Raw genomic sequence first — 55,164 nt, forward strand, 5'->3', positions numbered from 1 at the left:
GGTTCGCCTGGACCGGGCTGGCCGGCACCTCGTCCTTCGAGGGCTATTCAGGTCATCCGATCGCCGTCTGGATGCTGGTGGGCGCGCTGATCGGGTTGATTGTCGCGCCCGTGGTCCTGTTCCGGTGGATCAGGCGTCGCGACAGGCGGGGCGGGCCTTGACGGGTCCGGGCCGTCACCGCGTGCCATCGCGGTCGCGCCCGGGGGCTGCCCGCGGGACGCCACTCCGGGCGGGCAGGGGGCGCGTCCACGACGCGCGGCGGCTGGGGGGTGGTCCCCAGGTGGTCTGACGGCGCGCTGCGGCGCGCCCGGGTCCCGGCAAAGAGCGGCCACGGGCGTTCCTTCCGAGAGCGGGAGAGCAGTGTCCCGCAGGCGGCCCCGTGACGCGACCACTCTGCGCGGCAGAGGTTAACGGTTCCCTACAGCACCGAACGGTCCTCCCCCGGTCCGCGCAACACCTCCGGGGACCGGCGGGCATGGTGCGACTTGCGGGATGGGACCAGGGGCGGCACGGAGCCACCCCGGCCGATCGTCAGGCTTCGGCGAAGCTGCGGAGGCGGAGCGCCTGGTCCTTGTGGCGCACGACGTAGCCGGACTGGCGCGGCCAGGCGGCGTAGGCGTCGCCGGGCGCCTCCAGTTCGTGGCGGGCGTGCAGCGGCCAGTTGGGATCGTCGAGCGCCGTGCGGCCCAGCGCCACGAGGTCGGCGTCGCCGTCCTTGACGATCTCCTGCGCCTCGCGGGCACGGCTGATGAGGCCCACGGCGGAGGTCGGCACGTCGGCCTCGTGCTTGATCGCGCGCGACAGCGGCACCTGGTAGCCCGGCCCCACGGGGATGCGGCCCCCGGCGAAGCCTCCGGAGGAGACGTCGATCAGGTCGGCGCCGATCTCCTTGAGGGCCTTGGCGTAGGTCACGCTGTCCTCGACGGTCCAACCGCCCTCGATGCCGTCCTGGGCCGAGATGCGGACGAAGAGCGGCTTGTGGGCGGGCCAGACCTCGCGGACGGCGCGGGCGATCCAGAGGGGGAAGCGCATCCGGTTGGCGAGCGAGCCGCCGAACTCGTCGTCCCGCCGGTTGGCGACGGGGGACAGGAACTGGTGGAGGAGGTAGCCGTGGGCGGAATGCAGTTCGACGAAGTCGAAGCCCGCAGCCTCGGCCCGGCGCGCGGCGGCGACGAAGGCGCTGCGGACTGTGCTCATGCCCTGGGCGGTCAGGGCGGTGGGGACCTGGTATTCCGCCGAGTCGGGGACCTGAGGCAAGGCCGAGGGGGCGACGGGCGTCCAGGATTCGAAGCCGACCTGAGCCTTCTCCTCTTCGGTCTCGTCGAAGCGGCCGCGCCACCAGATGGGGGAGGAGGCCTTGCGCCCCGCATGCGCGAGCTGGATGCCGGCGGCGGTGCCCTGCGTGCGCAGGAAGGCCGCGATGCGGGCAAGGGGGGCCACGTGGTCGTCGCTCCAGAGTCCCAGGTCGCCGTAGGTGATGCGGCCCTCGGGGCTGACGGCGGTGGCCTCGACGATCACCGCGCCGAAGCCGCCCAGGGCGAAGCGGGCGTAATGGGCGAAATGGTAGTCCGAGGCGAGTCCGCCCTTGGCCGAATACTGGCACATGGGGGCCACGACGAGGCGGTTGCGGAGGGTGAGGCCGCGGAAGGCCGCGGGGGTGAAGAGCTGGCTCACGGATCGAATCCTTGGAGGCCCGCGCGAGGGGCGCGGGGCGGCGGGAGCGAGACCTATGCACAGGGCCGGGGAGGTCAAGCCGGGCGGCCATGCGCCCCCGTCAGGGCGGGCCTGCGCGCCTCAGTCGGCGCGCAGGGCGCGGGCGCAGGCGGCGGCCGAGGACCAGGCCCACTGGAAGTTGTAGCCGCCGAGCCACCCCGTCACGTCCACGCATTCCCCGATGAAATAAAGGCCGGGGACGGCCTTGGCCTCCATCGTGCGCGAGTCGAGGGCCTTGGTGTCCACGCCCCCGAGCGTCACCTCGGCGGTGCGGTAGCCTTCGGTCCCGGTGGGGCGGAGGCGCCAGTCGGAGAGGGCGCGGGACAGGGCGGTGATGCGCGCCTCGGAGAGGCCGGCGAGGTTGCCGTTCAGCTCCATCTCGGCGGCGAGGTAGTCGGCGAGGCGGGCGGGCAGGCGGCTCGCCAGGAAGGCCTTGAGCGACTGGCGCGGCGCGGCCTTGCGGCCTTCGCGCAGCGCCTCGGCCCAGTCGGTGTCGGGGGCGAGCGCCACGGCCAGCTCCTCGCCCTCGCGCCAGTAGGAGGAGGCCTGGAGCATCGCCGGGCCCGAGAGGCCGCGATGGGTGAAGAGCATGGCCTCGGCGAAGGCGGGGCCGCGCGCCTGGGCGGCCACGGGGACCGACAGGCCCGCGAGGTCGGCGAAGCGGTCGCCGAAGGTGAAGGGCACGAGCGCGGGGCGGGTGTCGGTCACGGGCAGGCCGAAGCGCTCCGCGATGCGGTAGGCGAGGCCGGTCGCGCCCATCCTGGGGATGGACTTGCCGCCGGTGGCGACCACGAGGCGGCGGGCGCGGAGCGTGCCGCGGTCGGTCTCGACCGTGAAGCGGGTGCCGTCGTGGCCGACCTCGCCGATGGTCGCGCGCAGGCGGACCTCGGCGCGGGCGCGCTCGGCCTCGGCAAGCAGGAGGGCCACGATGTCCTTGGAGGACCGGTCGCAGAAGAGCTGGCCCAGGGTCTTCTCGTGCCAGGGGACGCGGTGGGATTCGACCAGGGCGAGGAAGTCGCGTGCGGTGTAGGACGCCAGGGCGGACTTGGCGAAGTGGGGGTTGCGGGACAGGAAGGACTCGGGGCGGGTGCCGAGGTTGGTGAAGTTGCAGCGGCCGCCCCCCGAGATGCGGACCTTCTCGGCGGGCCGGGCCGCGTGGTCGAGCACGACCGTGCCCGGAGGGCCGAGGCCCGCGCAGAAGAGGCCGGCGGCACCGGCGCCGAGGATGAGGGTGGAGGTCTCCATGCGCCCCAGATGCGGATTCCGCGCGCGCGCCGCAAGCGGACGGGGCGTCGCAGCGGCGCGGGCCGTTTTCCGCCTAGCGACAGTGGCGCGATTGAGGTATCCTGACCCTCAGACCCGGGCGAACCGGGCCCTGGAATGAGGCAGAGGGCGGCTCTCCATGACAGACCTGGTCCATGGGCTGGCCCCGGCGCGGTCGGGCGATCCCGTCATTCCGCGCTGGTGGCGGACGATCGACAAGTGGACGATGTCCTGCATCCTCGCGCTGTTCGCGGTGGGGATGCTGCTGGGCTTCGCCGCCTCGCCGCCGCTCGCGGCGCGCAACGGGCTGCCGCACTTCCACTACGTGGAGCGGCAGGCGATGTTCGGGGCCGTGGCCATCGCGGCCATGCTGCTCGTGTCCATGCTGACGCCCCGGCAGGTGCGGCGGCTCGCGGTGATCGGCTTCGCGCTGAGCTTCGTGGCCTTGGCGGCGCTGCCCGTCCTGGGGACGGACTTCGGCAAGGGGGCGGTGCGCTGGTATTCGCTGGGCTTCGCGAGCTTCCAGCCGTCGGAGTTCCTCAAGCCGGGCTTCGTGGTGCTGGCCGCATGGCTCATGGCCGCGGCGCAGGAGCGTGACGGGCCCCCCGGCAAGCGGCTGTCCTTCGGACTCGCGGTGCTGATCGTGGGGATGCTGGCGTTCCAGCCGGACTTCGGTCAGGCGGCGCTGATCCTGTTCTCGTGGGCGGTCATGTATTTCGTGGCCGGGGCGCCGATGACGCTTCTGGCGGGGCTGGCGGGGCTCGTGGCCTTCGGGGGCACGGTCGCCTACGAGCAGTCCGAGCACTTCGCCCGCCGCATCAACGGCTTCCTGAGCCCCGACGTCGATCCGCGCACGCAGCTGGGCTATGCCACCAACGCCATCATGGAGGGCGGCTTCTTCGGCGTGGGGCTGGGCGAGGGCTCGGTCAAGAACTCGCTGCCCGACGCGCACACCGACTTCATCATCGCGGTCGCGGCCGAGGAGTACGGCTTCATCCTCGTGATGGGGATCATCACGCTCTACGCCTGCGTCGTCGTGCGCTCGCTGTGGAGGCTGACGCAGGAGCGGGACCTGTTCGTCCGCCTCGCGGGGACGGGGCTGGCCTGTTCCTTCGGGGTGCAGGCCATGATCAACATGGGGGTGGCGGTGCGGCTGCTGCCGGCCAAGGGGATGACGCTGCCCTTCGTGAGCTACGGCGGCTCGTCGCTGATCGCGGGGGGCATCGCGGTGGGGATGCTGCTGGCGCTGACGCGGACGCGGCCGCAGGGAGCCATGGGCGACATCCTGCGGCGGGGTCGCGAGTGAGCCGGCACCTCGTCATCGCGGCGGGCGGCACGGGCGGGCACATGTTCCCTGCGCAGGCCCTGGCCGAGACCATGCTCCATCGCGGCTGGCGCGTGACGCTGTCCACCGACGCGCGGGGCGCGCGCTATGCCGGGGGCTTTCCCGAGGCGGTCGCGCGCGAGGTCGTGTCCAGCGCCACCACGGCGCGGGGCGGGGCGGCGGCCAAGGCGCTCGTGCCCCTGCGGGTGGGCGGCGGGGTCGCGGCGGCGGTGGCGCGGATGGTGCGGGACCGGCCGGCGGCCGTGGTGGGCTTCGGGGGCTACCCGTCGATCCCGGCACTGGCGGCGGCGACGGCGCTGCGCATCCCGCGCATGATCCACGAGCAGAACGGCGTGCTGGGCCGGGTGAACCGTCTGTTCGCGCCGCGCGTCGATCTGGTGGCCTGCGGGACCTGGCCCACGGCGCTGCCCAAGGGCGTCGAGGGCGTCCAGGTGGGCAACCCCGTGCGCCGCGCCATAGGGGAGAAGGCAGGGGCGAGCTACATCCCGCCCGGCGACTACCCGATGGAGATTCTCGTGATCGGGGGGAGCCAGGGCGCGCGCATCCTGTCGGACGTGGTGCCTCCCGCCATCGCGGCGCTGCCCATGGACATGCGGGCCCGGCTGCGCGTCAGCCAGCAGGCGCGCGAGGAGGACGTGGAGCGGGTCGCCAAGTTCTACCGCGACGAGGCCATCGAGGCTGAGATCCGCCCCTTCTTCGACGACATCCCCCGGCGCATGACGCTGGCGCAGCTCGTGATCGCGCGGGCCGGGGCCTCGACGCTGGCCGACCTGACGGTGATCGGGCGTCCGGCGATCCTGATTCCCTACGCGGCGGCGACCGAGGATCACCAGACGGCCAACGCGCGGGGCCTGGAGGCCGCCGGCGCGGCCCTGGTGGTGCCCGAGGCGCGGCTGACGCCCGAGGGGCTGGCCGGACACATCCTGGGGGTGCTGACCGACGCCCCCCGCGCGCTGGCCATGTCGCGGGCGGCGCTGGGCCACGGGCGGCCCGACGCGGCCGAGCGGCTGGCGTCGATGGTCGAAGAGCTTGTCAGTGGCACCAAGGAGGGCCGAACATGATGGACGGAGGATTTCCCATGCCGCGGCCGACCAAGCTGCCCACTGACGTGGGGCCGATCCACTTCGTCGGCATCGGTGGGATCGGCATGTCGGGCATCGCCGAGGTGCTGCTGACCATGGGCTACACCGTCCAGGGGTCCGACTCGCGCGAGAGCGACATCACCAAGCGGCTGGCCCGGCTGGGGGCCGCCATCCAGATCGGCCAGCGGGCCGAGAACCTGGAAGGGGCCGAGGTCGTGGTGATCTCCTCGGCCATCAAGCCGGGCAACCCCGAGCTGGACGAGGCGCGGCGCAAGGGCCTGCCGGTCGTGCGGCGGGCCGAGATGCTGGCGGAGCTGATGCGGCTCAAGAGCAACGTCGCTATCGCGGGGACGCACGGCAAGACGACCACGACGACGATGGTGGCGACGCTGCTGGACGCCGGTGGCCTTGATCCGACGGTGGTGAACGGCGGGATCATCCATCGCTACGGCTCGAACGCCCGGATCGGGCAGGGCGAGTGGATGGTGGTGGAAGCCGACGAGTCGGACGGCACCTTCAACCGCCTGCCCGCGACCATCGCCATCGTGACGAACATCGACCCCGAGCACATGGAGCATTGGGGCACGATCGAGAACCTGCGGCGCGGCTTCTACGACTTCGTGTCGAACATCCCGTTCTACGGGCTCGCGGTCTGCTGCACGGATCACCCGGAGGTCCAGGCCCTGGTCGGGCGCGTGACCGACCGGCGGGTGCGGACCTTCGGCTTCAACGCGCAGGCCGACGTGCGGGCGACGCGGCCCGTCTACGAGGACGGCAAGGCGACCTTCGACGTGATCCTCCAGGCCGAGGACGACCGGATCGAGGGCATGACCCTGCCGATGCCGGGGGACCACAACGTGTCGAACGCGCTGGCGGCCATCGCGGTGGCGCGGCACCTCGGCATGTCCAAGGACGAGATCCGGGCGGCGCTGGCGGGCTTTGCCGGCGTGAACCGGCGCTTCACCAAGGTGGACGAGGTGGACGGCGTCACGATCATCGACGATTACGGCCACCACCCGGTCGAGATCGCGGCGGTGCTGAAGGCCGCGCGGCAGGCCAGCAAGGGCCGGGTGATCGCGGTGCATCAGCCGCACCGCTTCTCGCGGCTCCAGAGCCTGTTCGAGGAGTTCTGCTCCTGCTTCAACGAGGCCGACGTGGTGGGCATCGCCGAGGTCTACGCCGCCGGGGAGGCGCCCATCCCCGGGGTGTCGCGCGACGACCTCGTGTCGGGCCTGATCCGGCACGGGCACCGGCACGCCCGCGCCGTCCATGGCGAGGAGGACCTCGCGCGGCTGGTGAGGGAGCAGGCGCGGCCCGGCGACATCGTGGTCTGCCTGGGGGCGGGCAACATCAGCGCCTGGGCGCACGGGCTGCCCGCGCGCCTGCGCGGGGGCGCCTGACGCCGGAGGAGGGAGAGCCATGTCCGCATCGGTCCTTGCGAGTTGCCTCTGGGTCCTGGCCGCGACGGCAACCGCGATGCTGCCGATGCGGCATCAGATGGTGCCGGGGTTGGCGCTGCTGGTCTCGGCCCCGGTCCTGATGGTCTGGCTGGCGCTGTCGGTCGGCTGGTGGATGGGGGTCCTGGGCCTTCTCGCCTTTCTTTCGATGTTCCGGCGGCCCTTGGGGGCGCTGGTCGGCTGGCTTCTGCGGCGAGGGGGATGGGCATGAGCACCGCCTTCCTTCTTGCCTGCCTGTGGTTCGTGACGGCCAACATCGTCGCCATGCTGCCCACGAGCGACGGCCACTGGCGGGCGGCCGTCGTGCTGATCGTGACGGGGGTCCCGCTGCTGGGCTGGCTCACGGTCGAGCACGGGCCGGTGCTGGGGATGCTGGCGTTGGCCGGGGGAGCCTCGGTGCTGCGCTGGCCCCTGGTCTTCCTGTGGCGCTGGCTGCGCCGCGGCGGGCGGCCCCGGCGGCCGGACCCGGCGGAGTGACGGGCGACCGGTGATCGTCCTCGACGCGATCCTCGACCTCATGTCCGAAGGCCGGGCGGCGGCGATGCTGGTCGGCGGCGCGCTGGGCGGGCTGGGGCTTGGCTTCTGGCTGGGGCGGCGGGGCTGGGGCCTGGCCCTGGCCGGGCTCGCGATGATGCTGGCCCTGGCCGGGCTGTCGTTCTGGGCGGCGAGCCGGGGAAGCGGCGAGTGGGGGCGGCAGCTCGGCTTCGTCCTGCTGGCACTGCTGGGTCCCTTGCCCGCGCTCCTCGGCCTCGCTATCGGCGGGGCGGCGGGTGTGTGGCGACGGAGGCGGCATGACGGATGACATCGCGTGGCCGCCCCTGAGGGGCACGTTGACCGAGGACCGCCCGCTGGCGGACCTGACCTGGCTGCGGGTGGGAGGGGCGGCCGACGCCCTGGTGCAGCCGGCCGACGTGGCGGACCTGTCGGCCTTCCTGGCGGCGCTGCCTGCCGGGGTCCCGGTCTTTCCGATGGGGGTGGGCTCCAACCTGATCGTGCGGGACGGGGGCGTCCGGGGAGCGGTGATCCGGCTCGGGCGCGGCTTCAACGGGATCGCGGTCGAGGGGACGCGGGTGCGCGCGGGGGCGGCGGCGCTGGATGCCCATGTGGCCCGCAAGGCGGCCGAGGCGGGGCGGGACCTCACCTTCCTGCGCACGATCCCCGGCACGGTGGGCGGCGCGGTGCGGATGAACGCGGGCTGCTACGGAGCCTACGTCGCGGACGTGCTGGTGGAGGTGACGGCGGTGCGGCGCGACGGCCGGGTCGAGACGATCCCCGCCGCGGACCTCCGGCTCGCCTATCGGTCGAGCGAGCTGCCCGAGGGGGCCGTGATCGTCGAGGCGGTCTTCGAGGCGCCCGAGGGCGATCCGGCGCGGCTTCAGGCGCGCATGGAGGAGCAACTGGCCAAGCGCGACGCGACTCAGCCGACCAGGGACCGCACGGCCGGGTCAACCTTCCGCAACCCGGCGGGATTCTCCAGCACCGGGCGGGCCGACGACACCCACGAGTTGAAAGCCTGGAAACTAATTGATGACGCGGGAATGCGGGGAGCGCGGCTGGGTGGCGCGGTCATGAACCCGATGCACGCGAATTTCCTAACGAATGCGGGCGGAGCCACGGCGGCGGAGCTTGAAACATTGGGCGAAGCGGTACGGAAAGCGGTTTACGCTCACGCGGGAGTGAGTCTAGACTGGGAAATCATGCGGGTCGGCGACCCCGCATAAATAGAATTCTCGCCAATGGGCGGAGCGGCTCCGGGCAAGGGCCGAAGGTGACACGAGACGGGCCGGCCAGGTCCGCGGAAATGGGGCAGTTCGGGCATGTCGCGCAAGACAGGTCCCACAGTCGCCGTCCTCATGGGCGGCCCGTCGGCGGAGCGTGAGGTCTCGCTCTCCTCGGGTCGTCAATGCGCGGCGGCGTTGCGGGAGGCGGGCTTCGAGACCGTCGAAATCGACGCCGGCCCGGACCTCGCGCAGAGGCTGGCCGAGTCGCGGCCGGACGTGGCCTTCAACGCGCTTCACGGGCGCTGGGGCGAGGACGGCTGCGTTCAGGGTCTCCTGGAATGGCTCCGCATCCCCTACACCCATTCGGGCGTGCTGGCCTCGGCGCTGGCCATGGACAAGCAGAAGGCCAAGGAGGCCTTCCGGCGGGCCGGGCTGCCGGTGGTCGAGAGCCTGCTCGCCCCGCGCGAGGAGGTGTCCGAGCGGCACCTGCTCCGGCCGCCCTATGTCGTGAAGCCCAACAACGAAGGGTCCTCGGTCGGGGTCTACATCGTCCGCGAGGGATCGAACGCCCCTCGGCTGGCCGAGACCATGCCCGAAACCGTGATGGTCGAGGCCTTCGCGCCGGGGCGGGAACTGACCACCGCCGTCCTGGACGACCGGGCGCTGACGGTGACGGACATCCTGACGGACGGCTGGTACGACTACGACGCGAAGTACGCGCCGGGCGGGTCGCGCCACGTGGTGCCCGCCGAGGTGCCGCGGGACGTCTTCGACGCCTGCCTCGACCACGCGCTGCGGGCGCACGAGGCGCTGGGCTGCCGGGGGCTGTCGCGCACCGATTTCCGCTGGGACGAATCGAAGGGGCTGGATGGCCTCGTGGTCCTGGAGCTGAACACCCAGCCGGGCATGACGCCCACCTCGCTCGCCCCCGAGCAGGCGCAGGCGGTGGGCATCGCCTTTCCGGATCTCTGCCGCCGGCTGGTGGAGGACGCCTCGTGCGGACGCTGATCCTGCTCTGGCGCCTCACGCTGCCCTCGCTCCTGAGCGGGGCCGCGCGGGTGCGCCCGGGCGGGCGGCGCGACCCGGCGCCCTCGGTCTGGTCCTACCGCTACCAGCGGCTGATGCTCACGCCCTTCTACCGGCGGCTCATCCATGTGGGCGGGCCGGTGGCGCTGGTGATGCTGGTCGTCGGGCTCTGGCTCGCCTCGGCCGAGAACCGGGCGGCCCTGGGCGCGCGGATCGAGGCGATGAAGGACGCCGTGCAGGAACGGCCCGAGTTCATGGTCACGGCGCTGGAGATCGCGGGCGCCGACCGGGCGCTGACCATCGCCATCCGCGAGGTGGCGCGGCTGGACTTGCCCGTGTCGTCCTTCGATCTCGACCTCGACGCGCTGCGGCTCAGGATCGCGGACCTGACCGCCGTTCGCACGGCGCAGCTGCGGGTGACGCCCGAGGGCGCCTTGGAGATCGCCGTGGTGCAGCGCAAGCCGGTGGCCGTCTGGCGCTACGCCGACGGGCTGCGGCTCATCGACGCCGAGGGCGTGATGACCGGGATGATCGCCGAGCGCGCCGACCGGCCGGACCTGCCGCTGATCGCCGGGGACGGTGCCAAGGACGCCATCGACGAGGCGCTGGAGCTGTTCGCCGCCGCCGCCCCGATCGCGCCGCGCCTGCGCGGCCTCGTCCGCATGGGAGAGCGGCGCTGGGACATGATCCTGGACAAGGACCTTCGCATCCTTCTGCCCGAGGAGGGCGCCGTGCGCGCGCTGGAGCGCGTGATCGCGCTCCATCAGGCGCAGGAGATGCTCGACCGCGACGTGCAGGTCGTCGACCTGCGCCTGGGCGAGCGCCCGACGCTCCGCCTTTCCCCGCCCGCCATGGCGACGCTGCGCGGCAGCACCGTCGTGGCCCGGGCCCCCACCGCGCCCATCGAAGAGGATCACTGATGCGCCCCCTGTACGAGACCCAGCGACTCATGCGCGGCATCCGGCGCGCCGCGCTCCAGCGGGGGGTGATCGCCGTCCTGGATCTCGGGACCAGCAAGACCGCCTGCCTGGTGCTGCGCTTCGACGGGCCGCAGCGGGTGGGCGGCGACGGGGTCGGGCCCATGGCGGGGCAGGCGCAGTTCAAGGTCATCGGCCATGCCGTCACCCGGTCGCGCGGGGTGCGCTGGGGCGAGGTCGATTCGATGCGCGAGACCGAGTCGGCCATCCGCACCGCCGTCCAGCAGGCGCAGGCGGCGGCGCAGGTGCGGGTGGACCACGTGATCGTCTGCTTCTCGGGCGCGCGGCCCGAAAGCTTCGCGCTCTTCGGCGAGGCCGAGGTCGAAGGGCCGACCGTGGACGGCTGGGACATCGGGCGGGTGCTTGCCTCCTGCGAGGCGCCCGAGATCGGGCCGGGGCGCGAGGTGCTGCACGCCCATCCCGTCCACTGGTCGCTCGACCACCGGATGGGGCTGTCGGACCCGCGCGGGCAGGTGGGCCGGCAACTGGCCGCGGACCTGCACCTCCTGTCGGTGGACGGGGCGGCGATCGAGACGCTTCTGCTGTGCCTCAAGCGCTGCGACCTCGAATGCGCGGGCATCGCCTCCTCGGCCTATGTCTCGGGGCTGTCGAGCCTCGTGGAGGACGAGCAGGAGCTGGGCGCGGTCTGCATCGACATGGGGGGCGGAACCACCGGCCTGTCGATCTTCGTGCGCAAGCACATGATCTATGCCGATTCGGTGCGGATGGGGGGCGACCACGTCACCTCGGACATCTCCATGGGCCTGCAGATGCCCGCGCCGCTGGCCGAGCGGATCAAGACGCTGCATGGCGGCGTGGTGGCCACCGGCAAGGACGACCGGGAGCTGATCCCCATCGGCGGCGACACCGGCGACTGGGAGCACGACCGTCGCAAGGTCAGCCGCACCGAGCTCATCGGCATCATGCGCCCGCGCGTGGAGGAGATCCTGGAGGAGGTGCGGGCGCGGCTCGACCGGGCGGGATTCGACCACCTGCCGGGGCAGAGCATTGTGCTGACCGGGGGCGGAAGCCTGATCCCCGGGCTCGACGGGCTCGCGGCGCGCATCCTGGGGCGCAAGGTGCGTCTCGGCCGGCCCCTGCGCGTGCAGGGGCTTCCGGTCGCGGCCACGGGCGCGGCCTTCTCGGCGGCGGTGGGACTCACGCTCTTCGCGGCGAACCCGCAGGACGAATGGTGGGACTTCGAGATCCCGCCCGACCGCCAGTCCGCGCGGTCCTTCAAGCGGGCGATGCGCTGGTTCAAGGAGAACTGGTGATGTGCGAAAAGCCGCCGATGCCCGGAGGACACGGCGGGCACGGCCGTCAACGCTCATGGTGATTTCGTGGCGTGTGTGATTTTGGCGTGACGGGTGGGCCGGGCGTGGATAAAGTTGACGGCACCGTCAGCGAAGTCCGGAACGGGACCGGATCGGGACAAGGCGGCGGCCGCACGGGCGCGGCTCGATAACAGCTAACAGACAGGCGGACAGCGCGATGGCACTCAATCTTTCGCTCCCGGGGCAGGAGGAGCTGAAGCCCCGGATCACCGTGTTCGGCGTGGGCGGCGCCGGCGGAAACGCGGTGAACAACATGATCGAGAAGCAGCTCGACGGGGTCGAGTTCGTCGTCGCGAACACCGACGCGCAGGCGCTCAAGGGATCGCACGCGGTGACCAAGATCCAGATGGGGTCCAAGGTCACGCAGGGGCTGGGCGCGGGCGCCAAGCCATCGGTCGGCGCCGCGGCGGCCGAGGAGTCGATCCAGGAGATCGTCGACCAGCTCGCCGGCGCGCACATGTGCTTCATCACCGCCGGCATGGGCGGCGGCACCGGCACGGGCGCGGCGCCGATCATCGCGCAGGCCGCGCGGGAGCTGGGCGTGCTGACCGTGGGCGTCGTGACCAAGCCCTTCCACTTCGAGGGCGTGAAGCGGATGCGTCAGGCCGAGGAGGGCGTCGAGGCGCTCCAGAAGGTCGTGGACACGCTCATCATCATCCCGAACCAGAACCTGTTCCGCCTCGCCACCGAGAACACCACCTTCACCGAGGCCTTCGCGCTGGCCGACGACGTCCTGTACCAGGGCGTGAAGGGGGTGACCGACCTGATGGTGCGACCGGGCCTCATCAACCTCGACTTCGCGGACGTCCGCGCCGTGATGGACGAGATGGGCAAGGCCATGATGGGCACTGGCGAGGCCGAAGGGCCCGACCGCGCCACCCACGCCGCCGAGAAGGCGATCGCGAACCCGCTCCTCGACGAGATCAGCCTCAAGGGCGCCAAGGGCGTGCTGATCAACATCACCGGCGGCTACGACATGACCCTGTTCGAGCTGGACGAGGCCGCCAACAAGATCCGCGAGATGGTGGACGAGGACGCCAACATCATCGTGGGCTCGACGCTCGACACCGACATGGGCGGCAAGATGCGCGTGTCCGTGGTGGCCACCGGCATCGACGCCTCGGCGCGCGGCATGGAGCCGCCGATGCCGCGCCGCGCCACGAACGCGCCCGCCCCGGCCCAGCAGCCGGCCGCCGCGCCGCGCCCGGCCCCGCAGGCTCAGGCTCCGGCCGCGCGTCCGGCCCCGGTGGCCCAGGCCCGTCCGGCCGCGCCCGCCCGCGCCGCCGCGCCGACGCCCCGCGCCGCGGCTGAGGAGCGTTACGAGCCCAGCTACACGCCGCAGGCCGACGATTACGACGACGCGCCGCAGATCGCGGACGGACTGCCGCCGCCGGCCTACAACCCGCAGCCCGCGCCCCGGCCCGAGCCCGTCGCCGAAGCGCAGCCCGCGCCTCAGGCCCGCCCGGCCCCCGGCACGCCCACGCCCGAGGCCGTCGACCGCCTGCGCCAGCTCGCCCAGCGCGCGGCGCAGTCGCAGCCCCGCGCGCCCGAGCCCCGTTCGGCCGAGGCTCCGCGCCCGGCCGCGGCTCCGGCGGCCGACAAGCGCGGCGGCGGCTTCGGGATCAACTCGCTCATCAACCGCATGACCGGCGCGCCCAGCGAGGGCGGGGCGGCCGCCGCGGCGGCGCCCGCTCCGCGTGCCCAGCCCCGTCCGGCCTTTGATCCGGAGTCGGATCAGGAACGGGCCGACATTCCCGCCTTCCTTCGCCGCCAGGCGAACTGAGCGCCGGACCCGCTCCGGATCGTTGCAAAGGCCGCCCTCCGGGGCGGCCTTTCCCGTTTCGGGAGCCGTGTTTCAACGAGTCAGAATACGTGAGTTGGCGACTCGCTCTTCGCTTCCTAGATCGGTGATCGAGCAGAACGAAAGTCAAAGCCGTGCAAACGACCCTCCTCCAGCCCATCGCGGTCTCTGGCGTCGGCCTTCATTCAGGGGCGACGGTGCGCGTGACCCTGCGTGACGCCGCGCCGGGCACGGGCATCCGCTTCCGCCGGGTCGACCGGCCCGAGCCCGGCGCGGTGCTGCCCGCGCTCTGGGACCGGGTGGAGGTCTCGCCGCTCAACACCCGCCTGTCAGACGGCCAGGGGCTGTCGGTCTCGACCATCGAGCACCTGATGGCGGCCTTCGCCGGGACGGGACTGCACAACGTCGTGGTGGAGATCGACGGGCCGGAGGTGCCGATTCTCGACGGGTCGAGCGCGCCCTGGATGCGTGCGATCCTCGACGCGGGCCTGCGCCGCCTGGACGCGCCGCTGCGCGTGCTGGAGGTGCTGGAGCCCGTGGAGGTCCGCGAGGGGCCGGCGCTGGCGCGGCTGGAGCCCTCGGCCGTGCCGGCCATGAGCTTCGCCATCGACTTCCCCGACGCCGCCATCGGCCGCCAGGCGCTGGATCTGGAGCTGTCGGGTCCGGCCGTCCTGCGCGAGCTTTGCGACAGCCGGACGTTCTGCCGCGAGTCGGACGTGGAGGCGATGCGGGCGCGGGGCCTCGCGCTGGGCGGGACCTATCTCAACGCCGTGGTCGTGGACGGGGCGCGGGTGCTGAGCCCCGGCGGCCTGCGTCACCCCGACGAGGCGGTGCGCCACAAGATGCTGGACGCCGTGGGCGACCTTGCCACCGCAGGCGGGCCGGTTCTGGGCCGCTATGTCGGCGTGCGCTCGGGTCACGCGATGACGAACCGGCTGCTGCGGGCGCTCTTTGCGCGGCCTTCGGCTTGGCGCTGGATCGAGGCCGACCCGGCTCTGGCAGCGCGTCTGCCGGGCGCGGGCGTCGACGCCCTGGGGATGGCCGACCTGCCCGCCGTCGCGTGACGTGCGAAAAAGTCTGGCGAATGTGCATTTTGCCCTCTCGGAAAGCGTGCTAATCCGGCCGGGACGGGGACTTGGGGTCCCCCAATCAACATCTGCGGCGAGGCGCGGCATGGCGAGAGGGCGGGGACGGGCGGGCATGTGGCTGGCGATGGCGCTGGGCCTGTCGGCCTGTGGCGGCAACGCGGGCGACGGCTTCCGCGAATCCGGCGCGCTCGAGTCGCTGACGCCCGAGCAGATCTTCGTGCAGGGCGAGTTGCTGCTGGAGGAAGGGCGCGAGGACGACGCGGCTTTCACCTTCACCGAAATCGAGCGGCTCTATCCCTATTCGGGCTGGGCGCGGCGCGGGCTCATCATGGCGGCCTTTGCCTTCCACCGCGACGGCGACTACGAGAACGCGCGGGGCGCGGCGCAGCGCTACCTCGACTTCTATCCGGCCGAGGAGGACGCCGCCTACGCGCAGTATCTCCTGGCGCTCAGCTACTACGACCAGATCGACGACGTGGGGCGCGACCAGGGGCTGACCTTCCAGGCGCTGCAGGCGCTGCGCACGGTGATCGAGGTCTATCCCGACAGCCCCTACGCGGCCGATGCGATCGTGAAGTTCGACCTCGCCTTCGACCACCTGGCGGCGAAGGAGATGGAGATCGGTCGGTTCTACCTCGCGCGCGGGAACTACACGGCGGCGGCGAACCGCTTCCGCGTGGTGGTCGAGGATTTCCAGACCACCCGCCATACGCCCGAAGCTCTGCACCGGCTGGTGGAGACCTATCTCGCGCTGGGGCTCGACGCCGAGGCGCAGACGGCGGGCGCCATCCTGGGCGCGAACTATCAGGCGAGCGACTGGTACCGCGACAGCTACGCGCTGCTGACGGGCCGGGGGCTGCGGCCCGAGTCGGTGGGCGACAACTGGCTGAGCGCGATCTATCGGCAGGTGATCCGGGGCGAGTGGATCTGAGGCCGCGCGCCTGCGGCGACGGTCGCAGGCGTATTTGAGCCAAGTTGATGAGGCGGTCCCATCAACTTGGTCCAAGTACGCCTGCCCGGCGGTGAGGCCGGGCGCGCCGGTTCACATGACAGCGCCCATCTGCCAGGGCACGAACTCGGCCCCGCCAAAGCCCAACTCCTCGGACTTGGTGTGCTGGCCGCTCGCCGTGGCGAGGAACTTTTCGAAGATCTCGCGGCCCTTCTCCTCTAGCGGGACACCGGCCGAGACGACGTCGCCGCAGTTGATGTCCATGTCGTCGGACATGCGGGCGTACATCTCGCTATTGGTGGCGAGCTTGATGCAGGGCACCGGCTTGTAGCCCGAGACCGAGCCGCGCCCGGTGGTGAAGACGATCAGGTTCGCGCCCGAGGCGATCTGCCCCGTGACCGAGCAGGGGTCGTAGCCGGGCGAGTCCATATAGACGAAGCCGCGCTCGGTGATCGGCTCGGCGAACTTGTAGACCTGCGTGAGCGGCGCGGTGCCGCCCTTGGCGACAGCGCCCAGGGATTTCTCCAGGATGGTCGTGAGGCCGCCCTTCTTGTTGCCGGGCGAAGGGTTGTTGTCCATCTCGCCGCCGTTGCGGGCGGTGTAGTCCTCCCACCACTTGATGCGCTCGACGATCTTTTCGCCCACCTCGCGGGAGACCGCACGGCGGGTCAGAAGATGCTCGGCCCCGTAGATCTCGGGCGTCTCGGACAGGATCGTGGTGCCGCCATGGGCCACGAGGAGGTCCGACGCCGCGCCGAGCGCCGGGTTGGCGGTAATGCCCGAATAGCCGTCCGAGCCGCCGCATTGCATCCCGATTACGAGATGCTCGAGTCCGGCGGGCTCGCGGACGGCGCGGGCGGCCGAGTCCGCCATCTCGCGCAGGATCGCGACGCCCTTTTCGACGGTGCGGCGGGTTCCGCCCGTCTGCTGGATCGTCATGTAGCGGAACGCGCCGTCGCCGCGCATCCGGCCCTGGCCCACGAGGTCGGGGACCTGCATGACCTCGCAACCCAGGCCGACGAGCAGGATGCCCGCGAAGTTCGGGTTGCGGGCGTAGCCCTGGAGCGTGCGGAAGAGCGTTTCGTAGCCTTCGTCGGTCCCGGACATCCCGCAGCCGGTTCCGTGGACGATCGGCACCACGCCGTCGATGGCGGGGTTGTCGCGCAGCCAGTCCTCGCGCTCGCAGGCCTCGGCGATGAAGCGGGCGACGCTCCCTGAGCAGTTCACCGAGGTCAGCACGCCCAGGTAGTTGCGTGTGCCCACTTGTCCGTCCTGGCGGTGGTAGCCCAGGAACTGGCGCACCTCGGTGACGGGGGGCAGCGGACGTAGGTCGGTGCCGAAGGCGTAGTCGGTGTCGTGGGCGCCCATGCCGAGGTTGTGGGTATGGACATGCTGGCCGGGCTGGATGGCCTGCGTGGCCGCCCCGATGATCTGGCCGTAGCGGATGACGTTGGACCCGGGCGCAATGGGCGCCACCGCGATCTTGTGGCCGCGCGGGACCGGGCCGGGCACGGGAGCGCCGAGTTCGGGCAGGACGATGCCCGCCGCGAGATCCGCAAGCGCGATGACCACGTTATCGGCCGGGTGCAGGCGGATGGTGGCGGAGGTCGTCAGGTCGAGCATTGGGGTTCCCCCTCGGGCCGGGTCGTTGACATGATTCGGACGGCAGCTAACATGCTAGCATGTCGCGCACTGCTGTTGAATCACCTCCGGATGCGGAGATGCCGATCCTCCGATCCCTGGACGGCTATGCGGGCTCGTTGGCGCAGCGGGTCTACGGGACGCTCAAGGAGGCGATCCTTGACCTTTCGCTGAAGCCCGGGGCAATCCTGCGCAAGGGCGAGGTCTGCGCGACCCTTGGCGTGTCACGCAGCCCCGTGTCCGAGGCCTTGGCCCGGCTCGCCTCGGAGGCGCTGGTGGACGTGGTGCCGCAGGCGGGGACCTTCGTCGCGCGGCTTTCGATGGAGGAGGTGCGCGAGGGGGCCTTCCTGCGCGAGGCGCTTGAACTGGCGGCCGTGGAGTTGGTGGCCGGGGCGGCGACGGAGGCGCAGTTGATCCAGCTGCGCCGCAGCCTGCGGCTGCAGGAGGCGCTGGTGGAGGACGCCGACGTGGGCGGGTTCTATGCGGCCGACGCGCAGTTCCACGAGATGATCCTGAGCTTTACCGGCCACCGGCGGCTGCCGGGGCTGTCGCGCACCGCCTGGGTCCATGTGGACCGGGCCCGGCGGCTCCTGCTGCCCGAGCCGGGGCGGGTGGGCGAGACGCTGGAGGAGCACCGGGCGATCCTCGCGGCATTGGAGGCCCGCGATCCGGTCGCGGCGCGGGGCGCGACGCGGACCCATCTGCGGCAGGTGGTGACGCGACTCGAACGGCTGGTGGAGGCGCGGCCGGAGCTCTTTGCCTGAGGGCCGTGCCGCCCGGTCCTTGCCGGGGCGAGCCGGGACTCACTAGCATGTCGGCAGGACAGGGGGACGGGATGCACCTGAAGACGCGACTCCACGCCAAAAGCGGGCTGGCCTTCACCGAGCTGGGGCTGGGGACGGCCCCGCTCGCCAATCTTTACCGCTCCGTGTCCGAAACGGAGGCGCGCGCCATCATGGACGCAGCCTGGGCGGGCAGCGTCCGGCATTTCGACACCGCGCCGCTCTACGGGCTGGGGCTGGCGGAGTCGCGGCTCAACCCCTTCCTGCGGGGGAAGGATCGCGATTCCTACGTGTTGGCCTCCAAGGTGGGGCGCTGGCTCAAGGCCACGACCTTCGAGGGGCGCGAGGGGCACGGGAAGTGGTTCGACGTCCCGTCGCGCGTGGGCGTCTACGACTATTCCTACGACGGGGTGATGCGGTCGCTGGAGTTCTCGCTGGAGCGACTGGGCGTGGACCGGATCGACATCCTGCACGCGCACGACCTCGACGTCTGGACGCACGGCTCGCAGGACAAGCTGGACCGCTGGCTGGGGCAATTCGTCGAGGGCGGCCACCGCGCGCTGCACGACCTGAGGTCGCAAGGTGTGATCCGGGCCATCGGGCTCGGGATCAACGAATGGCAGACGGCGCAGTGGCTGGCCGAGCGGGCGGACCTCGACGTGATCCTGCTCGCCGGGCGCTACACTCTGCTGGAGCAGGAGGCGGCGCGAAGCTTCCTGCCGGTCGCGCGCGAGAAGGGGATCGGCGTCATCATCGGCGGGCCCTACAACTCGGGCGTCCTCGTGGGGAAGGAGTTCTACAACTACGACCGGGTGCCGCCGGCCGTGGCCGAGCGCGCGAAGCGTCTGCGCGCCGTGTGCGACAGCCATGACGTGAATCTCACCGATGCGGCCTTCCAGTTCCCGCTGCGCCACCCGGCGGTGGTCTCGGTGATCCCCGGCAGCCAGAGCGTGGCCGAGATGGAAGGAAACCTCCGCGCGGCCACGGCGACAGTCCCCGAGGCGCTCTGGGAGGACCTCGCGAGCCAGGGGCTGATCCCCGAGGCCGTGCCGGCGTGAGAGCGCGCGGTTCCGTGAGGACCGGGGCCCGGTGGCGGGGGTTGACCCCCCTCCGGGCGCAGGCCACATCCTGAGCGGGACAGGCGGGAGACGGGGATGCTGCGCGCGCTCGAGATACGCGACATGCTCATCATCGAGCGGCTCGACCTCGCCTTCCGGCCCGGGCTGAACGTGCTGACGGGCGAGACGGGGGCGGGGAAGTCGATCCTGCTCGACAGCTTGGGCTTCGTGCTGGGCTGGCGCGGGCGGGCCGAACTGGTGCGGCGCGGGGCCGAGCGGGGCGAGGTGACGGCGGTCTTCGAGCTGCCGCCCGGCCATCCGGGGCATGCCGTGCTGGCCGAGGCGGGGATCGAGCCCAACGAGGACGACCCTGCCGAACTGATCCTGCGACGCGTCAACTATCAGGACGGGCGCAAGACGGCCTGGATCAACGACCGCCGCGCCAGCGGAGAGACGCTGCGGGCGCTGTCCGAGACGCTGGTGGAGCTGCACGGGCAGCAGGACGACAAGGGCCTGCTGAACCCGCGCGTGCACCGGCAGCTTCTGGACGACTTCGCCGGGGCGGAGGGGCTTCTCTCGCGCGTGCGCGAGACCTGGGCCGGGCGGCGCGAAGCCCGGCGGGCGCTTTCGGAGGCCGACGCGGCACGCGCCAAGCTGAAGGCCGAGGAGGACTTCCTGCGCCACGCGGTGGAGGAGATGTCGAAGCTCGACCCGCAGCCGGGCGAGGAGGCCAGCCTCGACGCCCAGCGGCGGCTGATGCAGGCCGGGGAGAAGATCCGCGAGGGCATCGCCAAGGCGCTGAACGCCATTTCCTCGCAAGGCGCCGAGGGGCTGATCTCCGAAGCGATGCGGCGGCTCGACGCCGCCGTGGACCAGGCCGAAGGGCGGCTCGACGAGCCGCTGGCGGCGCTGGAGCGGGCGCAGGAGGCCTTGGGCGAGGCCGAGGGCGGCGTGCGCGACTTCCTCGACGCGCTGACCTTCGACCCGCGCGCGTTGGAGGAGACGGAGGAGCGGCTCTTCGCCATCCGGGCGCTTGCGCGCAAGCACAATGTCTTGCCGGACGATCTGCCCGCGCTGGGCGAGGCCATGGCCGGGCGCCTTGCGGCGCTGGACGCGTCCGAGGCGGACCAGTCGCGGCTGACGGCCGCGGTGAAGGCGGCGGACGCGGCCTATGCGACGGCGGCGGACGAGCTGTCGGCCTTCCGGCGCGACGCGGCCGGGCGGCTCGCGGCGGCGATGTCGGCGGAACTGCCCCCCTTACGCATGGAGCGCGCGGTGTTCTCGGTCGAGGTCACGGCTGCGGAGCCCGGCCCCGAGGGGCAGGACGACGTGCGCTTCGTGGCCGCGACCAACCCCGGCGCGCCGCCGGGGCCGCTCGACCGCATCGCGTCGGGCGGGGAGCTGTCGCGATTCCTGCTGGCGCTCAAGGTCTGCCTGCTGCGGGAAGGCGACGCCAAGACCATGATCTTCGACGAGATCGACCGCGGCGTGGGCGGGGCGACGGCGGCGGCCGTCGGCCGGCGGCTCGCCGATCTCGCGCGCGGGGGGCAGGTGCTGGTCGTGACGCACTCGCCGCAGGTGGCTGCGCTGGGCGCGCATCACTGGCGCGTGGAGAAGCGGGTGACGGACGGCATGACGACCTCGCGCGTGGTGCCCCTGGACCCGCAGGACCGCGTGGACGAGATCGCGCGGATGCTTGCGGGCGAGACTGTCACCGAGGCCGCGCGCGGGGCCGCGCGCGAGCTTCTGGGGGACGCGGCCTGACAGCCTAGAGCCGCTCGATGCGGACCTTGCCCGGGTAGAAGGCGAGGTGGCCGGCGATGGGGGCCACGTCGTCGATGGGAGCCTCGTAGGACCAGGCGGCGTCCTGCGCCCGGCTGCCTTCGCCCACGAAGGTGAAGTAGCTGGCCTGCCCCTTGTGCGGGCATGTGGTGCGGGTGGGCGAGGGCTCGAACAGCGCCATCGCGATGTCGTCGCGGGGAATGTAGATGACCGCAGGGTAGGTGCCCTCGCGCAGCTCCAGCGCGCGGCGGCTTTCGGCCAGGACGGCGCCGTCGGCGGTCACGACCCAGGTCCCGTCCGAGGGCGTGATGGTGATGTGCTTCGTCATGCTGAAACTCCCCTGTTCGCTTACCGCTACAGGAAAGGTGGGTGGAGCCCCGACAGGCCGCAAGGGCATCAGAGCGGGGCGCAAGCGGAGTCCAGCCAATCGCGCGCCGCACCCTCGACCCGCGGCCAGATCCGGTCGAGGACGCCCGCATGGTAGGCGTCGATCCAGGCGCGCTCGTCGCGGGACAGGAGGTCCGGCACGATCAGCCGCCGGTCGAGCGGCACCCAGGTGAGCGTGCGGAACGACAGCATCGCGCGGTCGTCGGCGCCGGGCAGGGAGGGGGCCTCCTCCACGAGAATCAGGTTCTCGATGCGGATGCCCCAGGCGCCCTCGCGGTAGTAGCCGGGCTCGTTGGACAGGATCATGCCGGGCTCGAGCGGCACGTCCGACAGGCGCGACAGGCGCTGCGGGCCCTCGTGGACGCTCAGGAACACGCCCACGCCATGGCCGGTGCCGTGGTCGTAGTCCTGCCCGGCGAGCCAGAGCGGATAGCGGGCGAGCGCGTCGAGGTGCTGGCCGGCGACGCCCTTGGGGAAGCGGGCGCGGCTGATGGCGATCATGCCCTGAAGCACGCGGGTATAGGACTCGGCGGCGCCTTCCGGCGCGGGGCCAATGGCGACCGTGCGGGTGATGTCGGTCGTGCCGTCGAGGTACTGGCCGCCCGAGTCGACCAGTAGCAACTCGCCCGGGCGGACTGGGGCGTCGGTCTGCTCCGTCACGCGGTAATGGACGATGGCCCCATGCGCGGCCGCGCCGCAGATCGTGTCGAAGCTGAGGTCCAGGAGCGCGTTGGTGGCGCGGCGGAAGCCTTCGAGCCCCCGCACCACGTCGATCTCGGTCAGGCCGCCCTTGGGCGCCTCGCGGTCGAGCCAGGCGAGGAAGCTCACCATCGCCGCGCCGTCGCGCAGGTGCGCTTCGGTGGTGGCGGCGATCTCGGCGGCCGACTTGCGGGCCTTGGGCAGCAGGCAGGGGTCGGACCCGCGCGACACGGTGATGCCCCGGGCGGTCAGGAACTGGTGGATCGCCTCGGGGCAGCTCTTGGGATCGAGCCGGGTCGGCGAGGGGAGGAAGTCCAGGCCGGGGACGAAGGAGGTCTCCGGATGGACGCGGACCTCCTCGCCCAGGTGGTCGCGGATCGCGTCGGCCTTGCCCGGGCGGGCATAGAGGTCGCAGGTCCCGTCCTCGTGCAGCACCGCGAAGGCGTGGGGGACGGGGTTGTAGGCCACGTCGCCACCCCGGATGTTGAGGAGCCAGGCGATGCTGTCGGGCAGCGTCAGGACGCAGGCCCGCTCGCCCGCCTCGCGGAGCTGCGCGGCCAGTCGGGCGCGCTTGGAGGCATGGCTCTCGCCCGCGATCTCCTCGGGGAAGGCCGAGAAGGCTGCGTCGGGCGCGGCGGGGCGGTCGGACCAGAGGCGGTTGATGGGGTTGTCAATGGGGACGAGGCCGATGCCCTTGGGCGTCAGGCGCTCGCGCAGGTTCTCGATCTCGTCCACGGTGTGGAGCCAGGGGTCGAAGCCCACGCGCTGCCCCGAGCCCAGCCGTTCGAGAAGCCAGTCCGCGAGCTTCACCTCGGGCCAGTTCACGGGGGTGAAGTCGGGGGCGACCTGCGAGCGGACCTGCACGCGGTAGCGGCCATCGACGAAGACCCCTGCCTCCTGTGCCGTCACGGCGCAGAAGCCCGCCGAGCCCGTGAAGCCGGTGAGCCAGGCAAGCCGCTCGTCGGCGGGGGCCACGTATTCGCCCTGAAAGCGGTCGGCGCGGGGCACCAGCACCGCGTCGAGCCCCTCGGCCCCCATCAGCTCGCGCAGCGCGGCCAGCCGCGCGGGACCATGCGACGGGTCCGCCGTCACGTCGAAGCGCTGGAACATCAGGCTCGCCTTCTCTCGTGGCGCGCGCGCTTGCGCGGGTCCGCCTCGAACAGCGAGGCCAGTTGTTCGGTCATGGCGCCGGCGAGCTGCTCCACGTCGGTGATGGTCACGGCGCGCTGGTAGTAGCGCGTCACGTCGTGGCCGATGCCGATGGCGATCAGCTCCACCGCCTTGCGGCGCTCGACCATGGCGATCACGTCGCGCAGGTGCTTCTCCAGCGTGTTGGCAGGGTTCACCGAAAGCGTGGAGTCGTCCACGGGCGCGCCGTCCGAGATGACCATCAGGATCTTGCGTGCCTCGGGGCGGCCCACCATCCGGCGGTGCGCCCATTCCAGCGCCTCGCCGTCGATGTTCTCCTTGAGGAGGCCTTCCTTCATCATCAGGCCGAGGTTCGGGCGCACCCGCCGCCACGGGGCATCGGCCGACTTGTAGACGATGTGGCGCAGGTCGTTGAGGCGGCCGGGCAGGGGCGGGCGACCTTCGCCCAACCACTTCTCGCGGCTCTGCCCGCCCTTCCAGGCGCGGGTGGTGAAGCCCAGGATCTCGACCTTGACCTGGCAGCGCTCCAGCGTCCTGGCTAGCACGTCGGCGCAGATCGCGGCGATGGAGATGGGGCGGCCCCGCATGGAGCCGGAGTTGTCGAGGAGAAGAGTCACCACCGTGTCGCGGAACTCGGTGTCCTTCTCGACCTTGAAGCTCAGCGGCGTCGTGGGGTTGGCCACCACGCGGGCGAGGCGGCCGGCGTCGAGGATGCCCTCCTCGCGGTCGAACTCCCAGCTCCGGTTCTGCTGGGCCTGAAGGCGGCGCTGAAGCTTGTTGGCGAGGCGGCCGACCGCGCCCTTGAGCGGGTCGAGCTGCTGGTCGAGATAGGCGCGCAGGCGGTCAAGCTCGGCGGGCTCGGCCAGCTCCTCGGCGCCGATCACCTCGTCGAACTGGGTGGTGAAGACCTTGTAGCCGGGGTCGGCATCCGAGATGGGCGTCGGGGGCGGAGGCTCGTGCGGGGCCTCGCCCTCGGGCAGCTCCTCGGCGTCCATCTCTTCGGCGTCCGATTCGGCCTCCATCGAGACCTGCGCCTGCGAGCTGTCCTGCTCCTCGTCCTGAGAGCGCTCGGGCGAGGCCTCGGCCTCCTCGGACTCGCTCTCCTGCTCGCCGCCGGCGTCCTCGTCCTCTTCTTCCTCGGGCTCGGCCTCGTCCTGCGGCTCGTCCTCGGCATCGTCGGGGTCGTCGCCGAGCTGGTCGCCGTAGCCCAGGTCGCGGATCACGTCGCGGCTGAACCGCGCGAAGGCGCGCTGGTCGGACAGGAGGTCGGGGATGTCGGCCAGACGCTCGCCGGCCATGTCCTCGATGAAGCCGCGCCAGAGCTCCATGACGTTGGAGGCGCCGGGGGGCAGGGGGCGGCCCGTGGCGAGGTGGCGGATCAGGTAGCCCGCGGCGATGGCGAGGGGGGCGTCCTGCGAGTTGCGGATCTGGTCGTAGCCCTTGCGCCGCGCCTCGGAGGCGATGCGGGCGTCGATGTTGCCGGCGGTGCCCGGCATGTGCTCGGCCCCCAGCGCCTCAACGCGGGCGGTTTCCATCGCCTCCATCAGGTCGCGCGCCATCTGGCCCTGCGGGCGGTAGCGGTCGGCCACGCCGGGGTCGTGCAGGCGGCGGCGCAGCGCGAGGCTGTCGGCCGTGCCGCGGGCGAGCAGGATCTCGTCCTTGGTCAGGCGGCGCGAGACCTGCGGCAGCCGCATCGTGTCCGCCGACAGGCCCGGCGGGTCGACCGAATAGCTGACCGTGAGGTCCGGATCGTCGGCCATGACCTTGGTGGCCTCGGCCAGGGCCTTCTTGAACGGGTCGGCGGGGTTGTCGGAGGGCTTGGACATGAGGAAGATAAAGCACCCGAGGGGGGTGGCGGCAAGGGCGGGCGCGGCCTTCCGCGCAGGGCCTGTGCGGCGGCGCGCGGGCCGGGCGCTTGCCCTTCGGCCCGTTGCGCCCCAGGTTCCGGGCCTGACATCCAACCCGGAGGTTCCGCCATGGCCGATACGCCGCGCATCGCCCTCATCATCAGCTCGACCCGCGATTCGCGCTGGGCCGACAAGCCCGCCCAATGGGCGCTCAAGAAGCTGCAGGCCCGCGGCGACATGGAGGTGGAGCTCGTGGACATCCGCGACTTCCACATCCCGTTCTTCAACGAGGTCGCCTCGAACGCCTATGTCCCCACGCAGGACCCCAACGCACGCCGCTGGCAGGAGAAGATTGCCGGCTTCGACGGCTACGTCTTCCTCGTCGCGGAGTACAATCGTTCGATCACCGGGGCGCTGAAGAACGCGCTGGACCAGGACTACGTCGACTGGGGCCGCAAGCCCATGGGTGCGATCGGCTACGGCTCCGTGGGCGCGGCCCGCGCCATCGAGCAGCTTCGCCTGATGGCGGTCGAGCTGCAGATGGTCCCGGTGCGCGCCGGCGTCCACATCGGCGGCTCCGAGTTCTACCGCGTCGGCCCCTACAACCCGAATCCCGAGCCCATCGAGGCCATCGACGGGGTGCTGGACGGGTCGTTCAAGGACATGGCCGACCAGGTGGCCTGGTACGCCCGCGTCCTCAAGCCCGCCCGCGCCGAGGCCGCGCAGGCGGCTGCCTGACGGCCGGCCGCCCGGGCCGCGACCGAGCGCCGTCCAGGGGTCCTGGGCGGCGTTGTCGTGTCCGGGGCGGGCGAGGGCAAGGTTGGGCAAGACGCGGGTCTCCGGGCTGTTGGCCCGAAGATCGCAGGAGCGGGTTAAGGAAGCGTAGCGGCACCGCGCGGTGGGTCTAACGCAAGGTTAACGGCGGTTGGCGCGGTGGACCGGCCGGGCTAGCGGGCCGGGAGACCCGGAATGCCGCCCTGTTCGAGGAACCGCAGGTCGCCTTCCAGCCGGGCGCAGTTCCGGAGAAGCGTCTCGAACAGTTCCTCGCTCTGCTCGTCGCCGTCGCGGACATAGGCGGTCAGGAGGTCGCGCATCCAGGGACGGCGCTCGGCGATGAGCCGGTCGGTCTCGGCCTCGCCGATGACGCGCACGGAGGCCGCGCGGAACCGGGCGGCCAGCGCCCGCTCGCCTTCGTCGCCCAGCACGTCGGCGTAGCCTTCCCAGAGGGCGGCGCAGTGGGCGGGCGGGTAGATGGAGGGGCGGTCGTCCGCCGGCGCCGCAAGGGGGAGGCCCGCCAGGAGGCAGGCCAGGGGCGCCCCGGAGCGGAGCGCCCGGGCCCTCACCGCATCGCCATGGCGACGGCGCTTTCGGGAAGTTCCTCGGCGAAGCAGCGCTGGTAGAACTCGGCCACGGTCTGGCGCTCCAGCTCGTCGCACTTGTTGAGGAAGGACAGCCGGAAGGCGTAGCCAACGTTGCGGAAGATCTCGGCGTTCAGCGCCCAGTTGATGACCGTGCGCGGGCTCATGACGGTGGACAGGTCGCCGTTCATGAAGGCCGTCCGGGTGAGGTCCGCCACCGTCACCATCTGGTTGATCGTCCGGCGGCCCTTCTCGGTGTTGTAGTGGGGGCACTTGGCCAGGACGATCGCGGCCTCGGCGTCGTGGGACAGGTAGTTGAGCGTCGCGACGAGGGACCAGCGGTCCATCTGCGCCTGGTTGATCTGCTGGACGCCATGGTAGAGGCCGGTCGTGTCGCCCAGCCCCACCGTGTTCGCCGTCGCGAAGAGCCGGAAGGACGGGTGCGGCGTCAGGATCTGGTTCTGGTCCATCAGCGTGAGCTTGCCGTCGGTCTCCAGCACGCGCTGGATGACGAACATCACGTCGGGGCGGCCCGCGTCGTATTCGTCGAAGACGATGGCGCAGGGGTTCCGCAGCGCCCAGGGGAGGATACCCTCCTGGAACTCGGTGACCTGCACGCCTTCCTTGAGGCGGATCGCGTCCTTGCCGATCAGGTCGATCCGGCTGATGTGGCTGTCGAGGTTCACCCGCACCATCGGCCAGTTGAGGCGCGCGGCGACCTGCTCGATGTGCGTCGACTTCCCGGTGCCGTGATAGCCCTGGATCATCACCCGCCGGTTGTAGGCGAAGCCCGCCAGGATCGCGAGCGTGGTGTCGGGATCGAACTTGTAGGTCGGGTCGATCTCGGGGACGCGGTCCGCGGCCTCCGCGAAGGCCTTGGCCTTCATCTCGGTGTCGATGCCGAAGACATCGCGGACGGAGATCTCTTCAGTGGGCCGGGCCTGCGGATCGGTCATTCTGGTTCCCATCTTCTCCGGTCGCCCGCGCGCGTCGTGCGGGGACAATTCGGGTCAGGGCTTTCTTATTCCGTTCGGAGGTCGCCGCAAGGGGCGGCCGGGCACGGGCGCCGCGACCGGCGGCTTTCGATGCGCCGGCCCGTTGCGCTTCCCGCTGCGGCAGGTCATGTGACGGCAGGGGAGGGACCATGGCGAGCCTACTGGAGATCGAGGACCTGATCGCCCGCATGGCGCTGGGCGACCGGCGCGCGCTGGCGGCGCTCTACGACGCCACGTCGGCGAAACTGTTCGGCGTCGCCCTGCGTGTCTTGGACGACCGGTCCGAGGCCGAGGACGCCGTTCAGGAGATCTACGTGAAGCTGTGGCACAACGCCGACCGCTACAGGTCCAACGGCCTCTCTCCCATGACCTGGATCATCACGGTCGCGCGCAACCATGCCATCGACCGCCTGCGCGCCCGCCGCGCGACCCGCGCCGCGCCGATCGAGGAGGTGGCCGAGCTGGCGGACGAGGGGCTGACGCCCGAGGAAGCCGTGCTGGCCTCGTCGATGCAGGCCCGCATCGGCGCCTGCCTGGGGACGCTGCCCGCCGACCGCGCCGACGCCATCCGCCGCGCCTATCTGGGCGGCGAGGCCTATGCCGACCTCGCCGAGCGCTACGGCGTGCCTCTCAATACCATCCGCACCTGGCTGCGCCGGGGCCTCCTCAAGCTGCGGGAGTGCCTGGGTTGACGCTGCTGGACTACGAGGACGACAACGGGCTGGCCGCGGAATACGTGCTGGGCCTCCTGACGCCGGACGAGGTGCGCGAGGTCGAGGAGCGGCTGGGGATCGACCCGGAGTTCCGGGCGCTGGTGGCGCGCTGGACCGAGGACCTGGTGTCGCTGACCGACGACATCCCCTCCATCGCGCCGCCGCGGCCCCTGGAGGGGATGGTGATGCGCCGGCTCTTCCCCGAGGCGGAGCCCGCGCGACGCGGCTGGGGCTGGTGGCCCTGGCTGCTGGGCGGGGTCGCGGCGGCGGCTCTGGCGGTGGTGGCGCTGAACCCGCAGCTCCTGTCGCGCAGCGGGCAGCCCGACTACGCCGCCCGCATCGCGGCCGAGGATGGGTCGCTGGTGGTGGAGGCGAGCTTCGACCGCGACAGCGGCCGGCTGGAGCTGCGCCGCCTGAGCGGCGCCGCGCCCGAGGGTCGGGACTTGGAGCTGTGGCTGGTCGAGCTGCCCGAGGGCACGACGATCTCGCTGGGCGTTCTGCGGCGCGACGAGGCGACGACGGTGGTGGAGGTCGGCCCCGACCTCGCGCCCGTCTTCGAGAGCAACGCGCTGGCCATCTCGGAGGAGCCGCTGGGCGGCTCGCCCACAGGACAGGCGACGGGCCAGGTGCTCGCGTTGGGGCCGATTACGGACCTTTGACCAGCGGAGGCTGAAACCCGGCTGCGTTGCGTCCGTGGCTTGGCGCGGCCGGCCCAGCCGGTTTCGGTTCGACAAGGGGCCGCCCCGGCCTCTCAGGGCCAATGGCAGCCTGAACCGAAGGATGACAACAAGTGCAATGGTGGGCGGCGCCCGTCCCTTGGGAGGGGCGTCGCCCGGCCGCCTCAGTCCTTGAAGTTGCGGCTGTCCTTGATCTGGTCCCAGGCCCAGACGACCTCGGCGAGCTGCTCTTCCTGGCTGCGGTCGCCGCCGTTCATGTCGGGGTGCAGCACCTTCACCAGCGCCTTGTAGGCCTTACGGATCTCGGCCTTGGTGGCGGTATCGCGCACGTCGAGGATCTCGCAGGCGCGCCGCTCGGTCGGTGGGAGGCGGCGGCTGCCGGTCGCGCTGGGGGCGGCCTTGCCGGCGTTGCGTGTGGCGTTGTCGCCCAGGACCTGATGCGGGTCGTCGATGCCCAGGCGGGCCCAGGCCCGCTGCTCCTCGGTGCGCTTGCCGAAGGGCTTGGTCTCGCGGCCCCAGACGCGGTCGCTCTGGACCTGCTCGATGAACTCCTGCTCGGTCGCGCCGTTGAAGAAGTTCCATTTCAGATTGTACTCGCGGACGTGGTCCTTGCAGAACCACCAGTAGTCGTCGAGCGTGTCCGGCGACTTGGGCGCACGGAAGGCGCCGCGCTCCTGGCAGCCGGGATGGTCGCAGCCGCGCGTGGAGGTCTCCGAGGCTCCGGTCATGCCACGGCGGCCACGCGGGTTCTTCTTCTTGGAGGCCGACACGGACATGTCGAAGCCGAAGGGATCGTTCTTTGCCATGCTCACGCTACGCTCGCTGTCCTGCTCTTTCCGTCCGGGACGCGCGAGTTTAGTCATCGGTGCGCCGGATTGAAGGGGGCCATCGTAAAAAGATGCAACTTGCAGAAGAAATGCGCCAAAGGCTGGAGACCGCCTTCGGGCCGACGCACCTCGAGGTGCTCGACGAGAGCGAGCAACATAGAGGTCATGGCGGCTGGCGGGAAGGGGGCGGGACGCATTGGCGCATCCGCCTGCAATCCCCCGCCTTGGCCCCGATGAGCCGGATCGAGCGGCACCGCGCCGTCCATGCGGCGCTGGGCGCGGACATCGTGGGGCGCATCCACGCGCTGGCGCTGGAGGTGGGGGGCTAGAACCCTATTCCGCCGCGTGGCGCGCGCGGTCGGGTTCGGACCCGGGCTCCATGCGGCGCAGGATCGAGGGGAGAGGCTCCTCCTCCCGCGCGGGCGGGGTGCGGGTCGCGGCCGGGGCGGGCGCCGACAGGGGCGGGGTCGCCGTGATGGCCGGGGGCAGGACGGGGGCGGCCGCCTCGCGCGGGGGGGCCGCCTTGGGACGGCGGAACACGAGAAGCGTCTCCATGACCGTCTCGCGCCCGCCGAACCAGCCGCGGCGGCGCTCGCAGGGCAGGGTGTCGGTCCGCACGAACTCCCAGCCCTCGCGGGCCAGGCGGTTCATCTCGGTTTCCAGGGCCAGGGCGAAGCGGTCCTCGGGGCGGCGAGTGCCCTTGGCCTTCAGGCCCCGGCGCGGGGCCGGGACGACGCGATATTCGTGAGACTGCATGCCACCCCCTCTGAACCCGCCAGAGGATAGCGGGCCGGGCCGATTCGTCCAATCGGGCTAAAGGCCGAGGCGCGCGTTCACCAGGGCGTTGACGGCGGCGGGGTTGGCCTTGCCGCCCGTGGCCTTCATCACCTGCCCCACGAACCAGCCCGCGAGCTTGGGGTTGGCCTTGGCCTTCTCGACCTGCGCGGGATTGGCGGCGATCACCTCGTCCACCGCGGCCTCGATCGCGCCGGTGTCGGTGACCTGGCGCATCCCGCGCGATTCGACGATGGCGCGCGGCTCGCCGCCCTCGGTATAGACGATCTCGAAGAGGTCCTTGGCGATCTTGCCCGAGATGTCGCCCGACTGGATGAGGTCGATGATGCCGCCGAGCTGGGCGGGCGAGACGGGGCTTTCCGACAGCGCATGGCCTTCCTTCTTGAGGCGGCCGAAGAGGTCGTTGATGACCCAGTTCGCGGCCATCTTGCCGTCGCGCCCTTGCGCCACCGCCTCGAAGAAGGCGGCGTCCTCCACGTCGGCCGTCAGCACCGAGGCGTCGTAGTCCGTCAGGCCGAAGTCGCGCATGAAGCGCGCCTTCTTGGTATCGGGCAGTTCGGGGAGCGAGGCGGCGAGATCGTCCACCCAGGCCTGCTCGATCTCCAGCGGCAGGAGGTCGGGGTCGGGGAAGTAGCGGTAGTCGTGCGCCTCCTCCTTGGAGCGCATGGAGCGCGTCTCGCCCTTGTCGGGATCGTAGAGCCGCGTCTCCTGCACGACCTGTCCGCCGTCCTCGAGGATGGCGATCTGGCGCCGGGCCTCGTGCTCGATGGCCTGCTGGATGAAGCGCAGCGAGTTCATGTTCTTGATCTCGCAGCGGGTGCCCAGGCCCGAGGCGTCGCCCTCCATGAACCGCTCCCAGGCGCCGGGGCGGCAGACGGAGACGTTGACGTCGGCCCGCAGGTTGCCGTGCTGCATGTCGCCGTCGCAGGTCCCGAGGTAGCGCATGATCTGGCGCAGCTTGGAAACGTAGGCGGCGGCCTCCTCGGGCCCGCGGATGTCGGGGCGGCTCACGATCTCCATGAGCGCCACGCCCGTGCGGTTGAGGTCCACGAAGGACATCTGCGGGTCCATGTCGTGGATCGACTTGCCGGCGTCCTGCTCGACGTGGATGCGCTCGATCCGGACGCGGCGGACGGCGCCGCCGACCTCGACCCAGACCTCGCCCTCGCCCACGAGCGGGTGATAGAGCTGGCTGATCTGGTAGCCCTGCGGCAGGTCCGGATAGAAGTAGTTCTTACGGTCGAAGGCCGAGACCAGGTTGATCTGCGCCTTGAGGCCCAGCCCCGTGCGGACGGCCTGCGCGATGCAGCCTTCGTTCACCACCGGCAGCATCCCCGGCATCCCGGCGTCCACGAAGGCGACCTGGCTGTTGGGCTCGGCGCCCACCTGGGTCGAGGCGCCCGAGAAGAGCTTGGCCGCGGTGGCGATCTGCGCGTGCACTTCGAGGCCGATGACCATTTCCCAGGGGCCGGTCACGCCTTCGATGACCTTGGCCTTGGGGGCGGGACGGATGTGATCGAGCATCGCACGGGCCTTTCGAGGAAGGATTCGCTTGGGTCCTAGGAGGATGCGCCGATTTCCGCAAGCGCGGGCGATCGTGCACGGCCCGGGCAGCGAAGCCAGCTTGACCGGCGGGACTCTGCCGATCACCGCCCCGTGAGAGTGGCGGGACTCTGCCTAAATGAGGGGTCTGGCATCCCGACGGGTTTACGCGGCCGTCATAGGCGGATCGTCATGCAGCCATGCAAGACGAAACGAACACAGCACGTGTCCTTCCTGCAACGCGCGCCCTGGTTCTCGGGTTCCTCGGAGCGGTGGCCCTGGGGGGATGCGCGGTGCAGACGCCCGAAGTCGCGCCCGTTCCCGAGGCCCTGCCCGTGATGGCTTGGGACCACCAGGGGCCGCACACCGACCAATGGACCGAGGCCACGCTGACGGCCCTGGAGACCGAGGGGGCGGCGCTGCTGTCCGAGGTGCCGGGAGACATCGGCACCTGGTGCCCAAACTATGTCCAGGCCGAGCCCCGCGAGCGGGCGGCCTTCTGGGCGGGCCTGCTGTCGGCGCTCGCCCGCTTCGAGAGCACCTGGAACCCGCAGGCGGTCGGCGGCGGCGGCCAGTGGTTCGGCCTTGTGCAGATCGCGCCGGCGACCGCGCGCGGCTACGGCTGCGAGGCGGACTCGGGCCAGGAACTGACCGACGGGGCCGAGAACCTGGAATGCGCCGTGCGGATCGCGGCCCGCACCGTCACGCGCGACGGCGTGGTGGCGGCCGGGGGCGGCGGATTCGCGGCCGACTGGGGTCCCTTCGCCAGCGCCGACAAGCGGCGCGAGATGGCGCGCTGGGTGTCAAGCCAAAGCTACTGCCGGGGGTGACGTTTCCGCGTGAGGTGACGCGCGGCTGCCAAGCCCCTGACAGACAACAAGAACTAACGAATTGGCGAATCGGGAGATGTGCGTCATGGTAAGACCGCTGCACATGGCACGCTGGACCCTGGGGGGGACCTTTGCCGTGATCGCGGGGCTGGCGGCTTCTGCCGAGCCGCTGGCCCCGATGGAGCCCGCTTCCGGATCGCTGCTGGACCGGCTGGCCGCCGTCGAAGCGACCGCCGCCACGCCCGATGTCCTGGAACCCGCCGAGCGCCCCGTGGCGCGCGTGGCGGCGCAGGTGCCGGTCGAGGTGGCGGTGCGGAGCGGCGCGGACCTGCGGCCCGAGGCGCGTCCGGTCTTCACCGGCGCCGCGCGCTGGGACGACAAGGGTCAGGGCGCGGACTGGAGCGTTGCCGCCATGAACGCCATCGAGGCGGCGCCGCACGACCTGCGGGACATCGTTCCCGCCGACATCGGCGTTTGGTGCCCCGGCTACCTGCGGAACCCGGCGCACCTGCGCGCGGCCTTCTGGGTGGGTACCGTGTCGGCGCTCGCCCGCTACGAGAGCAACTTCGACGCCGACGCCCAGGGAGGCGGGGGCGCGTGGCACGGGCTTCTGCAGATCTCGCCCGCGACGGCGCGCGGCTACGGCTGCGACGCGACCACGCCGGCCGAGCTGCACGACCCCGAAGCCAACCTGCAATGCGCCATCCGCATCATGTCGCGCACCGTGGCGCGCGATGGCGTGGTCTCGGCGGGGGACGAGGGCATCGCCGCCGATTGGGGGCCGATGTCGAGCAACAAGCTGGAACCCAAGATCCGCGATTGGGTCAGCAGCCAGGACTACTGCAAGCCGAACCTCGCGGTGATGGCCTCGCTGATCCCGCCCGTGCGGCCGGGCACCGAGGCGGCGGTGGCCGAAGCCGCGCCGGCCCCGCGCGGGGCGGCCACAGCGGCCACGGGCTACACCCTGGCCGCGCTGGACTGAGAATTCCGTGGAACGAGCGGCCGCGAACGGCCGCCAGAGGGACGACGGAGCGCGAAGGGCCCCCCTCGGGGGCCCTTTTCGCGTTCTAGAAGCGCAGCGCGGGCTTGCGGGTGGCCGAGAGCATGCTGACCGTCTGGTCCTCGCGCCCGCCCAGGGCCAGCGTGGCGCGGCGCAGCATCTCGATCCCCTCCTCGGAGGAGGCGGGCAGCGAGGACGGGCTGATCTCCTCGCCCACCTTGACCACGTAGGGCTGACGGGCCTTGTTCAGCATCTCGTGGAAGAGCGTGATGTCCCGCAGCGTCGGGTGGATCGCGTCGAAAAGATAGAACAGGACCGAGTTGCGCGCCCGGATGTTGATGGGGATCACCGGCAGCTCGAACTTGCGCGCCAGCATCGCCGCCGAGGCCATCCAGGGCCGCTCGTGCAGGCGCAGCCCCTCGCGCTTGGCGAGCCGGCCGGAGGGGAAGATCACGCCCAGGCGCCCATCCTCCACGGCCTTCTTGGTCAAGGCCATCGTCTCGCGCGCCTTGGCATGGGTGCGCTTCTCGACCCGCCACTCGACGGGGATGATGAGATCCTCGAACTGCGGCAGCACGCGCAGGATGTCGCGGTTGGTGTAGATGTAGAGGTCGGGCCGGATGCCGCGCAGGACATGCCACAGGATGATGCCGTCGGCGATGCCGGTGGGGTGGTTCGCCACGATCAGCGCCGGGCCGTGGCGCGGGACGTTGGACAGGCCCGAGACGGTGACGTCGCGCGCGAGCGTCCGGCCCAGGTCGTCCATGATCTCGGCCATGGGCAGGGATTCGTAGCGCTCGCCCAGGGTGACGGTGCGGTCGTACTGGAGCGCCTTGTCGAGCAGGGCGCGCGCCGGCCGGACGAGCGGGCTGCCGCTGGCGAGCCACGGCGCGCGTTCCTCGATCAGGGGGTCGATGCGGTCTCTCATTCTCTCTGTCACCGAGTGATGGAAGTGGCTCACCCGTGACAGGGTCGGCCCACGCGACTGTGATCTCAGAGGTATGCTGCTGCACGGGACGGAGCAACCCCTGCCGAAAAAGGCGGCAGGGGCTGATCCGGTTCCCGCCTAGCCCAGCATCCGCGCGACCATCTCGGACAGGTCGCGCGAAAGGCCGGGGGCGGACTGGATGCGGCGCAGCTCGGCTTCGGCCAGCGCCTGCCGGTCCGCGTCGTAGCGGCGCCAGGTGCTGAAGGCCCCCGACATGCGGGCCGCGAACTGCGGATTCGCCCCGTCCAGCCGCAGGAGCCAGTCCGCGAGCAGCCGGTAGCCCGCGCCCGAGGGGTCGTGGAACCCCGCCAGGTTGCCGGCGAAGGCGCCCAGGACCGAGCGGAAGCGATTCGGGTTCGTCCAGACGAAGGCCGGGTGCCGCGTCAGCCGCTCGGCGGTGGCGACGGCCTCCTCGGGGCGGGCGAGCGAGGCCTGGAGCGCGAACCACTTGTCCATCACGAGACGGTCGCCGGACCAGCGGTCGTGGAAGGCCTGCAGCTCGGCTTCGCCCGCGTCGACGAGGAGAAGCGCCGAGAGCGCGGCTACGCTCTGGGTCATGTCGGCCGCGCCCGCGAACTGCGCCCGCGCCCGCGCGCCAACGTCGGTCCGCGACAGCAGCATCAGGGCCGCGTTCCCGAGCGAGCGCCGCCCGACCGAGTCGGGATCGGGCGAGTAGGGGCCGGGCACCTGTCCTTGGTCGTGGAGCCCGGGCAGCAGGTCGGCCAAGGCGTGGGCCAGATGCTCGGCCACCTCCTCGTGGGCGCGGAAGATGGCGAGCGGGTCGGGCGTCAGGCCCGCGCCGTGAAGCGCCTGCGCCGTCTCCTCCTGCGAAGGCCGCGCGAGAATCGTGGCGCGATAGGCGGGCGAGAGCGTGTCGTCGCGCAGCACCGCCCGGAGCGCCGGGGCCCAGGCCGGGTCGATGTTGCGCCCGTCGAGCCGCGCCCGGATCGCCCGCCGGGCCAGCGTCTGGGCGGCCTCCCAGCGATTGAACTCGTCGGTGTCGTGGGCGAGAAGGAAGGCCGCTTCCTCCTCGGGCGCGTCGCGGTCGAGGAGGACAGGAGCCGAGAAGTCGCGCAGGATCGAGGGGATGGGCCGGGTCGGCAGGTCGAAGGCGAAGCTCTGCCGTTCCCCGGTCAGCTCCAGCACGGTCGTGGGCACCACCTCGTCGCCGTTGGGGTTGAGGAGCCCGACCGCTACCGGGATCACCATGGGCGCCTTCGTGGGCTGGCCGGGGGTGGGCGGCACGGTCTGGCTGAGGTCGAGCGTGTAGCGCCCCTCCTCCCACCGTTCCTCGACGCGCAGGCGCGGGGTGCCCGCCTGCGAGTACCAGAGCTTGAACTGCGAGAGGTCCCGGCCCGTGGCGTCCTCGAAGACCTGGAGCCAGTCCTCGACGGTGGCGGCCTGCCCGTCATGACGCGCGAAGTAGAGGTCGAGCGCGCGGCGGTAGCCCTCGTCCCCCACGAGCCGCTTGAGCATCCCGATGACCTCGGCGCCCTTCTCGTAGACGGTCATGGTGTAGAAGTTGTTGATCTCGACGAAGCTCTCGGGCCGGACGGGGTGGGCGAGGGGGCCGCCGTCCTCGCGGAACTGCCCGGCGCGCAGGGCGGCGGCGTCGTGAATGCGCTTGACGCCTCGCCCGCGCAAGTCGCCGGTGAACTGGGCGTCGCGGAAGACGGTGAGGCCTTCCTTGAGCGAAAGCTGGAACCAGTCGCGGCAGGTGATCCGGTTGCCCGTCCAGTTGTGGAAGTACTCGTGCGCGACGATGGCTTCGATGCGCTCGTAGTTGGCGTCGGTCGCGGTCTCGGGGGAGGCCAGGACGGCGGAGCTGTTGAAGATGTTCAGCCCCTTGTTTTCCATCGCGCCCATGTTGAAGTCGTCCACGGCCACGATGTTGAAGACGTCCAGGTCGTATTCGCGCCCGTAGGTCTCCTCGTCCCAGCGCATGGAGGCCTTGAGCGACTCCATGGCCCAGGCGCATTTGCCCTCGTCGCCGGGGCGGACCCAGACGGCGAGGTCGACCTCGCGGCCCGTCATGGTCGTGAAGCGGTCGCGATGGGCGAGCAGGTCCCCCGCCACCAGCGCGAAGAGGTAGGCGGGCTTGGGCCAGGGGTCGTGCCAGATGGCGACGCCCTCGCTCCGCTCTCCGGGGTTGCCGTTCGACAGCAGCACGGGGAGATCGGATTCGATGCGGGTGGTGAAGACCGCCATCACGTCGGGCCGGTCGGGGTAGAAGGTGATCCGGCGGAAGCCCTCGGCCTCGCACTGGGTGCAGTACATGCCGTTGGAAAGGTAGAGCCCTTCCAGGCGGGTGTTGGCTTCGGGGTCGATCTCGACCACCGATTCCCAGGTGAAGGGGCCGTCCGGCACGTCGCAGGTCAGGCCTTCGAGCGCGATCCGGGGGGAGACGGGCTGGCCGTCGATCCTGGCCTCGATCAGCCGCAGGTCCTCGCCGTGGAGGAAGAAGGGGCCCGGTCTCGCCTCGGGGTTGGGGCGGAAGCGCAGGCGCGAGGTGACGCGCGTGCCCCGGGGCGCGAGGGCGAAGGTCAGGTCCACGCCGTCGATGGTCCAGGGAAAGGGGGTGTAGTCCTTGAGATGGATCGTGCGGGGGTCCGCCGTGCCGTCCGCCATGCGCCGCTCCCTGTGGCTCGCTTGCCGTGAACAAATCCAGGGCTCGGACGTTAGGGGCCCTGTAACCGACCCGCAAGGCGGGGGCATGAAGGAGTTCAGGGGATGTCCGCACCCAAGACCAACATCGACAAGCAGACGCGGCGGCACCGCGGACCGCTCCAGGGCATGTTCGCGGTCGTGCTGTTCGCGCTCGTGCTGCTGGCGATCCTGGGCTTCTGGGCCTTCGGCCGGGGTGGCGATCCGCAGGGCGCCGCGACCCAGGTGCAGGAAGGGACCGGCACCACCGAGAGCGGCGGGGCGAACGACGCGATCACTGCCAACGACAGCTCCGAGGAGGAGGCCGGCAGCGGCGCGGCGACCGATCCGGCGGCCGACCCCACGGCCGTCACGGTTCCGTCCCAGACCGTCACGGCTCCGCAGACCGGGCAGACCGGCCCCGTGAACCCGACGACGGGCGACAGCACGGCGGCCCAGCCCCTTGACCCCGTCGAAGAGGACGGGGCGGCGACCGAGGGGGGCGCGGCCACCGACTCGGCAACCGAGTGATCCCTGGCTAGGATGGCCCGTGGTGGGGGCGGCCCGACGGCCGTCCCTTTCGCATGGGGACCACGATGCCGAAGATGCGCAAGAAGGCGGACCTGCCGACCAAGACCTGCCCGGTCTGCGGCCGTCCCTTCGTCTGGCGCAAGGCCTGGGCGAAGGTCTGGGACGAGGTCCGCTACTGCTCGGACCGCTGCCGGGCGGGACGGAAGGACCGCCCCGCGCCGCCGGCCTAGGTCAGAGTCGCGGCCAGCCGGCCGAGCTGCTCGGCGGCGAGGCCCCAGCCCTGGGAGAAGCCCAGGGCCTCGTGCCTCTCGGCCGTGGCGGTGTCGGGATGGCGCGCGGCGGCGCGATAGATCGTGCCCTCGACGTGGTCCGCGATCTCGATGGTCGCGGTGAAGGGCAGGTCCACGCCGGCCGCGGGCCGCCAGCCGGTCAGGAGCATGTTGGTCCAGGTCAGCCGCTGCTGCTCCACGATCTCCAGGACGAGGCCGTCGCCCGGCATGGACTGTCCCATGTAGCGGATGACCGTGTAGAAGCGCCCGCCCGCGCGGGGCTCGATCTCGACGCCGGTCACCTCGGCCGGGCGGGGGGCGAACCATTGGCGCAGGAGGTCCGGCTCGGTCAGGCAGCGCCAGACGGCGGGACGGGGCGCGCGCAGGACGCGCGTCACGGTCAGGGCGGTGCTGTCCTCGGCCCAGCGGGGCAGGTCGGAGGGTTCGCCCTCCTGCTCCTCGGGCCACAGCTCCTCCTGCTGGCGCATCCAGCGCAGGGCCGGGGCGAAGCTGCCCGGACGCAGCGCGTAGAACCGTTCGCGCCCCTGCTTGCTGGATTCGACGAGGCCGCCGGTCTCCAGCCGCCGCAGATGAGCCATCAGGTTGTGGGGGGTCATCGTGTGGGGCGACAGCAGGTCGTTCGTCGCGGCGGGTCCCTGCCGCAACTGCGCGAGGACGTCGCGCCGCACGGAGGCCGCAAGCGCCTGGAAGAGGTCGTCGAGTTCGTAGTCGATGGGGGTGCTCATGGCCCCTGACTGGGTCCGGCACCCCGATTCGGTCAAGCGGGAGCGTAGACGAAAGGCGGGGTCCCCGCCGGCAAGGTTGCCCGCGCGCCGAAATCCTGCTCTACCGCTGTCGGCGGAAAGCAGCTTGAGGGCAGGGATGGGACAGCGTGTGGAACGGGCCGGCTTGCGCGTGGACGAGGCCCTGGCGCGGTTCGTCGAGGAGAAGGCCCTGCCGGGCACCGGGGTCGCCGCCGACGGCTTCTGGGATGGGCTGTCGGGCCTGATCCATGAGCTGGGACCGCGCAATCGCGCGCTCCTGGCGCGGCGTGAGCAGCTCCAGAGCCAGCTCGACGACTGGCACATCGCGCAAGGAGGGGCCGAGCACGACCCCGAGGACTACGAGACCTTCCTGCGCGAGATCGGCTATCTGGTGCCGGAGGGGCCGGACTTCTCCATCGAGACGCCGCCCACCGACCCCGAGATCGCCCATGTCGCGGGCCCGCAGCTCGTGGTCCCGGTGACCAACGCCCGCTTCGCGCTCAACGCCGCCAACGCGCGCTGGGGCTCGCTCTACGACGCGCTCTACGGCACCGATGCCATGGGCGACGCGGCCCCGAAGGGCCCCTACGACCCGGCGCGGGGCGCGCGCGTGGTGGCCTGGGCCAAGGACCACCTCGACCGCGTGGCGCCGCTCGCGGGCTCGTCCTGGCGCGACGTCCGAGGCCTGTCGGTGCGCGACGGGACGCTGGTGGCCGAAATCGCGGGCGACGGCGCGGACCCCCGACTTGTCGGGCTCGCCGATCCGGGGCAGCTCGCGGGCTGGAAGCAGGGGGACCTCGCCGAATGGCAGATCCTGCTGCGCGTCCACGGGCTGCTGATCGAGCTTCTGGTCGACCGCTCCACGCCCATCGGCTCGGCCGATCCGGCGGGCCTCTCGGATGTCTGGCTGGAGGCGGCGCTGTCCACCATCATGGACTGCGAGGATTCGGTCGCCTGCGTGGACGCCGAGGACAAGGTGCTGGCCTACGGCAACTGGCTGGGCCTGATGAAGGGCGATCTCGAGGAGACCTTCGATAAGGGCGGCAGGACCGTCACCCGTCGCATGAACCCGGACAGCGACTACACCGGCGCGGACGGGCGGCCCCTGCGGGTCAAGGGACGCTCCCTCCTGCTCGTGCGCAACGTGGGCCACCTGATGACCAACCCCGCGATCCTCGACCGCGACGGCCACGAGGCCGGCGAGGGACTGATGGACGCCATGGTCACGGTGCTCTGCGCGATGCACGACCTGCGGGCCGAAAATGGGCCGCGCAACACCGTCACGCAGTCCGTCTATGTCGTGAAGCCCAAGATGCACGGGCCCGAGGAAGTGGCCTTCGCCTGCGAGATCTTCGACCGGGTCGAGGCCGCGCTGGGCCTGCCGCGCCTGACCGTCAAGATCGGCATCATGGACGAGGAGCGGCGGACCTCGGCCAACCTCAAGGAGTGCATCCGCGCCGCGCGGGAGCGGGTGGCCTTCATCAACACCGGCTTCCTCGACCGCACGGGCGACGAGATCCACACGGCGATGGAAGCCGGGCCGATGGTCCCCAAGGGGGACATGAAGCAGCAGCCCTGGATCCGCTCCTACGAGGAGCGCAACGTCGACATCGGGCTCGCCTGCGGGCTGCGGGGCCGCGCCCAGATCGGCAAGGGGATGTGGGCGATGCCCGACCTCATGGCCGCGATGCTGCGCGACAAGGTCGTGCACCCGAAGGCCGGTGCCAACTGCGCCTGGGTGCCCTCGCCCACGGCGGCGGTGCTGCACGCGACGCACTACCACGTGGTGGACGTGGCCGCCCGGCAGGAGGAGATCGCCGCCGGCGGGCCGCGCGGCACACTGCGCGAGCTGCTCACCATCCCGGTCCTGGGTGGCCGCAACCTGTCCGAGGACGAGGTCACGGCCGAGGTCGATAACAACGTCCAGGGCATCCTGGGCTACGTGGTGCGCTGGATCGACCAGGGAATCGGCTGCTCCAAGGTCCCGGACATCCATGACGTGGGGCTGATGGAGGACCGGGCGACCTGCCGCATCTCCTCCCAGGCGCTCTCGAACTGGCTCCATCACGGGGTCGTGGACGAGCCGCGCGTGATGGCGGCGCTGCGGCGCATGGCGGCTGTCGTGGACCGGCAGAACGCGGGCGATCCGCTCTACCGCCCCATGGCGCCCGGCTTTGATTCGGTGGCCTTCCAGGCGGCCTGCGACCTGATCTTCAAGGGCCGCATCCAGCCATCGGGCTACACCGAGCCGGTGCTTCACCGCCGCCGGGCCGAGCGCAAGGCCGCGGGCTAGGCGGGGGCCGCGTCGCCGGGACGCCTTCCGTGCGGGCAGAGGGCCGCCGCGATGGGCGGCCCGCCGGGCGCACAGCCGACCTGCGCATGGGTAACCTTTTCATGACGGGCCGCCCGGCATACCTATGGGGAGCCCGCCTCCCGAGGACCCCAGACCCATGCGCCCTGTCGTCGGCATCATCTCGAACAGCCACCTCATCAACGACGAGTATCCGGCCCATGCCGGGGGCGCGATGAACTCGGCCGCCGTCGCCCATGTCTCGGACTGCCTGCCGCTGCTGATTCCGTCGGACCCCTCTCTCGTCGCCGTCGACGAGCTGCTGGAGACCTGCGACGGTTTCCTGCTGACGGGAGGCCGTCCCAACGTCCACCCCGAGGAATACGGCGAGGAGGCCACGCCCGCGCATGGCAGCTTCGACCGCTCGCGCGATGCGATCACGCTGCCGCTCATCCGGGCCTGCGTCGAGCGCGGCCAGCCCTTCCTGGGCGTCTGCCGGGGCTTTCAGGAGGTCAACGTTGCGCTGGGCGGCACGCTCTACCCTGAGATCCGCGAGCTGCCGGGCCGCGACAACCACCGGATGCCTCCGGACGGCACGCTGGAGCAGAAGTTCGCGCTCCGCCACAAGGTCACCTTCACCGAGGGCGGGCCCTTCCATCGCCTGATGGGCGCGCGCGAGGTGATGACCAACACGCTGCACGGGCAGGGCATCAAGGACGCCGCCCCCCGAATCGCCATCGACGGCGTGGCCCCCGACGGCACGCCCGAGGCGATCTACGTGCGCGGCGCGACGGGCTTCACCCTGTCGGTGCAATGGCACCCCGAATGGAACGCGGCCAACGACCCGGTGTCGCGTCCGCTGTTCCGCGCCTTCGGCGAGGCGGTCCATGCCTGGGCCGCGCGGGATCGCAGAACGCTCAGGCGTGCCTGAGGGTTCCTGTCGGGAACACAATTTTGACACAAATTTTAAAGTGTGTGTAGGCCGCGTCCCACGCCCGTGCTAGGCTGATCCTGTAGCTTGGGAAGGGGTTCCTGGTTTTGGGCGGCCGGGCTGTGGTTTCCGAGTTAAGGGGAATCGCCGGTCTGGCGTTACCGATTGTCATCGGCTTGGCCGCCTCTACCTTCCACGGTGTCGTCGACTCCATCATGCTGGGCCCCCTGGGGGCCGTGCCCCTCGCGGCGGCGGGACTGGCTGCGGCGGCGAGCCTCATCGTGACATCGGCGGTCTGGGGGACGCTCTCGGCGGTGGCGGTGCGCGCGGGACAGGCCAAGTGGGCCCGCCAGAATCGCCACATTTGCGCCATATTGCGCAACGGCCTTGCGCTGGGCGCGGGCGTCGGCGTGGTAGCCGCGCTGGCGATGGCGCTGGTCTGGGCTCTGCTGCCCTGGCTGGGCCAGCCGCCCGAGGTCATCGCGGCCACGCCCGGTTACTGGGCCTTCGTATCGTTGACGCTGGTGCCCTTCTCGATCTCGGTCGTCTTCCGCTGCACCTTCGAGGCGGTGGGCCGGCCCTGGCTCGGCGTCGCCTTCGCCTCCGTCTCGCTCGGGGCCAAGGTCCCGCTCAACCTGCTCCTGATCCACGGCCCGGGCCCGCTGCCGCCGCTGGGGCTGATGGGCGCGGGGCTGGCCACCCTGCTGGCCGAGACGCTGGCCGCCGCAGTGGCCTGGGCCTACTGGAGGCGGGCGCGGGCCATGCGCCGGCTGCGGCTGCGGCGGCCGGTCCTGGCGACCGAGGTCGCGTCCTGCGCCCGCGAAGGGGCGCCGCTGGGCCTGCTCAACATGGCCGAAACCGGCGCCATGGCGGTGGTCACCCTGATGATCGGCACCTTCGGCACCGCCGCGCTGGCCGGCAATCAGGTCGCGCTGTCGGTAGGCGGTGTCTTCTACGTGTTGCCCATGGCCTTCTCGGGCGCGGTCGCGGTGCGTGTCGCGCAGGAGCAGGGGGCCGGGCGGCCCGACGCCATGCGGGCGGTGACGCTGGCGGCGCTGGGCCTCGCGGTGGGCTGCATGGCGGTCGTGGGCGCCATCATGTGGTTCGGCGGCCGCACCATCGCCGCAGCCATCGTCGAGGACCCTGCCGTGATCCTGGCCGCGGCCGCGATCTTCGCCGTCTTCGCGCCCATGCAGATCGCCGACGCGGTCCAGTCGGTCATGCTGGGGGCGTTGCGGGGCCTTTCGGACACCGCATATCCGGCAACCGTCTCCATGGTCGCCTATTGGACGCTCGGCCTGCCGCTGGGCTGGGTCATCGCGCACCACCTCGGGCAGGGGGCACCGGGGGTCTGGATGGGCTACTTCGTGGCCCTCATCGGCTCGGCGCTCCTGCTGTCGCTGCGCTTTGCGGGGCGCACGGGCTTGAGGGGGGCCGCGCCGGCGGTATGATCCCCCTCCGAATCCAGGGGGGACATCATGAAGCGCAGCCGCATCAACGAAATCATCCGCGAGTCGGAGGCCTTCATCCGGTCGCACGGCTTCGTGCTGCCGCCCTTCGCCAACTGGACGCCAGAGGAGTTCAAGGCCCGCAAGGACGAGGCGAAGGCCATCATCGACGCCCGCTGCGGCTGGGACATCACCGACTACGGCGCGGGCCGCTACGACGAGATGGGGCTCTTCCTGTTCACGCTCCGGAACGGGCGGCTCTCGGACCTCCAGAAGGGCCGGGGCATGTGCTACGCCGAGAAGCTGCTGATCTCGCACGAGAACCAGCTTTCGCCCCACCACACCCACGTCATCAAGGCCGAGGACATCATCAACCGCGGCGGCGCCACGCTGGTGATCGAGCTCTTCGGCTCGGACGAGGAGGGGCGGTTCAGCGAGAGCCTTGGCGGCACGGTCTACACCGACGGCATCCCGCGCCCCTACGGGCCCGGCGAGCGCCTCCACCTCGCGCCCGGGGAAAGCATCACGCTCTTGCCCGGCGACTGGCACGCCTTCTGGGGCGAGGGCGGCACGGTGCTGATCGGCGAGGTCTCGACCGTCAACGACGATGAGACCGACAACGTGTTCAAGGAGCCCATTGGCCGCTTCGCCGACATCGAGGAGGACGAGGCGCCGCTGCGGCTCCTCGTTAGCGACTACCGGGCCTGGCTGTCCTGAGGCCCCGGACTTGGCGGCGCCTCGACGCCGCCCTTGTCGTTCAGTCGCGCAGCAGCAGGAGCCAGTCGGTCCCGGGGTTGACCCAGTCCTCCTTGACCATCGGCCGCGCCGCCACCTCGCGAAAGCCCGCGCGGGCGTAGAGCCGCCGCGCGCCCGCGTTGGCGTCGGGCACGATCAGGCTCAGGCCCTTGCGGCCCGCCTGCTCGGACAGCGCCTGCGCGATGTCGATCATCTTCGTGCCGTAGCCTTTGCCCCGATGCTCGGGGTAGGCGGCCAGCACGTTGATGTACCAGGTGCCGCAGGCCATGTTCTCCAGCTCCTGCAGCGGCACGAACATCGGCGGGAAGTCCGGGCCGATGGGCTCGGGCGCGTCGGGCAGGGCGTAGCCGATCAGCGCGGCGACGGCGCCCGACCCTTCATCAACCACGACCGAGTTGCGGTAGGAGAAGGACCCTTCCTCGCGCAGAGCCCGCCGGCGGCCGATCTCGGCGACGGACTCGCCCGGCTGGGCGTTCCTGGCCCAGATATGCGAGGCGAGACCCTCGCCGGCCATGTCGACGAAATCGACGAGGGCGGAGGCGTCCTTCGGGGTGGCGCGGCGGAAGGGCGGGGGCAGGTCGGTCATCGGCGCGGGTCCATGCGGTCGGGATTCGGCCGCAGGGCCTAGCACGGCGCCCCGTCGCTGGCGATGCCTCTAGGTCACCGCCGCGCGGGTCCGGTAGCCCGCGTCGTCGTAAAGCCGCCGATCCATCACCTCGGCGATGACCTCCACCGCGTGGTCGATCTCGGCCGCACCGACATAGAGCGGCGTGATCCCGAAGCGCAGGATGTCGGGCGCGCGGAAGTCGCCCACCACGCCCCGCGCGATCAGCGCCTGCATGGCGGCGTAGCCCTCGGGGTGGCGGAAGCTGACCTGGCTGCCCCGCCGCTCGTGCTCGCGCGGGGTGGCGAGCGTCAGGTCGGGGCAGGCGGCCTCGACCCCGGCGATCAGGCGGTCGGTCAGGCGCAGCGACTCCTGCCGCAGCGCGGCCATGTCCACCCCGTCCCAGATGTCGAGCGCCGCATCCAGCGCGGCCATGGCCAGCACCGGCGGCGTGCCCACGCGCATCCGGTTCACGCCGTCGCCCGCACGATACGAGGTCTCGAAGGCGAAGGGCGCGTGGTGGCCAAGCCAGCCCGAGAGCGCGGGCACCGCGCGCCCGGCGTGGCGGGGGGCCACGTAGATGAAGGCGGGCGCGCCGGGGCCGGCGTTCAGGTACTTGTAGGTGCAGCCGCAGGCGAAGTCGGCGCCGCCCCCCGCGACCTCCACGGGCAGGGCGCCCGCCGAATGCGCGAGGTCCCAGATCGCCAGCGCGCCCATGGCATGGGCCTTGGCCGTGAGCGGCGCCATGTCGTGCCGGCGCCCGGTGCGGTAGTCCACCTCGGTGATCAGGATCGCGGCGATCTCATCGGTGATGGCGTCCTCGACCGCCTCGGGTTCGACGAGGCGAAGTTCGTGGCCCTTGCCCAGCATCCCGATCAGCCCCTCGGCCATGTAGAGGTCCGAGGGGAAATTGCCCGTGTCCGACAGGATGACCCGCCGGTCGGGGCGCATCTCGACCGCCGACGCGAGCGCCTGGAAGACCTTGATGGACAGCGTGTCGCCCACGACGACCTGCCCGGGCTCGGCCCCGATCAGCCGCCCGATCCGGTCGCCCAGGGCTCGCGGCTGCGCCATCCAGCCGGCCTTGTTCCAGCCGCCGATCAGCATCCCGCCCCATTCCTCGCGCATGGCCCGCTCCATCCGGACGGGGGCCGCCTTGGGCAGCGGGCCCAGCGAGTTGCCGTCGAGGTAGACGAGCCCCGGAGGCAGGTCGAAGAGCGCGCGGGTGGCGGAAAAGTCGGTCATTGGTGGATCTCCCTTGCGGGGCCGATCATAGGGCACGGGCTGGGGCATGGACAGACGCCCCCGCCCGCGCCACGCTGTGGCCATGCGCCGACTCGACCTGCCCCCGCTCTGGCTGCTGGCCTTCGGATTCCTCGCCTGGGTGATCGCCCGGGCGGACCCCTGGGACTTGTCGCTGGGCCGCTGGACGCAGCTTCCGGCCGGGCTCCTGATCGGGGGCGGGCTCCTCCTGATCCTGGTCGCGGTCGTGCAGATGCGCCAGCACCGCACCGCCGTCATGCCCCGGCGCGAGGCGAGCCGGCTCGTCACCTCGGGCGTATTCCGCCGCTCGCGCCATCCGATCTACCTCGGCATGGCACTGGTCCTGCTGGGCTGGGTGCTGCGGATCGACGCGCCGCTCGCGCTGCCGCTGGTGCCGCTCTTCGTGTGGCTCATCGAGCGGCGCTTCGTCGTCCCCGAGGAGTCGGCGCTGGCGCTGCGCTTCCCGGCCGAGTTCCGTCGGTACGCGCAGGCCACGCGGCGCTGGCTCTAGGCGCTTGGTCGCCTTGTGACGTAACGACCCGCGCGCTATGCCACGGCAGCAAAGGCCGCAGGGGAGGGGACAGCCCATGAAGATCGGCGCGCTACGGGAGATCATGCCGGGCGAGGCGCGTGTCGCCCTGACCCCGGCCTCGGCGCAGGACATCCGCAAGCTCGGGCACGCATGCCTGATCCAGTCGGGGGCTGGCGAGGCCTCGGGATTCTCGGACGACGCCTATGCGGCGGCGGGCGTGGAGGTCGTCCCCGACGCCGCCGCGCTGGTGGCGGCCTCGGACGTGATCGTCAAGGTTCGCCCGCCCGAGCCCGAGGAGGTCGCGCTTCTGGGCGAGGGGCAGACGGTCATCTCGTTCTTCTACCCCGGCGCGAACCCCGAACTGCTGGAGCAGGCCCGCGCCACCGGGGCCAGCGTCATCGCCATGGACATGGTGCCGCGCATCAGCCGGGCTCAGAAGATGGACGCGCTGTCGTCGATGGCCAACATCGCGGGCTACCGCGCGGTGATCGAGGCGGGCGCCAACTTCGGCCGTTTCTTCACGGGCCAGGTGACGGCGGCGGGGAAGGTGCCCCCGGCGCAGGTGCTGGTGGTCGGCGCGGGCGTGGCGGGACTTGCGGCCATTGGCACGGCTGTGTCCCTGGGCGCGGTGGTCCACGCCTTCGACGTGCGCCCCGAGGTGGCCGAGCAGATCGAATCCATGGGTGCGTCCTTCGTGTTCCTGGAGTTCGAGGCGGGTCAGGACGGCGCCGCCACCGGAGGCTACGCCGCGCCCTCCTCGCCGGAGTTCCGCGAAAAGCAGCTCGCCAAGTTCCGCGAGCTGGCGCCCAAGATGGACATCGTCATCACCACGGCGCTGATCCCGGGCCGCCCCGCGCCGGTGCTCTGGACCCGCGACATGGTCGAGATGATGAAGCCCGGCTCGGTCATCGTCGACCTCGCCGCCGAACGCGGCGGCAACTGCGAGCTGACGGTGCCGGACGAGAAGTTCGTGACCCCGAACGGCGTCACGGTCGTCGGCTACACCGACTTCCCCTCGCGCATGGCCGCGCAGGCCTCGACGCTCTATTCCACCAACATCCGCCACATGCTGACGGACCTGACCCCGGCCAAGGACGGCGTCCTCCATCACAACATGGACGACGACGTGATCCGGGGCGCGACCGTGGCCCACCACGGCGCGGTCACCTGGCCGCCGCCGCCGCCCAAGGTGCAGGCCATCGCCAGCGCGGTCGCCAAGCCCAAGCCGCGCGAGCTGACGGCCGAGGAGAAGCGCGAACAGGAACGGCTCGCGTTCCAGGGCGAGACGCGCCGGCAGGTGACCATGCTGGTCGCGGGCACAGTGTTGCTGGGCCTCGTCGGCCTCGTGGCGCCGGCCTCCTTCATGGCGCACTTCATCGTCTTCGCGCTGGCCTGCTTCGTGGGCTTCCAGGTGATCTGGAGCGTGTCGCATTCGCTGCACACGCCGCTCATGGCCGTGACCAACGCCATCTCGGGGATCATCATCCTGGGCGCGCTGCTGCAGGTCGGCTCGGGAAGCTGGCTCGTGGTGCTGCTTGCCGCCATCTCGATCCTGATCGCCACCATCAACATCGTAGGCGGCTTCCTGGTCACGCGCCGGATGCTCGCCATGTTCCAGAGGTCCTGATCCATGAGCATCGGACTCGTCGGCGCGGCCTATGTCGCCGCCGCCATCCTTTTCATCCTGTCGCTGGGCGGCCTCTCGGGGCAGGAAAGCGCCAAACGCGCCGTGTGGTACGGGATCGCGGGCATGGCGCTCGCCGTGCTGGCCACGATCTTCGGGCCCGAGGTCGCGAACCTCTGGGTCGTGATCCTGATGGTCGCCATCGGCTCGGTCCTGGGCGCGATGGTGGCCAAGCGCGTGCAGATGACCGAGATGCCGCAGCTCGTGGCGGCGCTGCACAGCTTCGTGGGCCTCGCCGCCGTCTTCATCGGCTTCAACGCCCATTTCGAGCTGGGCCGCGTCGTGGCCATGGACCCCGTCGCCCGCGAGACGCTGACCGGCCTCTCCGGCGTGCTGGCGCACAAGACGCCCGTCGAGCTCAACATCATGGCGGTCGAGGTCTTCCTCGGCGTCTTCATCGGGGCCGTGACCTTCACGGGCTCGATCGTGGCCTTCGGCAAGCTCGCCGGGCGCGTCAGCGGCAAGGCCGAGAAGCTCAAGGGCGGGCACGCGCTGAACGCGGGCGCCGCGGCGTTGTCGCTGCTGTTCCTGCTGCTCTACCTCGCCAACGGCTCCTTCGTTTGGCTGTTCCTGATGACGATCTGCGCGCTGTTCATCGGCTGGCACCTCGTCATGGGCATCGGCGGCGCCGACATGCCGGTCGTGGTGTCGATGCTCAACAGCTACTCGGGCTGGGCGGCGGCGGCGATTGGCTTCACGCTGTCGAACGACCTGCTGATCGTCACGGGGGCGCTCGTCGGCTCCTCGGGCGCGATCCTGTCCTACATCATGTGCAAGGCGATGAATCGCAGCTTCATCAGCGTGATCCTGGGAGGCTTCGGCACGACCACGGGCCCGGCGATGGAGATCACGGGCGAGCAGGTCGCCATCGACTCGGACGGGGTGGCGGCGCTCCTCGACGACGCCTCCTCGGTCGTCATCATCCCGGGCTACGGCATGGCCGTGGCGCAGGCGCAGAACTCGGTGTCGGAACTCGTCCGCCGGCTTCGCGCGCAGGGCAAGAACGTCCGCTTCGCCATCCACCCCGTCGCCGGCCGCCTGCCCGGCCACATGAACGTGCTGCTGGCCGAGGCCAAGGTCCCGTACGACATCGTCATGGAGATGGACGAGATCAACGAGGACTTTCCCGCGACGGACGTGGCCATCGTGATCGGCTCGAACGACATCGTGAACCCGGCCGCGCAGGAGGACCCGAACTCGCCCATCGCCGGGATGCCGGTGCTGGAGGTCTGGAAGGCCAAGCACGTCATTGTCAGCAAGCGCGGGCAGGGGACGGGCTACTCGGGCATCGAGAACCCGCTCTTCTACAAGGACAACACCCGGATGTTCTACGGCGACGCCAAGAAGTCGCTGGACGAGCTGCTGCCCAAGCTGGCGGCGTGAACGGGAGGGGGGCTTCGGCCCCCCTCTCTGTTTCAGGGCGCCTGAATCTCGCGCCATCCGCCGGGCGCGAGCCCCTCGACCGTCCACTCCCCGATCCGCCACCGAACGAGCCGCAGCGTCGGCAGCCCCACGGCGGCGGTCATGCGGCGCACTTGCCGGTTCCGCCCCTCCGAGATGACGATCTCCAGCCAGCCGTCCGGCACCGTCTGGCGCACCCGGATCGGCGGGTCGCGCGGCCAGAGCGACGGGGCCTCGATCCGCCGCACCTTCGCGGGCTGCGTCGGACCGTCGTTCAGCACCACGCCGCGCCGCAGGGGCTCCAGGTCGGCCTCGGACGGGTCGCCCTCCACCTGCGCCCAGTAGGTCTTCTCCATCTTGTGCCGGGGCTCGGCGATGCGCGCCTGCAGCCGCCCGTCGTCGGTCAGCAGCAGCAGCCCCTCGCTGTCCCGGTCGAGCCGCCCGGCCGGATAGACCCCCGCCGGCAGGCCCAGCGCCGACAGCGCGGGACGGGGCGACGGGCTCTTCGCGTCGGTGAACTGCGAGAGCGTGCCGAAAGGCTTGTTGAGCAGGATGAGGCGGGCCATGGGCGCAGGCTCCCACAGCGGCGCATCGGGGTCAAAGGGCGGAGCGCGCCTTCTACTTTCTTCGCGGCCTCAACAACTTAGATGCCAAGCCTCATGTCGCAAAAAACTTGGGCAAGGGGGAAAATAGGTCTTGATCCGAATCCCGATATGCCCCAAATGTCCCCGCATAGACGCCAACGCACGCGCCTCTGGCCGGACAGCACAGCTTCGTGTTTACGTAGCGACGGTAACGTCTCCCTTGGAATCACCGGGCCCCCGCGAGGGGCCTTCTTGTTCTGTCGGAGATGACCGATGACTGTTCAGCACGCGGGGGCCGTGGCCCCGTCGCAATCCCTTGCCGTCCGCGCCTTCGACAGCAGCCGTCTGGAGGCGTTCTGCGCCACGGCGGAATTCGACCGCCCGACGCTCGTGCTCGACGTCGACCGAGTCGAGGCGCAGTACCATGCGCTCAAGGCCGGCCTGGGCCATGCCGACATCCACTACGCGGTGAAGGCGAACCCGCATCCGGCGATCCTCGGCCGCCTCGTCAGGCTCGGCGCGCACTTCGACGCCGCCTCGCGCGGCGAGATCGAGATGTGCCTCGCGCAGGGCGCCCAGCCGCACCAGATCTCCTACGGCAACACGATCAAGCGCGTGGTCGACATCGCCTGGGCGCACCAGGCAGGCATCACGCTCTTCGCCGCCGACGCCGAGGAAGAGCTGGAGAAGATTGCCGAGCACGCCCCCGGCGCGCAGGTCTACATCCGCGTCATTGTCGAGGTGTCGATGGCCGACTGGCCGCTGACCCGCAAGTTCGGCTGCGACCGTGACACGGCGCTGCGCCTCCTCGACACCGCCAAGGCGCTGGGCCTCGACCCCGTGGGCTTCTCGTTCCACGTGGGTTCTCAGACCCGCAAGGCCGAGATGTGGCGCCCGACGCTCGACGCCGTGGGCCAACTCTGGGCCGACGCCAAGGCGGCTGGGCACGAGCTGACGATGCTCAACATCGGCGGCGGCTTCCCGGCGTTCTACGGCGAGGAGATCCAGGCCCCGACCGACTACGCCGCGGGCGTGATGGCGATGGTGACCGAGCGCTTCGGCCACGTCCCCCGCGTCATGGCGGAGCCGGGCCGCGGCCTCGTGGCCGAGGCGGGCATGATCGTGGCCGAGGTCGTCCTGACCTCCAAGAAGTCCGATCGCGACCTGCACCGCTGGGTCTACCTGTCGATCGGCCGCTTCTCGGGCCTGGCCGAGACCGAAGGCGAGGCGATCCGCTACCAGTTCGTGACCCCGCATGACGGCGAGGCCACGGGCCCTTGCATCGTCGCCGGCCCCTCCTGCGACTCGGCCGACGTGCTGTACGAGAAGCGGCCCATGCAGCTTCCGCTCGCTCTCAAGGCCGGCGATCGCGTGCTGATCCGCAACACGGGCGCCTACACCTCGACCTACTCGTCGGTGTGCTTCAACGGCTTTCCTCCGCTCGAAGCCGTCGCGATCTGAGCGGGCGGCCCCGGCAGGGGCCATCAAGGTCAGGAAGGGCGGGTGCCTTGTGGTGCCCGCCCTTTTTCGTGACCTCCCGTGCCGCTCACCGAGGATCGGAAACGGCATGGCCGGCCAGATGGAAGCTCGGCCGGCCTTGTGGACGCCTTCGCACGAGCGGCGCGGGGGAGGGCCCGCGCTGCGGGTCGGGGCAACCCTGGACCTCGCCCTTCACATGGTCTGATCGCCTCTCAGGCTGAAGGCGAACTGTTCCTGATAAGCGTCGGGCTCGTGGGCCTTGGAAGGGGATGCCATTGATGCCGTGCTCGGGCGGGGAGGGCCGACGGTAGCCGTCCGTGTAGAGGAAAGCCGGACTCCACCGCCATGCCGCCCTCCCGCGAACTCGCCGCTTCCACGTAGATCTCGGGCCTGGAAGCGCCTGCCACGATGTCCTCGTATCACTCGTCCGGATGGCGGCCGTCTCGGGTCCCTGTCACGCGCCTTGCAGATGGGAGGGCGGGGCCGGGTTGAATCCCGGTCCCTTGAGGATGACCACCGTGGGCCGGGCATCCGGCCGCACCAGGATGGCGGGGTCGTGCAGGTGGCAGGCGACCCAGCGCCCGGGCGCGACCTCGCGCGTCGCCGGGTCGATCTCGCGGCAGACCGGCATCGCCTCGGGGCAGCGCGTGCAGAAGTTGCACCCCCGGGGCGGATCGGCCGGGGAGGGCGCGTCCCCCCGCAACGCGATGCGCTGGCGGGCCCGCGCCGCGACCGGGTCCGGCTCGCTCGCCGCCGACAGCAGCGCCCGCGTATAGGGATGCAACGGGTCGGCATCGAGCCGCTCGCGCCCCTGCAACTCCACGATCCTCCCCAGATGCATCACCGCCACGCGGCTCGCGATATGGCGAACCATGCTCAGGTCGCGGCTGATGAACAGGTAGGCGAGCCCCCGCTTCGCCTGCAGGTCCTCCAGCAGGTTCGCCACCCGCGCCTGGACCGACCGGTCGAGCGCGGCGACGGGCTCGTCGCAGACCACCAAGCCGGGACCGAGAGCCAGCGCCCGCGCGATCCCGATTCGCTGCCGCTGTTCGTCCGAAAGGGCCTGGGGCAAGCGCGGGCCGATGCCGCGCGGAAGGCCCACGGCGTCCATCAGCTCCGCCACGCGCTCGCGTTTCTCGCGCGCGGCCAGGCGTGTCTGCTCGTCCAGGGGCTCGCGGATGATCGCCTCGACCGTCATGCGGGGATCGAGGCTCGCCCGCGGGTCCCCGAACACCATCTGCATCCGGGGCCGCAGGGGCCGCAGCGCCGCCTGCGGCATCCGCCCGATCTCGGTCCCCTCGATGCGGATCGAGCCCTCGGTGAGGTCCAGAAGCCGCAGCACCGCGTGCGCCGTCGTGGACTTGCCGCAGCCCGACTCGCCCACCAGCCCCAGCGTCTCGCCGGGCTGTACGTCGAAGCTCACCCCGTCCACCGCCTTCACCACGCCCACGCGGCGGCGCAGGAGCCCCCCGTGGATCGGGAAATGCACCTTGAGCCCGCGCACCGAGACCAGAGGCTCAGCCATCGACGACCTCCAACTGGGGCCGCTGCGGCGCAAGGCCCGGATCGCTCAGGAAACAGGCCGCGTCATGGCCCTCGCCCACCGGGTAGCGCTGCGGGTTCAGCCGGTGGCAGACGTCATAGGCATGGGGGCAGCGGTCGCGGAAGGTGCAGACGTCCGGAGGAGTCCTCAGGACCGGCGGCTGCCCTTCCATCACCGCGAGCCGCCGGACCCGCTCCACCCGTGCCTTGGGGACAGAGGCCAGCAGCGCCTGCGTGTAGGGATGGCGCGGATCGGCGAAGAGCGCGTCCACCGGAGCGTGCTCCACCACCTGTCCGCCATGCATCACGATCACCCGGTCGGCGAGGCCCGCCACCACCCCCGGGTCCTGCGTGATCCAGAGCACCGCGATCCCCAGCGTCTGGCGCAGCTCCTGCATCAGGTCGTGGATCTCCGCCTGGATCGTGACGTCCAGCGCCGCGGTGGGCTCGTCCGCGATCAGCACCGTGGGGTCGCAGGCCAAGGCGATGGCGAACAGCACGCGCTGACGCAGGTCGCCCGAGACCTGGTGCGGGTAGTCGTCCAGCCGCCGGTGCGCGTCGGGGATGCCGACCTGCGCCATCAACTCGGCCGCCCGCGCGCGGGCCTGCCGCCTGGTCAGCCCCAGGTGCAGGCGCAACGGCTCCACGATCTGGAAGCCCAGGGTGAGCACGGGGTTCAGCGCGGTCATCCGGTCCTGGACCACGAAGCCGATGCGCCCGCCACGCATCGACCGCAGCGCCTCGGGGTCCAGCCGCAGCAGGTCCTGGCCCTCGAACAGCACCGGCCCGCCCGAAACCTCGGCCGGCGGCGAAGGCAGCAGCCCCAGGAGCGACATCGCCAAGACGGACTTGCCCGACCCGGACTCGCCCACCACCCCCAGAATCTCCCCCGCCTTCAGCGTGAAGGACACGTCGTTGACGGCATGGAAGCTCCCCGCGCGCGTGCGGAACACGGTCCGGAGGTTCCGGACCTCCAGGACGTTCGGCGTCCCTTCGGGCATATGGAGGCTCCCTGCGGTCGGGCCGTTCGGCCGCGCCTTTGCGACAAACGCTACCGCGTCCGCGACATGTCGCAAGCCCCGGCGTGGCGTGACGTCGCGGCGTCATGGGGTTGCCCCGGCAGGGGCGGCGGGCGACACTCCGGCCATCCAACGAGAGTGCCGCCGATGCCGCCCAAGAACCGCTTCGCCGAGATGCAGCCCGAGATCGCCGCCTGGCGCCGCGACCTCCACGAGCATCCCGAGATCCTGTTCGACACCCACCGCACCGCCGCCCTCGTGGCGGATCGCCTGCGCGCCTTCGGCTGCGACGAGGTGGCGACGGGCCTGGGGCGCACGGGCGTCGTGGGCGTCATCAAGGGCCGCCAGACCGCCTCGGGCAAGGTCATCGGCCTGCGCGCCGACATGGACGCGCTGCCGATCCAGGAGGCGACCGGCGCCCCCCATGCCTCCAAGATTCCCGGCGCGATGCACGCCTGCGGTCATGACGGCCACACCGCGATGCTGCTCGGCGCCGCCAAGTATCTCTGCGAGACGCGCAACTTCGACGGCACGGTCGTGGTGATCTTCCAGCCCGCCGAGGAGGGCGGCGGCGGCGGGCGCGAGATGTGCGCCGATG

At 71.3% G+C, this 55,164-nt stretch carries 53 protein-coding genes (2 of these 53 only partly in view); 34 read left to right on the plus strand and 19 right to left on the minus strand.

The genetic code is table 11. The features are described 5' to 3' along the window. A protein-coding gene (locus tag FHG71_RS04860; RefSeq protein WP_139080490.1) for a hypothetical protein crosses the window boundary here: on the plus strand, positions 1-161 show its 3' portion. Its footprint begins 85 nt before the window's first position; 161 of the gene's 246 nt are visible here — the last part of the coding sequence; its start codon lies off the left edge, out of view; the stop codon is at positions 159-161. A gap of 370 nt (positions 162-531) precedes the next feature. Here FHG71_RS04860 and FHG71_RS04865 read toward each other — a convergent pair whose 3' ends face one another. Continuing rightward, positions 532-1,674, minus strand: coding sequence for an NADH:flavin oxidoreductase/NADH oxidase (locus FHG71_RS04865; RefSeq protein WP_139080491.1), 1,143 nt, complete (start codon positions 1,672-1,674; stop codon positions 532-534). Between the two features lie 120 nt (positions 1,675-1,794). Continuing rightward, the gene (locus FHG71_RS04870; RefSeq protein WP_139080492.1) at positions 1,795-2,958 is read right to left on the minus strand and encodes a BaiN/RdsA family NAD(P)/FAD-dependent oxidoreductase; all 1,164 of its coding nucleotides are present in this window, start codon (positions 2,956-2,958) and stop codon (positions 1,795-1,797) included. Between the two features lie 157 nt (positions 2,959-3,115). Here FHG71_RS04870 and ftsW point away from each other — a divergent pair, with 157 nt between their 5' ends. The 13 genes from ftsW (at position 3,116) to FHG71_RS04935 (ending at position 15,738) form a co-directional block, all read left to right on the plus strand. Continuing rightward, entirely contained in the window at positions 3,116-4,282 is a 1,167-nt protein-coding gene (gene ftsW / locus FHG71_RS04875; protein WP_139080493.1) for a putative lipid II flippase FtsW, read from the plus strand. Continuing rightward, positions 4,279-5,382: a UDP-N-acetylglucosamine--N-acetylmuramyl-(pentapeptide) pyrophosphoryl-undecaprenol N-acetylglucosamine transferase gene (locus FHG71_RS04880; protein WP_281281947.1), complete on the plus strand. Its 1,104-nt coding sequence runs from the start codon at positions 4,279-4,281 to the stop codon at positions 5,380-5,382. Before ftsW ends, FHG71_RS04880 begins: the two co-directional genes overlap by 4 nt. A 17-nt stretch (positions 5,383-5,399) precedes the next feature. Further along, positions 5,400-6,803, plus strand: a complete 1,404-nt coding sequence (murC, locus tag FHG71_RS04885; protein ID WP_139080494.1) for a UDP-N-acetylmuramate--L-alanine ligase — start codon at positions 5,400-5,402, stop codon at positions 6,801-6,803. 19 nt (positions 6,804-6,822) lie between these two features. Continuing rightward, positions 6,823-7,071 (plus strand): DUF2484 family protein, encoded by a 249-nt coding sequence (locus FHG71_RS04890; RefSeq protein WP_139080495.1) that lies wholly within the window; start codon positions 6,823-6,825, stop codon positions 7,069-7,071. Continuing rightward, positions 7,068-7,337 (plus strand): DUF2484 family protein, encoded by a 270-nt coding sequence (locus FHG71_RS04895; RefSeq protein WP_139080496.1) that lies wholly within the window; start codon positions 7,068-7,070, stop codon positions 7,335-7,337. Before FHG71_RS04890 ends, FHG71_RS04895 begins: the two co-directional genes overlap by 4 nt. Positions 7,338-7,347: 10 nt before the next feature. After that, positions 7,348-7,662, plus strand: coding sequence for a hypothetical protein (locus tag FHG71_RS04900; protein ID WP_139080497.1), 315 nt, complete (start codon positions 7,348-7,350; stop codon positions 7,660-7,662). Then, entirely contained in the window at positions 7,652-8,581 is a 930-nt protein-coding gene (gene murB, locus FHG71_RS04905; RefSeq protein ID WP_139080498.1) for a UDP-N-acetylmuramate dehydrogenase, read from the plus strand. The genes FHG71_RS04900 and murB overlap by 11 nt, the downstream gene beginning before the upstream one ends. A gap of 96 nt (positions 8,582-8,677) precedes the next feature. After that, on the plus strand, positions 8,678-9,589 hold the full coding sequence (locus tag FHG71_RS04910; RefSeq protein WP_139080499.1) for a D-alanine--D-alanine ligase: 912 nt from the start codon (positions 8,678-8,680) through the stop codon (positions 9,587-9,589). Then, positions 9,577-10,527, plus strand: a complete 951-nt coding sequence (locus FHG71_RS04915) for a cell division protein FtsQ/DivIB (protein ID WP_246045342.1) — start codon at positions 9,577-9,579, stop codon at positions 10,525-10,527. Before FHG71_RS04910 ends, FHG71_RS04915 begins: the two co-directional genes overlap by 13 nt. Then, complete coding sequence (gene ftsA / locus FHG71_RS04920; RefSeq protein WP_139080500.1) at positions 10,527-11,858, plus strand: cell division protein FtsA; 1,332 nt, start codon at positions 10,527-10,529, stop codon at positions 11,856-11,858. Before FHG71_RS04915 ends, ftsA begins: the two co-directional genes overlap by 1 nt. Before the next feature lie 217 nt (positions 11,859-12,075). After that, a complete protein-coding gene (gene ftsZ, locus FHG71_RS04925; protein WP_139080501.1) occupies positions 12,076-13,701 on the plus strand; it encodes a cell division protein FtsZ in 1,626 nt (541 codons plus the stop codon). Positions 13,702-13,853: 152 nt separating this feature from the next. Continuing rightward, the gene (lpxC, locus tag FHG71_RS04930) at positions 13,854-14,783 is read left to right on the plus strand and encodes a UDP-3-O-acyl-N-acetylglucosamine deacetylase (RefSeq protein ID WP_139080502.1); all 930 of its coding nucleotides are present in this window, start codon (positions 13,854-13,856) and stop codon (positions 14,781-14,783) included. A gap of 109 nt (positions 14,784-14,892) precedes the next feature. After that, positions 14,893-15,738, plus strand: a complete 846-nt coding sequence (locus FHG71_RS04935) for an outer membrane protein assembly factor BamD (RefSeq protein WP_139080503.1) — start codon at positions 14,893-14,895, stop codon at positions 15,736-15,738. A 111-nt stretch (positions 15,739-15,849) separates the two neighbouring features. Here FHG71_RS04935 and FHG71_RS04940 read toward each other — a convergent pair whose 3' ends face one another. After that, the gene (locus tag FHG71_RS04940) at positions 15,850-17,379 is read right to left on the minus strand and encodes a UxaA family hydrolase (protein ID WP_139080504.1); all 1,530 of its coding nucleotides are present in this window, start codon (positions 17,377-17,379) and stop codon (positions 15,850-15,852) included. A gap of 98 nt (positions 17,380-17,477) precedes the next feature. Between FHG71_RS04940 and FHG71_RS04945 the strand changes: the two genes are divergently transcribed. The 3 genes from FHG71_RS04945 to recN all read left to right on the plus strand — a co-directional run bounded on the left by FHG71_RS04945 (position 17,478) and on the right by recN (position 21,001). Next, a complete protein-coding gene (locus FHG71_RS04945; RefSeq protein WP_218014036.1) occupies positions 17,478-18,161 on the plus strand; it encodes a GntR family transcriptional regulator in 684 nt (227 codons plus the stop codon). A gap of 71 nt (positions 18,162-18,232) precedes the next feature. After that, the gene (locus FHG71_RS04950) at positions 18,233-19,237 is read left to right on the plus strand and encodes an aldo/keto reductase (RefSeq protein ID WP_139080506.1); all 1,005 of its coding nucleotides are present in this window, start codon (positions 18,233-18,235) and stop codon (positions 19,235-19,237) included. A gap of 96 nt (positions 19,238-19,333) precedes the next feature. After that, on the plus strand, positions 19,334-21,001 hold the full coding sequence (gene recN / locus FHG71_RS04955) for a DNA repair protein RecN (protein ID WP_139080507.1): 1,668 nt from the start codon (positions 19,334-19,336) through the stop codon (positions 20,999-21,001). Between the two features lie 4 nt (positions 21,002-21,005). Here the strand turns inward: recN and FHG71_RS04960 are convergent, their stop codons facing one another. The 3 genes from FHG71_RS04960 to cobT all read right to left on the minus strand — a co-directional run bounded on the left by FHG71_RS04960 (position 21,006) and on the right by cobT (position 25,080). Then, the gene (locus tag FHG71_RS04960; protein ID WP_139080508.1) at positions 21,006-21,347 is read right to left on the minus strand and encodes a DUF427 domain-containing protein; all 342 of its coding nucleotides are present in this window, start codon (positions 21,345-21,347) and stop codon (positions 21,006-21,008) included. 68 nt (positions 21,348-21,415) lie between these two features. Then, a complete protein-coding gene (locus tag FHG71_RS04965) occupies positions 21,416-23,215 on the minus strand; it encodes an aminopeptidase P family protein (RefSeq protein WP_139080509.1) in 1,800 nt (599 codons plus the stop codon). Continuing rightward, entirely contained in the window at positions 23,215-25,080 is a 1,866-nt protein-coding gene (cobT, locus tag FHG71_RS04970; protein ID WP_139080510.1) for a cobaltochelatase subunit CobT, read from the minus strand. Before cobT ends, FHG71_RS04965 begins: the two co-directional genes overlap by 1 nt. A 150-nt stretch (positions 25,081-25,230) precedes the next feature. On the opposite strand from cobT, the gene FHG71_RS04975 reads away from it, so the two are divergent. Beyond that, positions 25,231-25,839, plus strand: coding sequence for an NADPH-dependent FMN reductase (locus FHG71_RS04975; RefSeq protein ID WP_139080511.1), 609 nt, complete (start codon positions 25,231-25,233; stop codon positions 25,837-25,839). A gap of 209 nt (positions 25,840-26,048) precedes the next feature. Here the strand turns inward: FHG71_RS04975 and FHG71_RS04980 are convergent, their stop codons facing one another. Next, entirely contained in the window at positions 26,049-26,444 is a 396-nt protein-coding gene (locus FHG71_RS04980; RefSeq protein WP_139080512.1) for a hypothetical protein, read from the minus strand. Beyond that, positions 26,441-27,415: a cobaltochelatase subunit CobS gene (gene cobS / locus FHG71_RS04985; RefSeq protein ID WP_176559294.1), complete on the minus strand. Its 975-nt coding sequence runs from the start codon at positions 27,413-27,415 to the stop codon at positions 26,441-26,443. Before cobS ends, FHG71_RS04980 begins: the two co-directional genes overlap by 4 nt. 188 nt (positions 27,416-27,603) lie before the next feature. On the opposite strand from cobS, the gene FHG71_RS04990 reads away from it, so the two are divergent. Next, positions 27,604-28,146: a sigma-70 family RNA polymerase sigma factor gene (locus FHG71_RS04990; protein WP_139080514.1), complete on the plus strand. Its 543-nt coding sequence runs from the start codon at positions 27,604-27,606 to the stop codon at positions 28,144-28,146. After that, positions 28,143-28,826, plus strand: coding sequence for an anti-sigma factor (locus tag FHG71_RS04995; RefSeq protein ID WP_139080515.1), 684 nt, complete (start codon positions 28,143-28,145; stop codon positions 28,824-28,826). The genes FHG71_RS04990 and FHG71_RS04995 overlap by 4 nt, the downstream gene beginning before the upstream one ends. A 182-nt stretch (positions 28,827-29,008) precedes the next feature. Here the strand turns inward: FHG71_RS04995 and FHG71_RS05000 are convergent, their stop codons facing one another. After that, a complete protein-coding gene (locus FHG71_RS05000) occupies positions 29,009-29,650 on the minus strand; it encodes a J domain-containing protein (RefSeq protein ID WP_139080516.1) in 642 nt (213 codons plus the stop codon). A 92-nt stretch (positions 29,651-29,742) separates the two neighbouring features. On the opposite strand from FHG71_RS05000, the gene FHG71_RS05005 reads away from it, so the two are divergent. Next, positions 29,743-30,000 carry a BolA family protein gene (locus tag FHG71_RS05005; RefSeq protein WP_139080517.1) on the plus strand — a complete coding sequence of 86 codons (258 nt, stop codon included), beginning with the start codon at positions 29,743-29,745 and terminating at the stop codon, positions 29,998-30,000. Positions 30,001-30,004: 4 nt separating this feature from the next. Here the strand turns inward: FHG71_RS05005 and FHG71_RS23435 are convergent, their stop codons facing one another. Beyond that, the gene (locus FHG71_RS23435) at positions 30,005-30,427 is read right to left on the minus strand and encodes a DUF4177 domain-containing protein (RefSeq protein ID WP_176559295.1); all 423 of its coding nucleotides are present in this window, start codon (positions 30,425-30,427) and stop codon (positions 30,005-30,007) included. 57 nt (positions 30,428-30,484) lie between these two features. Beyond that, positions 30,485-31,990, minus strand: coding sequence for an Asp-tRNA(Asn)/Glu-tRNA(Gln) amidotransferase subunit GatB (gatB, locus tag FHG71_RS05015; RefSeq protein WP_139080518.1), 1,506 nt, complete (start codon positions 31,988-31,990; stop codon positions 30,485-30,487). 311 nt (positions 31,991-32,301) lie between these two features. Here gatB and FHG71_RS05020 point away from each other — a divergent pair, with 311 nt between their 5' ends. Together FHG71_RS05020 and FHG71_RS05025 are read left to right on the plus strand one after the other, a co-directional pair. After that, entirely contained in the window at positions 32,302-32,838 is a 537-nt protein-coding gene (locus FHG71_RS05020) for a transglycosylase SLT domain-containing protein (protein ID WP_425467326.1), read from the plus strand. A gap of 85 nt (positions 32,839-32,923) precedes the next feature. Then, complete coding sequence (locus tag FHG71_RS05025) at positions 32,924-33,820, plus strand: lytic transglycosylase domain-containing protein (RefSeq protein ID WP_218014037.1); 897 nt, start codon at positions 32,924-32,926, stop codon at positions 33,818-33,820. Positions 33,821-33,905: 85 nt separating this feature from the next. On the opposite strand, the gene FHG71_RS05030 is transcribed toward FHG71_RS05025, so the two are convergent. Both FHG71_RS05030 and pepN read right to left on the minus strand, forming a co-directional pair. Beyond that, positions 33,906-34,766 (minus strand): lysophospholipid acyltransferase family protein, encoded by an 861-nt coding sequence (locus tag FHG71_RS05030; RefSeq protein WP_139080521.1) that lies wholly within the window; start codon positions 34,764-34,766, stop codon positions 33,906-33,908. A gap of 138 nt (positions 34,767-34,904) precedes the next feature. Continuing rightward, complete coding sequence (pepN, locus tag FHG71_RS05035) at positions 34,905-37,454, minus strand: aminopeptidase N (RefSeq protein WP_139080522.1); 2,550 nt, start codon at positions 37,452-37,454, stop codon at positions 34,905-34,907. 102 nt (positions 37,455-37,556) lie between these two features. Here pepN and FHG71_RS05040 point away from each other — a divergent pair, with 102 nt between their 5' ends. Both FHG71_RS05040 and FHG71_RS05045 read left to right on the plus strand, forming a co-directional pair. Further along, complete coding sequence (locus FHG71_RS05040; RefSeq protein WP_139080523.1) at positions 37,557-38,000, plus strand: RodZ family helix-turn-helix domain-containing protein; 444 nt, start codon at positions 37,557-37,559, stop codon at positions 37,998-38,000. Between the two features lie 65 nt (positions 38,001-38,065). After that, positions 38,066-38,230, plus strand: coding sequence for a DUF2256 domain-containing protein (locus FHG71_RS05045; RefSeq protein WP_139080524.1), 165 nt, complete (start codon positions 38,066-38,068; stop codon positions 38,228-38,230). Here the strand turns inward: FHG71_RS05045 and FHG71_RS05050 are convergent. Next, entirely contained in the window at positions 38,227-39,015 is a 789-nt protein-coding gene (locus FHG71_RS05050; protein WP_139080525.1) for an ArsR/SmtB family transcription factor, read from the minus strand. The two genes, FHG71_RS05045 and FHG71_RS05050, sit on opposite strands and share 4 nt — an antisense overlap. Before the next feature lie 136 nt (positions 39,016-39,151). Here FHG71_RS05050 and FHG71_RS05055 point away from each other — a divergent pair, with 136 nt between their 5' ends. The 4 genes from FHG71_RS05055 to FHG71_RS05070 all read left to right on the plus strand — a co-directional run bounded on the left by FHG71_RS05055 (position 39,152) and on the right by FHG71_RS05070 (position 44,419). Further along, on the plus strand, positions 39,152-41,326 hold the full coding sequence (locus FHG71_RS05055; RefSeq protein WP_139080526.1) for a malate synthase G: 2,175 nt from the start codon (positions 39,152-39,154) through the stop codon (positions 41,324-41,326). Between the two features lie 157 nt (positions 41,327-41,483). Next, a complete protein-coding gene (locus FHG71_RS05060) occupies positions 41,484-42,254 on the plus strand; it encodes a gamma-glutamyl-gamma-aminobutyrate hydrolase family protein (protein ID WP_246045343.1) in 771 nt (256 codons plus the stop codon). A gap of 122 nt (positions 42,255-42,376) precedes the next feature. Beyond that, a complete protein-coding gene (locus FHG71_RS05065) occupies positions 42,377-43,705 on the plus strand; it encodes an MATE family efflux transporter (RefSeq protein ID WP_281281950.1) in 1,329 nt (442 codons plus the stop codon). A gap of 27 nt (positions 43,706-43,732) precedes the next feature. Next, on the plus strand, positions 43,733-44,419 hold the full coding sequence (locus FHG71_RS05070) for a D-lyxose/D-mannose family sugar isomerase (protein ID WP_139080529.1): 687 nt from the start codon (positions 43,733-43,735) through the stop codon (positions 44,417-44,419). A 40-nt stretch (positions 44,420-44,459) separates the two neighbouring features. Here the strand turns inward: FHG71_RS05070 and FHG71_RS05075 are convergent, their stop codons facing one another. Continuing rightward, positions 44,460-45,044 (minus strand): GNAT family N-acetyltransferase, encoded by a 585-nt coding sequence (locus tag FHG71_RS05075; protein WP_139080530.1) that lies wholly within the window; start codon positions 45,042-45,044, stop codon positions 44,460-44,462. 69 nt (positions 45,045-45,113) lie between these two features. After that, a complete protein-coding gene (kynU, locus tag FHG71_RS05080; RefSeq protein WP_139080531.1) occupies positions 45,114-46,307 on the minus strand; it encodes a kynureninase in 1,194 nt (397 codons plus the stop codon). A 46-nt stretch (positions 46,308-46,353) separates the two neighbouring features. On the opposite strand from kynU, the gene FHG71_RS05085 reads away from it, so the two are divergent. From FHG71_RS05085 to FHG71_RS05095, 3 genes are all read left to right on the plus strand, one after another. Next, entirely contained in the window at positions 46,354-46,836 is a 483-nt protein-coding gene (locus FHG71_RS05085; RefSeq protein WP_246045345.1) for a methyltransferase family protein, read from the plus strand. 76 nt (positions 46,837-46,912) lie between these two features. Further along, entirely contained in the window at positions 46,913-48,484 is a 1,572-nt protein-coding gene (locus tag FHG71_RS05090) for a Re/Si-specific NAD(P)(+) transhydrogenase subunit alpha (protein ID WP_139080532.1), read from the plus strand. 3 nt (positions 48,485-48,487) lie between these two features. Further along, positions 48,488-49,924 (plus strand): NAD(P)(+) transhydrogenase (Re/Si-specific) subunit beta, encoded by a 1,437-nt coding sequence (locus tag FHG71_RS05095; RefSeq protein ID WP_139080533.1) that lies wholly within the window; start codon positions 48,488-48,490, stop codon positions 49,922-49,924. A 32-nt stretch (positions 49,925-49,956) separates the two neighbouring features. On the opposite strand, the gene FHG71_RS05100 is transcribed toward FHG71_RS05095, so the two are convergent. After that, positions 49,957-50,508 carry a pseudouridine synthase gene (locus FHG71_RS05100; RefSeq protein WP_139080534.1) on the minus strand — a complete coding sequence of 184 codons (552 nt, stop codon included), beginning with the start codon at positions 50,506-50,508 and terminating at the stop codon, positions 49,957-49,959. 291 nt (positions 50,509-50,799) lie between these two features. Here FHG71_RS05100 and FHG71_RS05105 point away from each other — a divergent pair, with 291 nt between their 5' ends. Next, positions 50,800-51,987 carry a type III PLP-dependent enzyme gene (locus tag FHG71_RS05105; RefSeq protein ID WP_139080535.1) on the plus strand — a complete coding sequence of 396 codons (1,188 nt, stop codon included), beginning with the start codon at positions 50,800-50,802 and terminating at the stop codon, positions 51,985-51,987. Positions 51,988-52,459: 472 nt separating this feature from the next. Here the strand turns inward: FHG71_RS05105 and FHG71_RS05110 are convergent, their stop codons facing one another. Beyond that, on the minus strand, positions 52,460-53,530 hold the full coding sequence (locus FHG71_RS05110; protein WP_139080536.1) for an ABC transporter ATP-binding protein: 1,071 nt from the start codon (positions 53,528-53,530) through the stop codon (positions 52,460-52,462). Next, positions 53,523-54,548, minus strand: coding sequence for an ABC transporter ATP-binding protein (locus FHG71_RS05115; RefSeq protein WP_139080537.1), 1,026 nt, complete (start codon positions 54,546-54,548; stop codon positions 53,523-53,525). Before FHG71_RS05115 ends, FHG71_RS05110 begins: the two co-directional genes overlap by 8 nt. Before the next feature lie 165 nt (positions 54,549-54,713). On the opposite strand from FHG71_RS05115, the gene FHG71_RS05120 reads away from it, so the two are divergent. Then, positions 54,714-55,164, plus strand: the beginning of a protein-coding gene (locus FHG71_RS05120; RefSeq protein WP_139080538.1) for a M20 aminoacylase family protein. The gene runs 716 nt beyond the window's last position; only the first 451 of its 1,167 coding nucleotides appear in the window; it begins with the start codon at positions 54,714-54,716; the stop codon falls past the right edge of the window.

Source organism: Rubellimicrobium roseum (assembly GCF_006152145.1).
Lineage (GTDB): Bacteria > Pseudomonadota > Alphaproteobacteria > Rhodobacterales > Rhodobacteraceae > Rubellimicrobium > Rubellimicrobium roseum.

What these genes read in the sequence shown, in the direction of transcription:
- murC (WP_139080494.1), top strand. Translation starts at nt 5,400, where the DNA reads ATGCCGCGGCCGACCAAGCTGCCCACTGACGTGGGGCCGATCCACTTC.
- ftsW (WP_139080493.1), top strand. Translation starts at nt 3,116, where the DNA reads ATGACAGACCTGGTCCATGGGCTGGCCCCGGCGCGGTCGGGCGATCCC.
- FHG71_RS05030 (WP_139080521.1), bottom strand. Translation starts at nt 34,766, where the DNA reads ATGAGAGACCGCATCGACCCCCTGATCGAGGAACGCGCGCCGTGGCTC.
- FHG71_RS05110 (WP_139080536.1), bottom strand. Translation starts at nt 53,530, where the DNA reads ATGGCTGAGCCTCTGGTCTCGGTGCGCGGGCTCAAGGTGCATTTCCCG.
- FHG71_RS05105 (WP_139080535.1), top strand. Translation starts at nt 50,800, where the DNA reads ATGACTGTTCAGCACGCGGGGGCCGTGGCCCCGTCGCAATCCCTTGCC.
- FHG71_RS05000 (WP_139080516.1), bottom strand. Translation starts at nt 29,650, where the DNA reads ATGGCAAAGAACGATCCCTTCGGCTTCGACATGTCCGTGTCGGCCTCC.
- FHG71_RS04870 (WP_139080492.1), bottom strand. Translation starts at nt 2,958, where the DNA reads ATGGAGACCTCCACCCTCATCCTCGGCGCCGGTGCCGCCGGCCTCTTC.
- FHG71_RS05070 (WP_139080529.1), top strand. Translation starts at nt 43,733, where the DNA reads ATGAAGCGCAGCCGCATCAACGAAATCATCCGCGAGTCGGAGGCCTTC.
- FHG71_RS04945 (WP_218014036.1), top strand. Translation starts at nt 17,478, where the DNA reads ATGCCGATCCTCCGATCCCTGGACGGCTATGCGGGCTCGTTGGCGCAG.
- FHG71_RS05075 (WP_139080530.1), bottom strand. Translation starts at nt 45,044, where the DNA reads ATGACCGACCTGCCCCCGCCCTTCCGCCGCGCCACCCCGAAGGACGCC.
- FHG71_RS05085 (WP_246045345.1), top strand. Translation starts at nt 46,354, where the DNA reads ATGGACAGACGCCCCCGCCCGCGCCACGCTGTGGCCATGCGCCGACTC.
- FHG71_RS05060 (WP_246045343.1), top strand. Translation starts at nt 41,484, where the DNA reads ATGCGCCCTGTCGTCGGCATCATCTCGAACAGCCACCTCATCAACGAC.
- cobS (WP_176559294.1), bottom strand. Translation starts at nt 27,415, where the DNA reads ATGACCGATCCGCAGGCCCGGCCCACTGAAGAGATCTCCGTCCGCGAT.
- FHG71_RS05050 (WP_139080525.1), bottom strand. Translation starts at nt 39,015, where the DNA reads ATGAGCACCCCCATCGACTACGAACTCGACGACCTCTTCCAGGCGCTT.
- FHG71_RS05040 (WP_139080523.1), top strand. Translation starts at nt 37,557, where the DNA reads ATGTCCGCACCCAAGACCAACATCGACAAGCAGACGCGGCGGCACCGC.
- FHG71_RS05055 (WP_139080526.1), top strand. Translation starts at nt 39,152, where the DNA reads ATGGGACAGCGTGTGGAACGGGCCGGCTTGCGCGTGGACGAGGCCCTG.
- ftsZ (WP_139080501.1), top strand. Translation starts at nt 12,076, where the DNA reads ATGGCACTCAATCTTTCGCTCCCGGGGCAGGAGGAGCTGAAGCCCCGG.
- FHG71_RS04895 (WP_139080496.1), top strand. Translation starts at nt 7,068, where the DNA reads ATGAGCACCGCCTTCCTTCTTGCCTGCCTGTGGTTCGTGACGGCCAAC.
- murB (WP_139080498.1), top strand. Translation starts at nt 7,652, where the DNA reads ATGACGGATGACATCGCGTGGCCGCCCCTGAGGGGCACGTTGACCGAG.
- FHG71_RS05115 (WP_139080537.1), bottom strand. Translation starts at nt 54,548, where the DNA reads ATGCCCGAAGGGACGCCGAACGTCCTGGAGGTCCGGAACCTCCGGACC.
- recN (WP_139080507.1), top strand. Translation starts at nt 19,334, where the DNA reads ATGCTGCGCGCGCTCGAGATACGCGACATGCTCATCATCGAGCGGCTC.
- FHG71_RS04975 (WP_139080511.1), top strand. Translation starts at nt 25,231, where the DNA reads ATGGCCGATACGCCGCGCATCGCCCTCATCATCAGCTCGACCCGCGAT.
- cobT (WP_139080510.1), bottom strand. Translation starts at nt 25,080, where the DNA reads ATGTCCAAGCCCTCCGACAACCCCGCCGACCCGTTCAAGAAGGCCCTG.
- FHG71_RS05025 (WP_218014037.1), top strand. Translation starts at nt 32,924, where the DNA reads ATGGTAAGACCGCTGCACATGGCACGCTGGACCCTGGGGGGGACCTTT.
- FHG71_RS05005 (WP_139080517.1), top strand. Translation starts at nt 29,743, where the DNA reads ATGCAACTTGCAGAAGAAATGCGCCAAAGGCTGGAGACCGCCTTCGGG.
- FHG71_RS04950 (WP_139080506.1), top strand. Translation starts at nt 18,233, where the DNA reads ATGCACCTGAAGACGCGACTCCACGCCAAAAGCGGGCTGGCCTTCACC.
- FHG71_RS04965 (WP_139080509.1), bottom strand. Translation starts at nt 23,215, where the DNA reads ATGTTCCAGCGCTTCGACGTGACGGCGGACCCGTCGCATGGTCCCGCG.
- FHG71_RS04990 (WP_139080514.1), top strand. Translation starts at nt 27,604, where the DNA reads ATGGCGAGCCTACTGGAGATCGAGGACCTGATCGCCCGCATGGCGCTG.
- FHG71_RS04940 (WP_139080504.1), bottom strand. Translation starts at nt 17,379, where the DNA reads ATGCTCGACCTGACGACCTCCGCCACCATCCGCCTGCACCCGGCCGAT.
- FHG71_RS23435 (WP_176559295.1), bottom strand. Translation starts at nt 30,427, where the DNA reads ATGCAGTCTCACGAATATCGCGTCGTCCCGGCCCCGCGCCGGGGCCTG.
- FHG71_RS04890 (WP_139080495.1), top strand. Translation starts at nt 6,823, where the DNA reads ATGTCCGCATCGGTCCTTGCGAGTTGCCTCTGGGTCCTGGCCGCGACG.
- FHG71_RS05045 (WP_139080524.1), top strand. Translation starts at nt 38,066, where the DNA reads ATGCCGAAGATGCGCAAGAAGGCGGACCTGCCGACCAAGACCTGCCCG.
- FHG71_RS05090 (WP_139080532.1), top strand. Translation starts at nt 46,913, where the DNA reads ATGAAGATCGGCGCGCTACGGGAGATCATGCCGGGCGAGGCGCGTGTC.
- kynU (WP_139080531.1), bottom strand. Translation starts at nt 46,307, where the DNA reads ATGACCGACTTTTCCGCCACCCGCGCGCTCTTCGACCTGCCTCCGGGG.
- FHG71_RS05100 (WP_139080534.1), bottom strand. Translation starts at nt 50,508, where the DNA reads ATGGCCCGCCTCATCCTGCTCAACAAGCCTTTCGGCACGCTCTCGCAG.
- pepN (WP_139080522.1), bottom strand. Translation starts at nt 37,454, where the DNA reads ATGGCGGACGGCACGGCGGACCCCCGCACGATCCATCTCAAGGACTAC.
- FHG71_RS04935 (WP_139080503.1), top strand. Translation starts at nt 14,893, where the DNA reads ATGGCGAGAGGGCGGGGACGGGCGGGCATGTGGCTGGCGATGGCGCTG.
- FHG71_RS04910 (WP_139080499.1), top strand. Translation starts at nt 8,678, where the DNA reads ATGTCGCGCAAGACAGGTCCCACAGTCGCCGTCCTCATGGGCGGCCCG.
- FHG71_RS04960 (WP_139080508.1), bottom strand. Translation starts at nt 21,347, where the DNA reads ATGACGAAGCACATCACCATCACGCCCTCGGACGGGACCTGGGTCGTG.
- FHG71_RS05095 (WP_139080533.1), top strand. Translation starts at nt 48,488, where the DNA reads ATGAGCATCGGACTCGTCGGCGCGGCCTATGTCGCCGCCGCCATCCTT.
- ftsA (WP_139080500.1), top strand. Translation starts at nt 10,527, where the DNA reads ATGCGCCCCCTGTACGAGACCCAGCGACTCATGCGCGGCATCCGGCGC.
- gatB (WP_139080518.1), bottom strand. Translation starts at nt 31,990, where the DNA reads ATGCTCGATCACATCCGTCCCGCCCCCAAGGCCAAGGTCATCGAAGGC.